At 71.6% G+C, this 56,852-nt stretch carries 54 protein-coding genes (1 of these 54 only partly in view); 33 read left to right on the forward strand and 21 right to left on the reverse strand.

Translation table 11 applies throughout. From position 1 onward, the window contains the following. Positions 1-275: 275 nt before the first annotated feature. Entirely contained in the window at positions 276-1,142 is an 867-nt protein-coding gene (locus AB0A63_RS07125; protein WP_360386279.1) for a chromosome partitioning protein ParB, read from the reverse strand. Further along, on the reverse strand, positions 1,132-1,803 hold the full coding sequence (locus tag AB0A63_RS07130) for a metallophosphoesterase (RefSeq protein WP_360386282.1): 672 nt from the start codon (positions 1,801-1,803) through the stop codon (positions 1,132-1,134). Before AB0A63_RS07130 ends, AB0A63_RS07125 begins: the two co-directional genes overlap by 11 nt. Positions 1,804-1,867: 64 nt before the next feature. Between AB0A63_RS07130 and AB0A63_RS07135 the strand changes: the two genes are divergently transcribed. Continuing rightward, positions 1,868-2,944, forward strand: coding sequence for a DUF2332 domain-containing protein (locus tag AB0A63_RS07135; protein ID WP_360386285.1), 1,077 nt, complete (start codon positions 1,868-1,870; stop codon positions 2,942-2,944). Here AB0A63_RS07135 and AB0A63_RS07140 read toward each other — a convergent pair. Further along, complete coding sequence (locus AB0A63_RS07140) at positions 2,928-3,305, reverse strand: hypothetical protein (protein WP_360386287.1); 378 nt, start codon at positions 3,303-3,305, stop codon at positions 2,928-2,930. The genes AB0A63_RS07135 and AB0A63_RS07140 overlap by 17 nt on opposite strands. A 140-nt stretch (positions 3,306-3,445) precedes the next feature. Beyond that, positions 3,446-4,519, reverse strand: coding sequence for a magnesium/cobalt transporter CorA (corA, locus tag AB0A63_RS07145; RefSeq protein ID WP_360386290.1), 1,074 nt, complete (start codon positions 4,517-4,519; stop codon positions 3,446-3,448). A gap of 290 nt (positions 4,520-4,809) precedes the next feature. On the opposite strand from corA, the gene AB0A63_RS07150 reads away from it, so the two are divergent. Then, a complete protein-coding gene (locus AB0A63_RS07150; RefSeq protein ID WP_360386292.1) occupies positions 4,810-5,316 on the forward strand; it encodes a MaoC family dehydratase in 507 nt (168 codons plus the stop codon). A 15-nt stretch (positions 5,317-5,331) separates the two neighbouring features. Continuing rightward, positions 5,332-6,327 carry a DUF2332 domain-containing protein gene (locus AB0A63_RS07155; RefSeq protein WP_360386295.1) on the forward strand — a complete coding sequence of 332 codons (996 nt, stop codon included), beginning with the start codon at positions 5,332-5,334 and terminating at the stop codon, positions 6,325-6,327. Between the two features lie 29 nt (positions 6,328-6,356). Here the strand turns inward: AB0A63_RS07155 and AB0A63_RS07160 are convergent, their stop codons facing one another. After that, entirely contained in the window at positions 6,357-6,770 is a 414-nt protein-coding gene (locus AB0A63_RS07160; protein ID WP_360386298.1) for an NUDIX domain-containing protein, read from the reverse strand. Positions 6,771-6,911: 141 nt separating this feature from the next. On the opposite strand from AB0A63_RS07160, the gene AB0A63_RS07165 reads away from it, so the two are divergent. The 4 genes from AB0A63_RS07165 (at position 6,912) to AB0A63_RS07180 (ending at position 9,223) form a co-directional block, all read left to right on the forward strand. Continuing rightward, complete coding sequence (locus AB0A63_RS07165) at positions 6,912-7,070, forward strand: hypothetical protein (RefSeq protein ID WP_170067890.1); 159 nt, start codon at positions 6,912-6,914, stop codon at positions 7,068-7,070. A 76-nt stretch (positions 7,071-7,146) separates the two neighbouring features. Beyond that, entirely contained in the window at positions 7,147-7,707 is a 561-nt protein-coding gene (locus tag AB0A63_RS07170; RefSeq protein WP_360386300.1) for a PH domain-containing protein, read from the forward strand. 36 nt (positions 7,708-7,743) lie between these two features. Further along, positions 7,744-8,601 carry a PHP domain-containing protein gene (locus AB0A63_RS07175; protein WP_360386303.1) on the forward strand — a complete coding sequence of 286 codons (858 nt, stop codon included), beginning with the start codon at positions 7,744-7,746 and terminating at the stop codon, positions 8,599-8,601. 7 nt (positions 8,602-8,608) lie between these two features. Next, complete coding sequence (locus AB0A63_RS07180) at positions 8,609-9,223, forward strand: MarC family protein (protein WP_360386305.1); 615 nt, start codon at positions 8,609-8,611, stop codon at positions 9,221-9,223. A gap of 5 nt (positions 9,224-9,228) precedes the next feature. Here AB0A63_RS07180 and AB0A63_RS07185 read toward each other — a convergent pair whose 3' ends face one another. Further along, positions 9,229-9,531, reverse strand: a complete 303-nt coding sequence (locus tag AB0A63_RS07185; protein ID WP_360386308.1) for an ArsC/Spx/MgsR family protein — start codon at positions 9,529-9,531, stop codon at positions 9,229-9,231. A gap of 84 nt (positions 9,532-9,615) precedes the next feature. On the opposite strand from AB0A63_RS07185, the gene AB0A63_RS07190 reads away from it, so the two are divergent. Together AB0A63_RS07190 and AB0A63_RS07195 are read left to right on the forward strand one after the other, a co-directional pair. Beyond that, a complete protein-coding gene (locus tag AB0A63_RS07190; RefSeq protein ID WP_360386310.1) occupies positions 9,616-10,455 on the forward strand; it encodes a PD-(D/E)XK nuclease family protein in 840 nt (279 codons plus the stop codon). A 54-nt stretch (positions 10,456-10,509) separates the two neighbouring features. Continuing rightward, positions 10,510-10,809, forward strand: coding sequence for a hypothetical protein (locus tag AB0A63_RS07195; protein ID WP_360386312.1), 300 nt, complete (start codon positions 10,510-10,512; stop codon positions 10,807-10,809). Between the two features lie 206 nt (positions 10,810-11,015). On the opposite strand, the gene AB0A63_RS07200 is transcribed toward AB0A63_RS07195, so the two are convergent. From AB0A63_RS07200 to AB0A63_RS07210, 3 genes are read right to left on the reverse strand one after another with little or no spacing between them, the layout of a single operon-like run. Then, on the reverse strand, positions 11,016-11,891 hold the full coding sequence (locus AB0A63_RS07200; protein WP_360386315.1) for an alpha/beta hydrolase: 876 nt from the start codon (positions 11,889-11,891) through the stop codon (positions 11,016-11,018). Positions 11,892-11,899: 8 nt separating this feature from the next. After that, positions 11,900-13,231 (reverse strand): hypothetical protein, encoded by a 1,332-nt coding sequence (locus AB0A63_RS07205; protein WP_360386318.1) that lies wholly within the window; start codon positions 13,229-13,231, stop codon positions 11,900-11,902. A 5-nt stretch (positions 13,232-13,236) separates the two neighbouring features. Then, a complete protein-coding gene (locus AB0A63_RS07210) occupies positions 13,237-14,940 on the reverse strand; it encodes a DEAD/DEAH box helicase (protein WP_360386320.1) in 1,704 nt (567 codons plus the stop codon). Between the two features lie 265 nt (positions 14,941-15,205). Between AB0A63_RS07210 and AB0A63_RS07215 the strand changes: the two genes are divergently transcribed. Further along, positions 15,206-15,850, forward strand: coding sequence for a ferritin-like fold-containing protein (locus tag AB0A63_RS07215; protein WP_360386323.1), 645 nt, complete (start codon positions 15,206-15,208; stop codon positions 15,848-15,850). Between the two features lie 43 nt (positions 15,851-15,893). After that, positions 15,894-16,118, forward strand: a complete 225-nt coding sequence (locus AB0A63_RS07220; protein WP_053739329.1) for a DUF3107 domain-containing protein — start codon at positions 15,894-15,896, stop codon at positions 16,116-16,118. A 60-nt stretch (positions 16,119-16,178) separates the two neighbouring features. Here AB0A63_RS07220 and AB0A63_RS07225 read toward each other — a convergent pair whose 3' ends face one another. After that, positions 16,179-16,493: a DUF4873 domain-containing protein gene (locus AB0A63_RS07225; RefSeq protein WP_360386325.1), complete on the reverse strand. Its 315-nt coding sequence runs from the start codon at positions 16,491-16,493 to the stop codon at positions 16,179-16,181. Continuing rightward, positions 16,493-17,176 (reverse strand): TetR/AcrR family transcriptional regulator, encoded by a 684-nt coding sequence (locus tag AB0A63_RS07230; protein WP_360386328.1) that lies wholly within the window; start codon positions 17,174-17,176, stop codon positions 16,493-16,495. The genes AB0A63_RS07225 and AB0A63_RS07230 overlap by 1 nt, the downstream gene beginning before the upstream one ends. 61 nt (positions 17,177-17,237) lie before the next feature. Here AB0A63_RS07230 and AB0A63_RS07235 point away from each other — a divergent pair, with 61 nt between their 5' ends. Together AB0A63_RS07235 and AB0A63_RS07240 are read left to right on the forward strand one after the other, a co-directional pair. Next, entirely contained in the window at positions 17,238-18,125 is an 888-nt protein-coding gene (locus AB0A63_RS07235) for a diiron oxygenase (protein ID WP_360386331.1), read from the forward strand. Continuing rightward, on the forward strand, positions 18,098-18,886 hold the full coding sequence (locus tag AB0A63_RS07240; protein WP_360386333.1) for an alpha/beta fold hydrolase: 789 nt from the start codon (positions 18,098-18,100) through the stop codon (positions 18,884-18,886). Before AB0A63_RS07235 ends, AB0A63_RS07240 begins: the two co-directional genes overlap by 28 nt. 59 nt (positions 18,887-18,945) lie before the next feature. Here the strand turns inward: AB0A63_RS07240 and AB0A63_RS07245 are convergent, their stop codons facing one another. Beyond that, the gene (locus AB0A63_RS07245) at positions 18,946-19,575 is read right to left on the reverse strand and encodes a TetR/AcrR family transcriptional regulator (RefSeq protein WP_360386336.1); all 630 of its coding nucleotides are present in this window, start codon (positions 19,573-19,575) and stop codon (positions 18,946-18,948) included. A 127-nt stretch (positions 19,576-19,702) separates the two neighbouring features. On the opposite strand from AB0A63_RS07245, the gene AB0A63_RS07250 reads away from it, so the two are divergent. The 11 genes from AB0A63_RS07250 (at position 19,703) to AB0A63_RS07300 (ending at position 33,429) form a co-directional block, all read left to right on the forward strand. Beyond that, positions 19,703-20,656, forward strand: coding sequence for an alpha/beta fold hydrolase (locus AB0A63_RS07250; RefSeq protein WP_360386339.1), 954 nt, complete (start codon positions 19,703-19,705; stop codon positions 20,654-20,656). A 40-nt stretch (positions 20,657-20,696) separates the two neighbouring features. Next, positions 20,697-21,689, forward strand: a complete 993-nt coding sequence (locus AB0A63_RS07255) for a DUF3152 domain-containing protein (RefSeq protein ID WP_360386341.1) — start codon at positions 20,697-20,699, stop codon at positions 21,687-21,689. 79 nt (positions 21,690-21,768) lie between these two features. Continuing rightward, the gene (gene moeZ, locus AB0A63_RS07260; RefSeq protein WP_360386343.1) at positions 21,769-22,941 is read left to right on the forward strand and encodes an adenylyltransferase/sulfurtransferase MoeZ; all 1,173 of its coding nucleotides are present in this window, start codon (positions 21,769-21,771) and stop codon (positions 22,939-22,941) included. Positions 22,942-23,095: 154 nt separating this feature from the next. Then, positions 23,096-23,893, forward strand: coding sequence for a TIGR02569 family protein (locus AB0A63_RS07265; RefSeq protein WP_360386346.1), 798 nt, complete (start codon positions 23,096-23,098; stop codon positions 23,891-23,893). A 105-nt stretch (positions 23,894-23,998) separates the two neighbouring features. Further along, positions 23,999-25,930, forward strand: a complete 1,932-nt coding sequence (locus AB0A63_RS07270) for a molybdopterin oxidoreductase family protein (RefSeq protein WP_360386692.1) — start codon at positions 23,999-24,001, stop codon at positions 25,928-25,930. Then, positions 25,915-27,453 carry an FAD-dependent oxidoreductase gene (locus AB0A63_RS07275; RefSeq protein ID WP_360386349.1) on the forward strand — a complete coding sequence of 513 codons (1,539 nt, stop codon included), beginning with the start codon at positions 25,915-25,917 and terminating at the stop codon, positions 27,451-27,453. The genes AB0A63_RS07270 and AB0A63_RS07275 overlap by 16 nt, the downstream gene beginning before the upstream one ends. A gap of 98 nt (positions 27,454-27,551) precedes the next feature. After that, positions 27,552-28,853: a nitrate/nitrite transporter gene (locus AB0A63_RS07280; RefSeq protein WP_360386351.1), complete on the forward strand. Its 1,302-nt coding sequence runs from the start codon at positions 27,552-27,554 to the stop codon at positions 28,851-28,853. A gap of 73 nt (positions 28,854-28,926) precedes the next feature. Then, the gene (gene nirB / locus AB0A63_RS07285; protein WP_360386354.1) at positions 28,927-31,383 is read left to right on the forward strand and encodes a nitrite reductase large subunit NirB; all 2,457 of its coding nucleotides are present in this window, start codon (positions 28,927-28,929) and stop codon (positions 31,381-31,383) included. Further along, positions 31,380-31,694 (forward strand): nitrite reductase small subunit NirD, encoded by a 315-nt coding sequence (nirD, locus tag AB0A63_RS07290; protein WP_360386357.1) that lies wholly within the window; start codon positions 31,380-31,382, stop codon positions 31,692-31,694. Before nirB ends, nirD begins: the two co-directional genes overlap by 4 nt. Continuing rightward, on the forward strand, positions 31,691-32,785 hold the full coding sequence (locus AB0A63_RS07295) for a uroporphyrinogen-III synthase (protein WP_360386359.1): 1,095 nt from the start codon (positions 31,691-31,693) through the stop codon (positions 32,783-32,785). Before nirD ends, AB0A63_RS07295 begins: the two co-directional genes overlap by 4 nt. After that, positions 32,782-33,429, forward strand: a complete 648-nt coding sequence (locus tag AB0A63_RS07300) for a CbiX/SirB N-terminal domain-containing protein (protein ID WP_360386361.1) — start codon at positions 32,782-32,784, stop codon at positions 33,427-33,429. The genes AB0A63_RS07295 and AB0A63_RS07300 overlap by 4 nt, the downstream gene beginning before the upstream one ends. A gap of 31 nt (positions 33,430-33,460) precedes the next feature. Here the strand turns inward: AB0A63_RS07300 and AB0A63_RS07305 are convergent, their stop codons facing one another. Further along, complete coding sequence (locus tag AB0A63_RS07305; protein ID WP_360386363.1) at positions 33,461-33,778, reverse strand: MGMT family protein; 318 nt, start codon at positions 33,776-33,778, stop codon at positions 33,461-33,463. Positions 33,779-34,013: 235 nt separating this feature from the next. Here AB0A63_RS07305 and AB0A63_RS07310 point away from each other — a divergent pair, with 235 nt between their 5' ends. Beyond that, complete coding sequence (locus AB0A63_RS07310) at positions 34,014-36,095, forward strand: diguanylate cyclase (protein WP_360386366.1); 2,082 nt, start codon at positions 34,014-34,016, stop codon at positions 36,093-36,095. A gap of 17 nt (positions 36,096-36,112) precedes the next feature. Here the strand turns inward: AB0A63_RS07310 and AB0A63_RS07315 are convergent, their stop codons facing one another. Together AB0A63_RS07315 and AB0A63_RS07320 are read right to left on the reverse strand one after the other, a co-directional pair. Further along, positions 36,113-37,111 carry an alpha/beta hydrolase gene (locus AB0A63_RS07315; RefSeq protein WP_360386369.1) on the reverse strand — a complete coding sequence of 333 codons (999 nt, stop codon included), beginning with the start codon at positions 37,109-37,111 and terminating at the stop codon, positions 36,113-36,115. A gap of 18 nt (positions 37,112-37,129) precedes the next feature. Beyond that, positions 37,130-38,443, reverse strand: a complete 1,314-nt coding sequence (locus AB0A63_RS07320; RefSeq protein ID WP_360386372.1) for a cytochrome P450 — start codon at positions 38,441-38,443, stop codon at positions 37,130-37,132. A 162-nt stretch (positions 38,444-38,605) separates the two neighbouring features. On the opposite strand from AB0A63_RS07320, the gene AB0A63_RS07325 reads away from it, so the two are divergent. From AB0A63_RS07325 to AB0A63_RS07340, 4 genes are all read left to right on the forward strand, one after another. Then, entirely contained in the window at positions 38,606-39,418 is an 813-nt protein-coding gene (locus AB0A63_RS07325) for an SAM-dependent methyltransferase (RefSeq protein WP_360386375.1), read from the forward strand. A 105-nt stretch (positions 39,419-39,523) separates the two neighbouring features. Then, the gene (locus AB0A63_RS07330) at positions 39,524-41,644 is read left to right on the forward strand and encodes an EAL domain-containing protein (RefSeq protein WP_360386378.1); all 2,121 of its coding nucleotides are present in this window, start codon (positions 39,524-39,526) and stop codon (positions 41,642-41,644) included. A 197-nt stretch (positions 41,645-41,841) separates the two neighbouring features. Next, entirely contained in the window at positions 41,842-44,979 is a 3,138-nt protein-coding gene (locus tag AB0A63_RS07335; RefSeq protein WP_360386381.1) for an ATP-dependent DNA helicase, read from the forward strand. A 514-nt stretch (positions 44,980-45,493) separates the two neighbouring features. Then, complete coding sequence (locus AB0A63_RS07340) at positions 45,494-48,853, forward strand: UvrD-helicase domain-containing protein (RefSeq protein ID WP_360386384.1); 3,360 nt, start codon at positions 45,494-45,496, stop codon at positions 48,851-48,853. Positions 48,854-48,889: 36 nt separating this feature from the next. Here AB0A63_RS07340 and AB0A63_RS07345 read toward each other — a convergent pair whose 3' ends face one another. Continuing rightward, positions 48,890-49,429 (reverse strand): hypothetical protein, encoded by a 540-nt coding sequence (locus AB0A63_RS07345; protein WP_197289137.1) that lies wholly within the window; start codon positions 49,427-49,429, stop codon positions 48,890-48,892. A 75-nt stretch (positions 49,430-49,504) separates the two neighbouring features. Further along, positions 49,505-49,885 carry a hypothetical protein gene (locus AB0A63_RS07350; protein WP_360386387.1) on the reverse strand — a complete coding sequence of 127 codons (381 nt, stop codon included), beginning with the start codon at positions 49,883-49,885 and terminating at the stop codon, positions 49,505-49,507. A gap of 62 nt (positions 49,886-49,947) precedes the next feature. On the opposite strand from AB0A63_RS07350, the gene AB0A63_RS07355 reads away from it, so the two are divergent. Continuing rightward, the gene (locus AB0A63_RS07355; protein WP_360386389.1) at positions 49,948-51,357 is read left to right on the forward strand and encodes a M20/M25/M40 family metallo-hydrolase; all 1,410 of its coding nucleotides are present in this window, start codon (positions 49,948-49,950) and stop codon (positions 51,355-51,357) included. Next, positions 51,354-52,394, forward strand: coding sequence for a potassium channel family protein (locus AB0A63_RS07360; protein WP_360386391.1), 1,041 nt, complete (start codon positions 51,354-51,356; stop codon positions 52,392-52,394). The genes AB0A63_RS07355 and AB0A63_RS07360 overlap by 4 nt, the downstream gene beginning before the upstream one ends. Here AB0A63_RS07360 and AB0A63_RS07365 read toward each other — a convergent pair. Together AB0A63_RS07365 and AB0A63_RS07370 are read right to left on the reverse strand one after the other, a co-directional pair. Beyond that, complete coding sequence (locus tag AB0A63_RS07365; protein ID WP_360386394.1) at positions 52,366-52,794, reverse strand: hypothetical protein; 429 nt, start codon at positions 52,792-52,794, stop codon at positions 52,366-52,368. The two genes, AB0A63_RS07360 and AB0A63_RS07365, sit on opposite strands and share 29 nt — an antisense overlap. Before the next feature lie 74 nt (positions 52,795-52,868). Continuing rightward, a complete protein-coding gene (locus tag AB0A63_RS07370; RefSeq protein WP_360386396.1) occupies positions 52,869-53,441 on the reverse strand; it encodes a hypothetical protein in 573 nt (190 codons plus the stop codon). 79 nt (positions 53,442-53,520) lie between these two features. On the opposite strand from AB0A63_RS07370, the gene AB0A63_RS07375 reads away from it, so the two are divergent. Then, complete coding sequence (locus AB0A63_RS07375; protein ID WP_053739297.1) at positions 53,521-54,189, forward strand: response regulator transcription factor; 669 nt, start codon at positions 53,521-53,523, stop codon at positions 54,187-54,189. Further along, a complete protein-coding gene (locus AB0A63_RS07380; protein ID WP_360386398.1) occupies positions 54,186-55,490 on the forward strand; it encodes a HAMP domain-containing sensor histidine kinase in 1,305 nt (434 codons plus the stop codon). Before AB0A63_RS07375 ends, AB0A63_RS07380 begins: the two co-directional genes overlap by 4 nt. 32 nt (positions 55,491-55,522) lie before the next feature. Here the strand turns inward: AB0A63_RS07380 and AB0A63_RS07385 are convergent, their stop codons facing one another. Both AB0A63_RS07385 and AB0A63_RS07390 read right to left on the reverse strand, forming a co-directional pair. After that, on the reverse strand, positions 55,523-56,422 hold the full coding sequence (locus tag AB0A63_RS07385; protein ID WP_360386401.1) for a neutral zinc metallopeptidase: 900 nt from the start codon (positions 56,420-56,422) through the stop codon (positions 55,523-55,525). A gap of 15 nt (positions 56,423-56,437) precedes the next feature. Further along, positions 56,438-56,852: the end of a neutral zinc metallopeptidase gene (locus tag AB0A63_RS07390; RefSeq protein WP_360386403.1), read on the reverse strand. The gene runs 674 nt beyond the window's last position; 415 of the gene's 1,089 nt are visible here — the last part of the coding sequence; the start codon falls outside the window, past its right edge; it ends in the stop codon at positions 56,438-56,440.

A 56,852-nucleotide genomic window follows, 5' to 3' on the forward strand; every position in this document is an offset into this window, starting at 1 on the left:
ACCCGCGTCGCCCGCGAGCCGTGTCCGGCACGCGGGCAGCGTTGGCGGTGTGCTCGGCCGCGACCGCCAGCCCGTGACCCGCCAGCCCACCACCAGCCTGGCCAGCGGCCAGCCATCCCGCCACCCGCCAGCCCACCACCCGCCCGGCTCGCGAGCCATTAGCCCGCCAGCCCGCCACCCGCCAGCCCGCCAGCCCACCACCCGTCCGGCCCGCAAGCCATTAGCCCGCAACCCAGCACCCCACGCCCCGCCCGCGCCCCCACACTCCCAGCCCGCTACCCGCGCGTCGGCCGGCCGGGCGGTCGTGCCTCCGCGCGGACGGCGTTGATCACCTCCGGGTCCCAGCGGTGCGTCCTGATCAGGCGGTACCGCTCCGCCGCCACCCACAGGTAGGCCTCGGCCTCGGTGCGGTCGCCGATCATGTCGGCCTGCCGCAGCAGTGCGACGACCGGCCGGTACTCCTCGGTGTACCAGCGGCGGGCGACCGTGGCGCGGTCCAGGAACTCGCCCTCGTCCTGCGACAGGCGGAAGCCCCACGCCTCCACGCACTCGCCGAGCTCGGCGTAGTCCCACGGGTCGGACAGGACGACGTCCGCGCGGGCCTCCCCGGTCAGCGGCACGCGGTCCAGGAACAGGCGGCGGTAGTCCTTCACGATCAGGTCGCCGCGGTAGCGGATGCCGGCCGCGTTGATCCGGGTGATCACCTGCGTCACGTAGGCGTCGATCGTGGACAGGCCCATGGCGTGCGCGACGGACACGCGGTGGTGGCCGTCGATGATGAAGTGCAGCTCGCCGATGCGGTACACCTCGATCGGCGGGACGTTCTCGCCGCGCCGGGCGGCCAGGGCGAGGCGTTGCCAGCGTTCGCGCACGCGGCCGGAGGTCGGGCGGAAGCGGCGGTCGAAGTCGCGGCCGCGGTCGACGCTGCCGACGATCGAGTCGAGGCGGATGTTCTGCAGGCCGAGGCGTTTCTCCGAGACCATGCCGAGGGCGTCCACGACCTCGTGGAACGGCAGCATGATGTTCACGTCGTCCGGCTCGCGGCGCAGCCAGGCCGCCAGGCGGGACATCACCTGGCGGCGGCGGGCGCGGGTGAAGTCGTTCTCGGCGTCGGCGAGGGGGAAACCGGTGTCACGTCTCATCGGGGGCTCCGGGGATCGTCAGCACCTTGTGCCCGACGACGTTGACCACGCGCGTGCCGCCCAGCAGGCGGTCGGGGCGCGGGACGCCGTGCGGGTGGATGTGGCCGTGCAGCAGGAAGCCCGGCTGCAGGCGGGAGACCAGGTCGTGCAGACAGGAGAAGCCGCGGTGGGGTGCGTCGGGCTCGTCGCCGCAGCCGAGCGGCGGTGAGTGGGTCAGCAGCACGTCCACGCCACGTCCGTCCCGCAGCCTGCGCCACCCGGCCAGCCGGGAGACCCGGCGGGCGCGGCGGGCCTGCTGCCGTTCCGTCCACTGGTTCGGACCCCTGTTGTAGCGGATCGAACCACCGAGGCCCGCGATCCGCAGGCCGGCGACGTCGACCACGCGTTCGTCCGCGTTCACCGCACCGGGTGGACCTGGCCAGCGGACCGGCACACCTGCCTTGGTCCACAGGCCGCGCACGTTCGAGTAGCCGGACAGGTCGGCGTCGTGGTTGCCGGGGACGAACACCAGCGGCTTGTCCAGGGCGTTGGCCAGGAACTCCAGGTAGTCGAACGGCAGGTCGCCCGCCGCCAGGACGAGGTCGACGTCCGAGTGCTGGTGCACCTGATCGGTCCACAGCTGTTCGACCACTTCGTCGGCCACCGCCAGGATTCGAGGCATTCCAGCAGCGTAATGACGCTGCGCCGGGATGACGCGGGACAGCGCTGCCACTAGCGTCGACGGCGTGCTTGCCGAGCTGTTCGCCGCGGCCGCCCACGGGTGCCGCGACCGCAGTCCGCTGACCCAGCGACTCCTCACCGACGCCGCCGAGGACCTCCGGCGCGGCGGCGTCACCGCGCGGGTCATGGCCGGTGCCGAACGCGACCGCGAGGGCAGCGTGCCCGGCCTGCGGTTCGCGGGTGCCGTGCACCGGCTCGTCCTCGAAGGACGCGCGCCCGCGCTCGCGAAGCACTACCCGTCCGTCGGCGGCCGGCCCGACCTGCCGCGGCTGTGGGAGGACGCGCTGCCCGCCCTCGACGAGCACGCCGACCTGCTGCGGCGGCGGGTCGGCGCCACGGTCGTGCAGACGAACGAACCCGGCCGCAGCGCGCCCCTCTACGGCGGCCTGCTGGTCGCGGCGCAGGAGGCGGCCAGGGCGGCGGGCCGGCACGTGCCGTTCTGCGTGCGGCTGCTGGAGGTCGGTGCGAGCGGCGGGCTCAACCTGCGCCCGCACCACGTCGGCTACCGGCTGCCGGACAGGGTGCTCGGCGACCCCGGCAGCGCCCTCGTGCTCGACCCGGAGTGGACCGGCCGCCCGCCCGCCGACCTCGGCCACCGGCTGCGCGTCGTCGGGCGCGCCGGCTGCGACCTCGACCCGGTCGACGTGTCCACCGAGGACGGCCGGCTGCACCTGAGCTCGTTCGTCTGGGCCGACCAGCTGCGGCGGTGGAACCGGCTGCGCGCCGCGCTCGACCTCGCCGCGGCGGACCCGGTGCGGGTCGACCGGTCGGCGGGCCCGGAGTGGCTCGCGCGGCAGCTGGCCCGCGCCGAACGCGACGTGCTCACCGTCGTGTGGCACTCGGTGGTCTGGCAGTACGTCTCACCGGCCGACCGGGCGATGGGCAGGGCCGTGCTCGCCGACGCGGCGGCGAGGGCGACGCCCACGGCACCGCTGGCGCTGCTGGTGTTCGAACCGCGCCGCGAGATCGACTACAGGTTCGCGCTGATGCTCAAGCTCTGGCCGGCCGGGATCTCGCTGTGCCTGGGCGTCGGCGAGGGCCACGGCATCCCGTTCACCTGGAACGTCACCCCGTGGGAGTGACCACCAGGTTCACGACGTACCGGCCGTCCCTCTCCTCGACGGGTGCCGTGAACTCCGACCGCGTGCCGTAACGGGTGTACTGCACGACGACGGCGCCGTCGCGGTAGAACCCGCCGTCCACGCGCGCTGTCGCGAAGTGCTCGACCGTCGACTTCGCCACGTCCTCGCCGCCGACGGCGAGCAACGGCTGGAGCCGGTGGAAGTCGTTGGCGCGCAACGCACTCGTCACCTCCGCCGCCAGCTCCTCCGGCGTGTCCCCACCGGGTTCGGACCAGGTCGCGATGGAGACGAACACCATCGCGAGCCAGCCGACGGCGAAGACGAGGATCCAGAAGCGCAGGTTGCGCAGCCGGTCGTGCACGTCAGGGCGTTCCGGAGATCAGCACGAACACGGTGGTGATCCAGCACAGCAGGAACGCGAGGATCCAGAACCGGATGTTGGTCAGCAGCCTGGTCATGACGGGGCCCTTCTACAACGAAGAATGCGTGCGAAATCAGGACTCACAGCCAGCGATTTCGGCGCAGTATTCGGTAGAGCGTCAGGCAGGCGATGAGGACCAGGCTCATCACCAGGGGGTAGCCGAACTTCCACTTGAGCTCGGGCATGTAGTCGAAGTTCATGCCGTACACGCCGACAACCATGGTGGGCACGGAGATGATCGCGACCCACGAGGTGATCTTGCGCATGTCGGTGTTCTGCTGCAGCGTGATCTTCGCGAGCGTCGCGTCGACCAGCGTGGTCAGCAGCTCGTCGAACGCCGTGACGCGTTCGGAGACCTCGGTGAGGTGGTCGTCGACGTCGCGGAAGAACGCCCGCACCTGCTCGGGGATGAGCGGCGTGTAGCCCTCCGCCAAGCGCCGCAACGGGTTCGCGAGCGGCATGACCGCGCGGCGCAGCTCGACGACCTCGCGCTTGAACATGTAGATCTGCTCGGCGCTCACCTCGGTGCGCGGCGCGAAGACCCGCTCCTCCATGCGGTCGATGTCGTCCTCGATGTGGTCGGTGACCTCGAGGTAGTTGTCGACGACCTGGTCGGCGATCGCGTGCATCACCGCGGCGGGGCCGATCTCCAGCCGCTCCGGGTCGTCCTCCAGCACGTGGCGCAGCCGGGAGAGGCCGGAGTGGTTGCCGTGCCGCACGGTGATGACGAAGTCCTTGCCCAGGAACACCATGATCTCGCCGGACTCGACGATCTCGTTGGCGGTGTCGGGCGACTCGTTCGTCACGTAGCGCACGGTCTTGAAGACCATGAAGAGCGTGTTGTCGTAGCGCTCCAGCTTCGGGCGCTGGTGCGCGTGCACCGCGTCCTCGACGGCGAGCTCGTGCAGCCCGAACGTCTCGGCGATGCCCTCGATCTGCTCGGCGTCCGGCTCGTGCAGGCCGATCCAGACGAACCCGTCCTTGCGCTTGCGGACCTCCTTCACCGCGTCGGTGTGGGTCCAGCGGCCGGGCAGGCGCTTGCCGTCGACGTAGACCGCGCAGTCGACCACGTAGTGCGACAACGGCACGGAGATGTGCGGCGGTGCGGGGCGCTGCTGCGCACCGCGGCCGCGGATCGAGGGCAGGCTGGGCATGGTGAGTTCCTCCAGGGCCACACGTCGTCGAAGATCGTGAACACGACGGGCGTCCTGACCGGGAAAGCTCGAACCGCCTAGAACTGGAACGATCTAGCGGGCCACCTCGGTGAGGACGCGCTTGGTACTGGCAGGGTGGGGGTCCTTGCTCATTTAGGGGTCCTCACCTCCTCGGGGCGAAGTCGTCGGTGGTGGAAATCCTCACACACCGGTTGCCGAGACTACTCCCCCTCCCATAACACTGTCTCCCCACCTGGGACAGATCTCGATCACACGTAGTTGGAGGCGCGGTGCAGTTCGGTCGGTACTACGAGGAGTTCGAGGTCGGAGCGGTCTACAAGCACTGGCCCGGCAAGACGGTGACGGAATACGACGACCACCTCTTCTGCCTGCTCACGATGAATCACCACCCGCTCCACATGGACGCGAACTACGCGGAGAACACGACGGACTTCGGCAAGAACGTCGTCGTCGGCAACTACGTCTACTCGTTGCTGCTGGGCATGTCCGTGCCCGACGTCTCCGGCAAGGCGATCGCGAACCTGGAGATCGAGTCGCTGCGGCACGTGAAGCCGACGTTCCACGGCGACACGATCTACGGTGAGACCGAGGTGCTCGACAAGACGCCGTCCAAGTCGAAGGACGACAGGGGCGTGGTCTACGTGGAAACTCGCGGCTACAAGCAGGACGGCACGGTCGTGTGCATCTTCAGGCGCAAGGTCATGGTGCCGAAGCAGTCCTACGGCGAGGCCCGCGGTGGCGAGCAGCCCGGGCGCCCTGAACCTGCGGCGGACTGATTGTGGGGTAGTGAAGTGACTTCTCTGGACCTGGCACGACAGCGCCTGCGCGAGTTCGGCCTGGAGGCGGCGGCGACCTCGCCGCTCTACGAGCACCTCGCGTCGCGCGCCGCCGAGGATCCGGAGGTCGCCGACCTGCTGACCGCCGCCGGCGAGGAGCACGCCACGGGCGAGCTCCTCCTGGCGGCGGCGCACCGGCTCGTGCAGGCCGAGCCGTTCCACCGGCTCTCGAACTACTACCCGTCGCTGGGCGGCACCTACGGCGCGGACGAGAGCACGTGGCCGCTCTTCCGGGACTTCCTGCTGGAGCGTTCCGAACGCGTGCGCGCGTTGGTCTCCACCCAGGTGGTCCAGACGAACGAGGTGCGCCGAGCCGCGTTGCTCTACCCGGCGGTGGCCGCCGCGGCCAAGCAGGCCGGCGGGCCGATCGGGCTCGTCGAGGCCGCCACGACCGCGGGCCTGCTGCTCGGGCTCGACCAGTACTCCTACCGCTACCAGACAGCCGAGGCCGGCCAGGTCGTCGCCGGGCCCGCCAAGGCCGCGCTGGGCCTGCACTGCGCGCTGGAGCTCGCGCCCGGTGCCGTCCTGCCGAAGCTGCCCAAGGCGGTCAAGGTGGCCGCGAAGGCGGGGATCGGGGTCTCGCCCGCCGACCTGGCCGACGAGGACGCCTACGCGTGGCTGGAGGCCTGCGTGTGGGCCGACCAGCCGGAGCGGCTGCGGCTCTTCGGCGTCGCGTCGGGGGTGTTGCGCAAGAACCCGCCCCGCCTGGTCGCCGGCGACCCGGTGACCGACCTCGCGAAGGCGGCCGACCCGATCGACGCGCCGCTCGTGGTCGTCACCAGCGGGTCGGGACTCGACCTGGTGCCCGCTTTGTCCACTTTGGGCAGGGACTCCTGGTGGGCGGCGCACGAGGAGGGTGAGGTGCGCCTCATCCGGGTGCGTGACGGCGAACCCTCCAGTGCGACCCTGGCGACGACCGAGGCGCACGGGCAACGTCTCGTTTGGCGCTGAAGGCCGCCGCCCGTTCGTGTGAACCCCGATCAGGTCCTGGGCAGGCAGTTCCAGCCGGAGAGCGTTTCCACGAGCCCTTCGGCGGTCCGAAGTGTGGCCAAGGTCGCACTGTCCACCCAAGCGACCTCCGAGGCGTCGTCGCCCGCTCGGAGCACACCCGACCTGACCTGGCACTCGTAGTCGTGGATGAGGAAAACCCCGTTCGGGGCCGGTCGCTCGACGCTGCCGACGAGGTGACCAACCGTGACCACCAAACCGGTCTCCTCCAGCAGTTCCCTGGTCACAGCAGCCTCATCCGCCTCACCCGGCTCCACGCGCCCACCCGGTATCGACCACAGGCCCTCACCTGGTGCGTTGGCCCGTCGCACGAGCAGCAGTCGCCCGTTCGAGTCATGCACGACGCCGCCGACACACCGGATCATGCCCCCGCTGCTCCCCGTCATGATCACGAAGCGTAGTCACACCGGAACGGCGGTGCGGTGGACTACCCCAGCTGCGGTACAAATCTCCCAAGGCGATCGGTCGTGCTGTACAACGGTCACGAACGGCGCCAAACGGGTGCGAACGCGGACGGGGTGGACACCGTGAACTTGAAGAAGATCCTCACTTTCGCCGGTATTGCCTTGCTGCTGTTCTTCCTCATCGCGGAGCCCCAGCAAGCAGCGCAGCTGGTGCAGAACATCCTCAACTCGCTCCGCACTGCGGCTGAGGCCCTGATCACCTTCGTGCGACAATTGTTCTAGGCTCCCCGGCTCCCGCTGGGAGGCCAGGAGCAGGGCAGACAGGGCACTGGCTGGTACCAGGAAGGGCTGGTAGCGCATGTTCGCACCACGTGATCCAGACGACTACCTGCTGTCGAGTGAGCGTCGGGTCATCCGGGTGCGCAGGCACTGGTCGTACCTGATCTGGGACGTGCTCGAAGCGGCGGCACTGCTCGCCGGCTTCATGATGATCTCGTACCTGCTCCCGGCCAACGCCGGAGTGATCCAGAACGTGCTGTGGTACGGCGCGCTGCTGGTGCTCCTGCGGCTCGCCTACTTCATCATCGAGTGGTGGGTCGAGCGCATCGTCGTGACCGACAAGCGGTTCATGCTGACGTCGGGCGTCTTCGAGACCAAGGTCGCGATGATGCCCATCGGCAAGGTCACCGACCTCACCTACGAGCGCACGGTGGCCGGCCGCATGTTCGGCTACGGCACGCTGATCGTCGAGTCGGCCGGTCAGATCCAGGCGTTGAACCGCCTGGAGTTCCTGCCCGACCCGGAGGACGTCTACGACGCCATCTCGGAGCTGACCTTCGGCGACAAGAAGGCGCAGGCCGAGCGGTTCTCGATGATCAAGGCGCAGCGGGCTGCCCGCGGGAAGAAGATGGTCCCGTAACACGGGCTGTGCACCACGTCGTCCACACTGGACGACGTGGTCATCGATCTGCACACCCATTCGTCCGAGTCCGACGGCACCGACAGCCCCGCCGAGCTGGTGAGGGCGGCGGCCAGAGCCGGGCTCGACGCGGTGGCCATCACCGACCACGACACCTCGGCCGGCTGGGCGGAGGCCACGGCGGCGCTGCCACCCGGCCTGCGGCTGGTGCGCGGCGCCGAGCTGTCGTGCGAGTGCCCTGACGGCTACGGCCGCACGATCACGGTCCACCTGCTGGCCTACCTCTACGACCCGACGCACGCGGCGTTGATGGTCGAGCAGTCGCGGCTGCGCCAGGAGCGCAGGCAGCGGCTGCAGAAGATGGCCGAGATGATGCAGGCCGACGGCTTCCCGGTCGACCCGGTCGACCTGATGCAGCGGCTGCCGTTCGACGCGCCGGCCGGTCGCCCGCACCTCGCGCAGGCGCTGATCCGCGCCGGGGTCGTGGCGTCGGTCGACGAGGCGTTCGCGACGTTCCTCACCGGCGGCGCCTACTACGTGGGCCGCACGGACACCCCCGTCGAGCGCGCGATCGAGATGATCACCGAGGCGGGCGGCGTGACGGTGCTGGCCCACCCCTTCGCCCGGTCGCGCGGCCCGGTCGTGGCACCCTCGGTGGTCGAGTGGCTGGCCTCGATCGGCCTGACCGGTGTCGAGGTCGACCACCCCGACCACGACCAGGAGACGCGGGCGGCGCTGCGGTCGCTGGCCGGGTCACTGGGGCTGCTCGTCACCGGGTCGAGTGACTACCACGGCACGAACAAGACCGTCCGGCTCGGCGCGGAGACGACGGCGCCGGAGGTGCTGGATGCTCTGGCCGAACGGGCGACGGGCGGCAAGATCCTCGTGGGGTAGGTGACTCGTGTTCAACGTGCGGCTCTTCATCGAGGCCACGATCACGCTGCTGGTGATCATGGACCCGCCCGGCACCGTGCCGGTGTTCCTGGGGCTGGTCGGCCGCAAGTCTCGCGACGCCCGCAAACGCGCCGCACGGCAGGGCGTGCTGGTGTCGTTCCTGGTGATCACGCTGTTCGCCGTCGCGGGCAACTCGATCCTGGCCTACATGCACATCGGCATCCCCGCCCTGCAGGGCGCGGGCGGGCTGCTGTTGCTGCTCATCGCGCTCGACCTGCTCACCGGCAAGGGCGCGACGAACCACCCCGAGGTCGAGGACGTCAACATCGCCCTGGTGCCGCTGGGCACGCCGCTGCTGGCCGGGCCGGGTGCGATCGCGGCGACCATCGTGTTCGTCCGGCAGGCCGACGGGGCGGTGGGCTCCTACCTGGCGCTGGCCGCGGCGATCGTGGCCGTCCACCTCGTGCTGCTCGGGACGCTGCGGTCGGCCGGGCTGCTGATCAAGGTGTTCAAGGAGAGCGGAATCCTGCTGATGGCCAAGATCGCCGGTCTGCTGCTGGCCGCGATCGCCGTACAGCTCGTCGCGTCGTCCGTGCAGGGTTTCATCACGTCGGGCGTCTAGCGCTTCTACCGTTCGATGTGCGCCTTGTCGCCGTCGATGAGGATCGGGCGCTCGATCAGGCTCGGGTTGGCGACCATGTGCTCGATCCACTTCACGCGGTCGTGCTCCAGGGTGGCGGGGTAGGCCGGTTCCTTGGTGCGCGCGATCTCCCACGGCTCCTTGCCCAGCAGCGTGAGGACGTGGTCGAGCTCCTCCGCGGTCGGGGCGTCGTCGAGGTAGCGGCGTTCGGTGTACTCGACGCCCTCGTCGTCGAGGCGCTGCTTGGCGGCGCGGCTCTTGGAGCAGCGCGGGTTGTGCCAGATCTCCATGCCGTTCATCTTCCGCGAACGCACCGCCGCCCGCGAAGCAGGGGCAATCCAAAAATGTCAGGGTGACTGAGTAACTTGGTTGGGGTGGAACAACTCGGCTTCGACTTCGGCACCGCGGCACCACGCCGGCTCGTGCGCGTCACGCCCGCGAAGCTCTCGACGTGGACGAGCTGCCGGCGCCGTTACCGGATGACGTACCTGGACCGGCCCACTCCACCGAGGGGCGGGGCCTGGGCGCACAACACGCTCGGCGCGGTCGTGCACAACGCGTTGAAGGCGTTGTTCGACCTGCCCGCCGAGAAGCGCACGCCGGACCAGGCCGTGGCGCTGGTGAACCGGCAGTGGAAGTCGGAGGGCTTCCGCGACGCCGAGCAGGCCGCTGAGTACCGGGCCCGCGCCGGCGGGTGGGTGCACGACTACGTGGCGGGGCTGGACGTCGACTTCGAGCCGCTGGGCGTGGAGCGGTGGGTGTCGTCGCCGACCGAGCGGATCGTGGCCGAGGGGCGGGTCGACCGGATCGACCACCGCGACGGCGAGCTGGTGATCGTCGACTACAAGACCGGGCGGCACGTCCTGGACGCCGACGACGCCCGCGGCTCGCAGGCGCTGGCGCTGTACGCGCTGGCCGCGCGCCGCACGCTGCGCAAGCCGTGCCGCCGCGTCGAGCTGCACCACCTGCCGTCGGGGTCGGTGGCGGTGTGGGAGCACACGGAGGAGTCGCTGGCCCGGCACGTGCGGCGGGCCGAGGAGGCGGCGGACGAGATCGACCTGGCCGCGGAGACGTTGAAGGCGGGCGGTGACGAGGACGTCCTGTTCCCGCCGCAGACCGGAAGGCAGTGCCAGTGGTGCGACTTCCGGCGCAGCTGCCCGGAGGGGCAGGCGGCGGCACCGGCCATCGAGCCGTGGTCGCTGCTGGCGCCGTGAGACCGCCGGCGGCCCTCCGGCCGCGGGTGATCGGGGACCCGTAGGGTGGCTGAGGTGGAAGTCGAAGCAAAGCGGCCGGCGCGGATGAGCGGAGTCCTGCGCGCCGTGAGCGGGGTGCTCGCGGTGGGCCTGGTGCTGCTCGCCCTGGGGAACATCGGCGTCCAGTTCTACGCGAACTCCCGCGACCTGCCGGGCCCCGGCGGACTCTCGGTGACCGCGCACGTGGTGGCCGCGGTGCTCGTCATCGCGGGCCAGATCGTGGCCGACCGCTACGCCGACTGGCGCGCACCGGTGGCCTCGCTCGCGGTGCTGGCGGTGTCGGGGGCGACGCTGTGGACGTTCTGGTGGGCGTAGGGGGCTGGGCTCGGGCCTGAGAGCTTGAGCGTCGGCGAGGAGCACGGCGGGTGCGCGGACTGGGCGGCGCTGCTCGCGTTCGTCCTCTCGGCGGCATCGCGAGCGGCGGCACCTGCCGCGAGGGCCCGGTCTGCTCCGGTGGGTTCGAGACCGTCACGCTCGACGTGACGGCCACCGACCGCGCGTTCCGGCTGGCCTTGTGCTCGTCACGGGGCCAGCCAGGCCCGCCAGGTCGGCAGCAGCGTGGCGATGAGCTCGTGCGGTGCCTCGGTGTTCGGGGAGTGCATCACGCCCGGCAGCACCGCGAAGTCCGCGTCCAGCCGCTCGGCCATGTCCCGCTGGACGGCCGGGCTCCACGCGTCGTCGGCGTCACCGCACACCACCAGCGCCGGCACACCGGACGACCGCAGCGCCCGCGACAGCTTCGCGACCTGGTCCGGTTCGGAACGCAGCCCGTTGCCCATGCCGAGCAGCGCGGCGGCCGGCGACCTGAGGAAGCGGTTGCGGTAGAAGTCCTTCAGCTCCTGCGGCAGCGCGGCCCACGCCGGGTTCCGCGACGACCGCAGCTCGTTCAGCCGCTGCGTGCCCTCGACGCCCTGCTCGGCCAGCACGTGCTCGCCGACCTCCAGCACCGAACGGCGTTCCCCGGCGGGCAGCTCGGCCGGACCGGACGACATCAGCGTGAGCCCCGCGACCGGTGCGCCCGCGAACACCGCCGCACGCGCCACCAGACCGCCGTAGGAGTGGCCGAGCAGCAGCACCCGGCGGCCCTCCGCGGCGATCTTCTCGACCAGCTCCGCCACGACCGCGCCCAGCGGGCCCGGCCGGTACAGCGCCTCGTCGTCGGGACCGGCGGAGTCCTGCTGGCCGGGCAGGTCGATGGCGACCACCTCGAACCCGGCGTCCGCGATGGGGTCGAGGATCGGGCAGAAGTCCTCTTTGGACCCCGTGTACCCCGGCACCAGCAGTGCCGTCACCCGCAGCGCGTCGTCGACCGCCGGCGCGCGCAACGCCGCGATCGTGCCGTAGCGGCCGGGGAGGTCGACGCGTGCTGCCCGGTGCGGGCTGATCTGCGAGTACACCTCACGAACTATCGCAGCGCCACCAGGGTTTCGCCACGCTGCTCGAGGACCACGGGTCCGGCTGTGGCGAGCTGCACAGGGCCGGTCCAGCCGTCGCGGTTCACCCGGATCGTGCCCACCAGCGCGCCCGTGGCCTGCTCGTACACCCGCAGGCCCTCGCGCACCGGGACCAACGCGCGCCCCGCGAGCGTGGTGCCGGCACCGGACGTGGCGTCCGCGGTCCACTGTGGAGTGAGCGAGTCCTGCGCCAGCGCGACCGTCTTGGAGCCGCTGAACCAGAACACGTTCGTGGCCGTCGTGAACGACCGCGCCACGTGGCGCGGCGGGTCGGTGAAGTCGGTGGAGGGGAGGTCGACCGGCGCCTCGGAGACCTGCGAGCCGGTCTCGGCGTCGAACACGACGATGCGGCCGGGGTCGGGCAGCGCGACCGCGACCAGCCGGTCGGTGACGGCGACGACCTGGGCGTTCTTGCCGCCGGTCAGCACGCTCGCGAACACCTTGGGCTCGTCGGACTTGTCCGGGTTCGGCTTGAGGACCGTGATCCGGTCGGAGCCGTCGTCCGGGCAGCGCTCCACCAGCGCCACCCGGCCGGACGTGACGGCCATCGAGCCGTAGGAGCAGCCGACCCGCGGCTGCTTGCCCGGGTTCACGATCGCCCGCAGCGCGCCGTACTCCATCGAGCGCACCAGGTCGTCGCGGCGGTAGACCTCGACGAACCGGTCGCCGGTCGTGATGAGGTGCGAGCCCTCGTTCAGCAGCGCGGCACCCGGTTCGGCGTCACCCGTGCGCTGCGCCTTCCGCTCACCGCTCACCCCGTCGAGCGAGGTGAGCTCGGAGCAGTTGGTGCCCTTGGAGTACAGCGCCATCGCGCGGCCCCAGCCCGTGCCCACCACGCACAGCGGCAGGTCACGGGTGTAGCTCCAGCGCGCGTCACCCGTCAGCGGGTCGCGCCCGGTGACCTCGCCGCCGTCGCCGGTCACGACCGTCGACGGCTTCTCCTCGCCCGTCTCCTTGAGCTGGGTCTGGACGACCACCGGCCACGGCGTCGCACCGCTCTTCGCGCGCCAGACCTCGCCGAGCGTCGGCGGCAGGGCGGCCACCTCGGGCAGCTGCGGCCAGGTGGACGGCCCGGTGACCGACGTCGTGGCCCGTGCATCGCTGAACGCCCAGGTCAGCACGGACGCGACAACCGCGGCGACCGCGATCAGCGCGACCGCGACGAAGTCGGCGCGGGTGCGCCAGGACCTGGCACGCGGACGTTCCTCGACGGGCGCCGGGTCGTGCTCGGGCTCGTCGAGGACGTCCTCGACATCGGTGACGTCGGAACCGGGGGTGGACATGGTGATCAGTCTGCCGAAGGAGCGGCCTGTTCGGCAGAGGTTCGACGACGACGGCGCCGGCGCGGCTTGTCCGACGCGGAGCTCTCGGCGGCCTCGGCGGGTGCCTGCGCCTCGGTCTGCTCGCCCGCGAGCGACACGCCACCGCGGCTGCGGGTGCGCGACCGGGACCGCTTCGGCCTGGTCTCCTCGGCCGCCTCGGGTGCGGCCTGCTCGCCCGCGCCCTTGGTGCCGGTGCGGCGACGGCGCTTGCGCTTGCCGTCGTCGAGCTTCTCCTCCTCCTCGGCGTCCAGACCGGCCCGCGTGCGGTGGCTGAGCGGCAGCCGGCCCGTGGAACCGGACGGGATGCCCAGGTCCGCGAACAGGTGGTCGCTCGTGGAGTAGGTCTCCAGCGGCTCGTCCTGGCCCAGGTTCAGCAGGTCGTTGACCGACTTCCAGCGCGCGGTCTCGTCCCAGTCGACGAACGTGACGGCGACACCCTCGCGACCGGCGCGACCCGTGCGGCCGATGCGGTGGACGTAGGTCTTCTCGTCCTCGGGGCACTGGTAGTTGATGACGTGCGTCACGTCGTCGATGTCGATGCCGCGGGCCGCGACGTCGGTGGCCACCAGCACGTCGACCTTGCCGCTGCGGAACGCCCGCAGCGCCTTCTCGCGCGCGCCCTGGCCCAGGTCACCGTGCACGGCGGCCGCGGCGAACCCGCGCTCGGTCAGGTCGTCGGCGACCTTCTGGGCGGTCCGCTTGGTCCGCGCGAAGATCATCGACAGGCCGCGGTCGCGCGCCTGCAGCACGCGGGCCAGCATCTCCGGCTTGTCCATCGAGTGCGCCCGGTACACGAACTGCTTGGTGCGCTCGTGCGTCTGACCGGCGTCGTTCTCCTCGGCGCGGATGTGCGTCGGCTGCGTCAGGAACGTGCGGGCCAGCGTGATGATCGGGCCCGGCATGGTCGCGCTGAACAGCATCGTCTGGCGCTGGTCGGGAACCATGTTCAGGATGCGCTCGATGTCGGGGAGGAACCCCAGGTCGAGCATCTCGTCGGCCTCGTCGAGCACCAGCATCCCGACCTTGCCGAGCACCAGGTGGCGCTGTTCGGCCAGGTCGAGCAGGCGGCCCGGCGTGCCGATGACCACGTCGACGCCCTTGCGCAGCTGTGCGATCTGCCGCTCGTAGGGGATGCCGCCGTAGATCGCGGTCACGCGCACGCCCAGGTGCTTCGCCGCGGCGGTGAGGTCCTGCGTCACCTGGAGGCACAGCTCACGGGTGGGGACGACCACGAGGGCCTGCGGGGTGCCGTCGCCGGGCGTGTCGAGGCGGTGCAGCAGCGGCACGCCGAACCCGAGGGTCTTGCCGGTGCCGGTGCGCGCCTGGCCGATGACGTCGTCACCGGCGAGCGCGATGGGGAGCGTCAGCTCCTGGATGGCGAACGTGCGCTCGATACCGGCCTCGCCGAGCGCCTTGACGATCTCGTCGCGCACGCCGAGCTCGGCGAACGTGGGGGAGTCGGTGCGCACCGGGGCGTCGGCCTGCAGCGGGTGCGACGTGTCTTCGACGGGGACGGTCTCGCTGTGCTCCAGGAGAACCGGGTCCAGATGTGCTTCTACTTCAGCGGTCAGGGTGATCAGCCTCTCTCGTACCAGCGCGCACTCAGCCCTGGCCGGGCCTCTCGACCGCGCTCTCCGATGGAGCTGCGGGAAAGGTGTGCACGCACCCATTCGCGGCGCCTGCCCAGGAACGACAGGGGTCACAGCGTGGTCGTCACACTCGTCACGCCGGGCGCCTGTTGCACATTCTACCTGGAAAGACGCCTTTGACCACCTGCTACGCCGAACACGACCGGCACCGGGGCCTGCCGGGACCGCTCCCACGCCTGACGAGCACGTGCTGGGGGCACGCGGCGGGTCCGTTCGGAGCAGGCCGAGCGCGTGACGGGCGGCGTGACGGGCGGTGGGCACCGGTCGCGCCACTAGAGTTCGGGCCATGGGTGTTGCGGAGGGTGTTGTTGATCTTCTTGGAGCGCTGGCCTACGGCGAGCTCTCCGCCTTCGACCGGATGACGGAGGACTCCCGCTCGGCGCCGACGCTGTCCGGGCGTGCCGCGCTCGCGCAGATGGCCGCCGCGGAGATCGGGCACTTCACGTTGCTGCAGAAGCACCTGGCCGAGCACGACCTCAGGGTCGAGGACGCGATGGCGCCGTTCGTCACCGGGTTCGACGCCTTCCACGAGTCGACGAGCCCCAAGTCGTGGCTGGAGTCGCTGGTGAAGGCGTACGTGGGCGACGGCCTCGCCGCGGACTTCTACCGCGAGGTCGCGGCGTGGCTCGACGACGAGCCGACCCGCGAGCTGGTGCTCGCCGTGCTCGCCGACACGGGTCACTCGGCGTTCGCTGAGCGCGAAGTCCGGGCCGCCGTGGAGTCGGATCCGCGGGTGCGCGACCGGCTCGCGCTGTGGGGCCGCCGGCTGCTCGGAGAGGCGTTGACGCAGGCCCAGTACGTGGTGGCGGAGCGGGACGGGCTCTCGGAGCTGATCATCAGGGGGTCGGGGGACCTCGCTGGGATCGGTCAGCTGTTCCGCCGTCTCCAGCAGTCGCACGCGCGGCGCATGACGCAGCTGGGTCTGGGCTAGGTAGGCTCGGCCGTAGATTTTTCTCTTGAGCACGGAGGTCAGCGTGGAGGTCAGGATCGGCGTCGCGGACAGCCCGCGGGAACTCGTCGTGACCAGTGAGCTCAACCCGTCCGAGGTCGAGGCTCTGGTGGCGGACGCGGTGTCCGGCAAGTCCAGCGTGCTGTCGCTGGTGGACGCCAAGGGTGCGCGGTTCGTCGTGCCCGCTGGCCGCGTCGCGTACGTGGAGATCGGCCCGCAGGACTCGCGCAAGGTCGGGTTCGGCGCCTGAAGCACGGTCGACGAGAAGGGCCCCGGTCATCGCGACCGGGGCCCTTCTCGCTGTTCGGCGTCAGTGCCCGGCGGGCTCTTCGACCCGGTAGGGCGGCGTGGAGGTGCCGCCGACCCGGTACCGGCCCCACGGGTCCTGGTCGGTGAGCGTCCCCTCCGCCTGCCCGGTGGGGGTGCGCAGCAGCGCGGTCCGCGCGCCCGCTTCGACCCGGTTCGTGACCTCGTCGTTCTTCTTCACGCGGCCGTACCAGTGGTAGCGGCCGTCGATCGGCTGGAAGTAGCCGCGCAGCTCGACCTCGACCGCGACCTCCTCCTCCCCGAAGACGAGCGTGGCCGCGCCGGTGTAACCCTCTTCGTCGTGGTCGTGCTCGCTCATCAGTCCACCAATCGCAGCTGGGTGAGGGGCTGTTCGGGGTCGATCTGGATGCCGCCCGCGCGCAGCAGGCCGTCGATGGCGTGCCAGATGATCGTGGCGAGGTAGTCGCTGAGGTTCGCGCGGGACATGGTCTGCCGTTCGAGCCACCAGTCGCCCGCGTTCTGCACCATGCCGACGAGGCCGTGCGCCCACGGCTCGGCACCGCCGGAGTCCATGTCGAACGCGCGCAGGTAGTCGCCGAGGATTCGGGCCAGCGTCGCGGCGATGAGGTTCTTGTCCTCCTGCGCGACGTCCTTCTCCACCGGGCGGTCCACGAACGAGCCCTTGACGACGAACCGGTAGAGGTTCGGGTTCTCCTCGATGACCGACAGGTAGGCGTCGACGATCCGCTCGATGCGGGCGCGGATCGGGCCGTCGGCGGCGAGCGCGGGCCCCATCCGCTCCATCAGCAGCTCGGTGGCCTTCTGGCCGACCGCGAGGTACAGGTCCGACTTGTCGGTGAAGTGCCGGTACAGCACGGGCTTGCTGACGCCCGCCTCCGCGGCGACGTCCTCCATGCCGACGTCGGGGCCCTTCTTGGCCACGACGGCGATCGTGGCCTCCACGAACTCCGCCCTGCGCTGCTCGCGATGACCCTTCCACCGCTCACGTCGCGCGTCCGGCCCCTTGACAGTGCGTGCCATGTGACGCACGCTACCAGAAGTAACCGTTACCTCAAGTAACACTTACCGGGGAGGGCAACCGATGAGGGTCGCCGATCGGGAGAAGACGGCGGAGAGGCTGCTGAAGTCGTCCGCGGAGAAGTTCTACGACCCGGAGGTGGACATCGACTGGTCCGCACCGCTGGTCGACGGTCTCTTCTACATCCCTGAGCAGCGCATCTCGCTCTACGGCACACCCCTGTACGACTCGCTGACGCACGAGCAGCGCATCGAGCTCTCGAAGCACGAGCTGGCCTCGATCGCGTCCGTCGGCCTGTGGTTCGAGCTGCTGCTGATGCAGATGCTGGTGAAGGTCGTCTACAACTCCGATCCCACGACCCGGCACGCCCAATACGCCCTGACCGAGGTGGCCGACGAGTGCCGCCACTCCACGATGTTCGCGCGCCTGGTCGAACGCGTCGGCTGCCCGCCGTACGGCCCGGTCAAGCACACCCACCGCCTCGGCAAGCTGCTGCCGGCGATCGGCTACGGCCCCGCGATGTACGGCTCGATCCTGGTCGCCGAGGAGATCCTCGACCGCCTGCAGCGCGAGGCGATGAACGACGAGACCGTGCAGCCGCTCGTGCGGATGGTGAACCGCATCCACGTGCTGGAGGAGGCCCGCCACGTCCGGTTCGCCCGCGAGGAGCTGCTGCGCGGCATGGAGGGCCTGCGCGGCTTCGAGAAGCCGTACCAGAAGTGGCTCATCGGCTACGTCTCGATGATGATCACCCGCACGATCGTCAACCCGGACGTCTACGCGGCCGTGGGCCTGGACGTGCGCGAGGCCCGCCGCCAGGCGCTCGCCAACCCCCGCTTCCAGGAGACCATCCGCTGGTCCGGTGAGCGGATCATGTCGTTCCTGCAGGAGGCCGGACTCGTCGGAAAGCCGGGGATGCGCTCGTGGCGCCGCTCGTTCTTGATCGCCTGAACGTCGTCACGTCGGGGCCCTCGTCCGCCGGCGTGACCGCCGTCCTGCTGCACGGCTGGACCATGGACCTCACGACGTGGGACCGCGTCGCCGAGGCGTTGCCGGGCCGGGTCGTCCGCTACGACGTGCGCGGCCACGGCCGTTCCCCCGGCGAGGGCCCGTCCCCGACCCTGGCGGAACTGGCCGACGACCTCGCCGCCGTGCTGGCGGAGCACGCCCCCACCGGCCGGATCGTGCTGGCCGGCCACTCGCTGGGCGGCATGACCATCATGGCGCTCGCCGAGTCCCACCCAGAACTGTTCGCGCGCGTCACGGGGGTGGCGCTGATCGCCACGTCGTGCGGGAACCTCCCCGCGGTGAACGCCGTCGAGCGCTTGGCCGCGAAATGGCTGGTCACACGCCCGAAGATCGGGTTCGGCCGGGTGCTCGCGCCCGGTCTGCGCGTGACCTTCGGCCGCCGTCCCCGGTGGTCCGACGTGCGCGCCGCCGCGGCCATGGCGGGGAACACGACCGGGACCGCGTTCGTCGGCCTCCGCGAGGAGCTCACCCGGCACCAGCGCCGGGAAGCGCTCGCGGTGCTGTCGTCCGTGCCGACTGTGGTGATGGCCGGGTCCTGGGACCTGCTGACGCCGATGCGGCACGCGCGGGCCATCGCCGAGGCGCTGCCGTCGGCGGAGTTCGTGATCTACCCGAAGACCGGGCACATGCTGCCGCTGGAACGGTCGGAGGACGTGGCGCGACGCATCGCCGCGCTGATGTGAGCTTCGCACTCGGTCGAACGGCCCCTCGCCCGCGTGGGTGAGGGGCCGTTCGCGTCACGTCAGTGCTGCAGCGGGAACCCGCCGCCGATCCCGCGCCACGCCAGGTTGGAGATCAACGCCACCGCGTCCTCCTTCGGCACCCGGCGGTTGTCCGCGAGCCACGACCGGGCCGTGACCTGCGACAACCCGACGAGACCGACGGCCAGCAGCCGTGCGCGCTCCGGGTCGAGGCCCGCGTCGGCCGTGATGGTGTCCGTGATGGCGTCGACCGAGTCGGTGGTGGCGCGTTCGACCGCGGACTGGACCGCCGGTTCGGAGCGCAGGTCCGACTCGAAGACCATGCGGAAGGCCTGGCCCTCGCCGTCGACGAAGTCGTAGAACGCGGCCACGGCGGCGCGGACGCGGAGCTTGTTGTCCGTCGTGGAGCCGATGGCGGTGCGCACGCGGCCGACCAGCTCGTCCACGTGGGACTCGAGCAGGGCCATGTACAGCTCCAGCTTGCCCGGGAAGTGCTGGTACAGCACCGGCTTGGACACGCCCGCGCGTTCCGCGATCTCGTCCATCGCCGCGGCGTGGTAGCCGTTGGTGACGAACACGTCCTGCGCCGCTGCCAGCAGTTGCGCGCGGCGTGCGGTGCGCGGCAGTCGAACGCCCCTGCCTGCGGGTGCGCTCTGCGCCGTCTCCGTCATGGTGCCTCCAGCACTGGTCATCACTGCCGTCGGGTCGAGCGCCGGCCGACCGCGGCGTGGCCAACCTTACTCGCTGGTAGCCCACTTGAGGGAACCATCTCCCGCCCGGTTCCCGCATCCTGGGGAGATGAGCACGCTGATCCCCGCCCCGCTGTCCACGGCCGAGCTGCCGCCGCTGGACACCGACCAGCCGCCCTGGCCGGGTGAGTTCTGCCGGATCGACGACCACGAGGTGCACGTCAGGGTCACGCCGGGGAACGGGCCGCCCGCGGTCTACGTGCACGGGCTCGGTGGGAGCGCGACCAACTGGACAGACCTCGCGGCGCAGCTGCGGGACCACGTCAGCGGCTCCTCGATCGACCTGCCCGGCTTCGGGCGGTCGGAGCCGATCCCCGGCTACGACTTCAGCCTCGCCACGCACGCCCGCACGGTCATCGGCTACCTGGAGACCCGCGGCGAGCCCGTGCACCTGTTCGGCAACTCCATGGGCGGTGCGATCTCGGTCATCGTCGCCGCGACCAGGCCGGACCTGGTCCGCACGCTCACGCTGGTCTCGCCGGCCGTGCCCGACCTGCGGCCGCGCCTGGACCGCATGTCCGACCCGCGGATGGCGCTCGCCGTGCTGCCGGTCATCGGCGCGAGGGTGCGCCGCGAGCTCGCGAAGCTGACGCCGCACGACCGCACCCGGCAGATGCTCCAGCTCTGCTTCGCGGACCCGAGCATCGTGCCCGACAACCGGATCGAGGAGTCGATCGCGGAGAACGAGGAACGCGCGCGGCAGCGGTGGGCCGGCCGGGCGCTCAACCGCAGCACCGTCGGGTTGATGACGCACTGGCTCACGCCGGGCGCGAAGTCGCTGTGGCGGTTGTTGCCGCAGGTCCAGGCGCCGACGCTGGTGCTGTGGGGCGAGCACGACCGGCTGGTCAGCGTCCGCAAGGGACCCCGCACGGCGCAGCTGCTGCCCAAGGGACGACTGCTCGTGCTGCCCAACACCGGGCACGTCGCCCAGATGGAACGGCCCGCCACCGTCGCGAGGGCGGTGCTGGGCATGTGGGAGGCGGTCGACCGGCACTCATGGTGACGAACGACGGCCATACAGGGGGTGTGGGACCCTGGGCGACGTGAATCGCGCCCCCGAGCGAGGACGAAGTGCTCCGCCCGCAGACCGCTACCGCCGTGGCGCGCGGCGGACCAGCGCGGAACCGCTCGCCGCCGCCTGGGAGCCGGAGGGCACCGGGCGGCTGCAGCGACCCCGCAGGCCCGGTGGCGTGAAGCGGCTCGTCTCCCACTACGGCTGGCGGATCTACGCGATCCCGGTGCTGGTCGTGCTCACCGCCCTCGTGGTGCTCGACACGGTCCAGCCGAAGACGCCGTCCGGCGACGCCGGGGGCACCAACGGCGCCGAGACGCCGGTCAACCCCGTCGAGCCGCCCGCGACCGAGGTGCAGGGGCAGAAGCCGCAGCTCAACATCCCCACCGCCGAGCTGCCGCCGGGCCCGGACTTCTCGCAGGACGGCGTCGGCACGTTCAAGGCCGTGCCGGGCAGCGGCCCGCGCGTCGGCGAGGCGAACGCGGCCAAGTTCCGCCGGTACGCGATCGCCATCGAGGACGGCGTGCGGCCCGCGGACTACAACGACGACGCGGCGGCGTTCGGGCGCACGGTCGAGGGCTTCCTGTCCGACCCGCGCAGCTGGATCGGCACGAAGACGGTCGCGCTGCAACGGGTCGAGGCGAACCAGAACCCCGACTTCACGATCATCCTGACCAGCACGAAGACGACGCACGCGATCTGCGGCAAGGAGATCCCGTTCGAGACGTCGTGCTACGACAACCAGAGCAAGCGCGTGATCATCAACGTCGCCCGCTGGGTGCGCGGCGCCATGGTCTACAGCCGCGACCTGTCCGGGTACCGCAACTACGTGATCAACCACGAGGTCGGTCACGCCCTGGGCAGCGGCCACGCGGCCTGCCAGGAGACCGACGCGCCGGCCCCGGTGATGATGCAGCAGACGTTCGGCGTCTCGAACGACTTCGTCGCCCAGCTCAACGCCGGTCTGGACGTGGTGCCCGCCGACGGCAAGGTGTGCAAGCCGAACGCGTTTCCCGCTGGGTGAGACGGCTTTCCAACGGGGAAGAGTCGAGGCAGGGTAGACGTTGTCTCGGACACGGAGACATTCGTCGAGGAGGACCAGCATGGCGCTTCCGCCGCTCGTTGAGCCAGCCGCGGAGCTGACCAAGGAAGAAGTCGCGCGCTACAGCCGGCACCTGATCATCCCGGACGTCGGGGTGGACGGGCAGAAGCGGCTGAAGAACGCGAAGGTGCTCGTCGTCGGCGCGGGCGGCCTGGGCAGCCCGGCACTGCTGTACCTGGCCGCGGCCGGGGTCGGCACGCTCGGCGTCGTCGACTTCGACGTCGTGGACGAGTCGAACCTGCAGCGCCAGGTCATCCACGGCCAGTCCGACGTCGGCCGCCCCAAGGCCGAGTCCGCGCGCGACTCGGTCGCGGAGATCAACCCGTTCGTCAAGGTCGTGCTCCACCAGGCGCACCTGAACTCCGAGAACGCGCTGGAGATCTTCCGCGACTACGACCTGATCCTCGACGGCACGGACAACTTCGCCACGCGGTACCTGGTGAACGACGCCGCGGTGCTGCTGGGCAAGCCGTACGTGTGGGGCTCGATCTTCCGGTTCGAGGGCCAGGTCAGCGTCTTCTGGGAGGACGCGCCGAACGGTCAGGGCCTCAACTACCGCGACCTCTACCCGGAGCCGCCGCCTCCCGGCATGGTCCCCTCGTGCGCCGAGGGCGGCGTGCTGGGCGTGCTGTGCGCGTCGATCGGCTCGATCATGGTCACCGAGGCGATCAAGCTGCTCACGGGCATCGGTGACCCGCTGCTGGGCCGCCTGATGGTCTACGACGCGCTGGAGATGTCCTACCGGACCATCAAGATCCGCAAGGACCCGGAGTCGCCGAAGATCACCGAGCTGATCGACTACGAGGCGTTCTGCGGTGTCGTGTCCACGGACGCTCAGCAGGCCGCCGCGGGCAACACGATCACGCCGCTCGAGCTCAAGCACAAGCAGGAGTCCGGCGAGGATTTCCTGCTGGTGGACGTCCGCGAGCCGCACGAGTACGAGATCGTGAAGATCCCGGGCTCGGTGCTCATCCCGAAGGACAAGATCCTTTCGGGTGAGGCGTTCTCGGAGCTGCCGCAGGACAAGCCGCTCGTGCTGCACTGCAAGTCCGGCGCCCGGTCCGCGGAGGCGCTCGCGGCGCTGCACAAGGCGGGTTTCTCCGACGCCGTGCACGTCGGCGGCGGTGTGCTGGCGTGGGCCCGCGAGGTCGACCCGAGCCTGCCGACGTACTGATCCCTCCTCGCTCGACGGCGTCTGCAAGTACTGCCAACCACCCTGTCGGTGGTACTTGCAGACGCCGGAGCAGGGGACCCGAACGTGGTGACGTGAAAATCGGTCGTGTCGTGGTCCACCACCCGGACGGTCCAGCCAGGTAGCGTGCCCAGCCGTGACCCGCAGTCCCGAACCGCCCCCAGCGCACGTGCGTGCGGCGTTCGGGGCACGTGACGCCGAACCAGAGCTCATCGACGGCGGCCCCGCGTGGCGGTGTGGCGACGCCACGATCCGCCCGGCGCCCCGGCCCGCCGAGGCCACCTGGATCGCCAAGACCCTCGACAACCTCGACGTGCCGAACCTCAGGATCGGCCGCCCGCTGCGGTCCACCGACGGCCGCTACGTCGTCGGCGGCTGGTCGGCCACCAAGTTCCTCGCCGGCCGCGCCGAGGCACGCCACGACGAGGTGATCGCCGTCGCCCAGCGCCTGCACCAGGCCACGGCGGACCTGCCCAGACCCCGGTTCCTCGACGCGCGCACCGACGTGTTCGCCGTCGCCGACCGCCTGGCGTGGGGCGAGGAGGACGTGCCGCTCGACGCCGACCTCGGCGGCCGGCTGTTCGAGCTGCTCGCCGAGGTGCAGAAGCCGATCAACCTCAAGCCGCAGGTCGTGCACGGCGACCTGTTCGGCAACGTGCTGTTCGCCGGCACCGCGCCGCCCGCGGTCATCGACTTCGCCGCGTACTGGCGGCCGGCCGAGTGGGCTGCGGCCGTGGTCGCGGTGGACGCCGTCGCGTGGGGCGGCGCGGACGCCGGCCTGTTCCACCGGTGGAGCCACCAGGCCGAGTGGGAGCAGGCGCTGGTGCGGGCGGTGCTGTACCGGCTGGCCGTGCACGCGTTGCACCCGTTGTCAACGCCGCGGTCGTTTGCGGGCTTGGAACGAGCTGCTCACCACGTGACCGAGCTGCTCTGAGCGGGCCATTTTCCCGGCCTGAAACATTGCGGAGCTTCGGGTTAACGCGCGCTTCTTAGCGTCAGCGGCGTGACCCATTGCCCGTACTGCGCGCTCCAGTGCGCCATGAGCGTCATCGACGGCCAGGTGGCCCCCGGCCCCGGTGGGCTGTGCCAGAAGGGCTGGACGGCGGGGGAGCTGCTGCGCCATCCAGGCCGCCTCACCACGCCGTTGGTCCACGGCGAACCCGCCTCGTGGGACGAGGCGATGGACTACGTGGTCAACAGGATCAGGACTTGCGAACCCGACGAGGTCGCCGTGTTCGGTGGCGGCGGGCTGACCAACGAGAAGGCGTACCTGCTGGGCAAGTTCGCCAGGGTCGCGCTGAAGACCTCGCAGATCGACTACAACGGCCGGTTCTGCATGTCGTCGGCCGCGGCGGCGGGCAACCGTGCGTTCGGGCTGGACCGGGGCATGCCGTTCCCGCTCACCGACCTGCGGACCGCCGACACGGTGCTGCTCGCGGGCTCCAACCCGGCCGAGACCATGCCGCCGTTCCTGCGGCACCTCGAAGGCGCCCGGCTGATCGTCATCGACCCGCGCCGCACGGCCACCGCGGAACGCGCCACGCTGCACCTGCAGCCCGCACCGGGCACGGACCTGGCGCTGGCACTGGGACTGCTGCACACCGCGGTGATCGAGGGCTTGGTCGACAAGGAGTACATCGCCGAGCGCACCACCGGGTTCGACGACGCCTGGCGGATCGCCGCGCAGTGGTGGCCGGAGCAGACCGAACGCGTCACGGGCGTGTCCGCCGCCGACCAGCGCGCGGCCGTGCAGATGCTGGCCGGGAGCTCGTACGTCCTCACCGGGCGGGGCACCGAGCAGCACGCGTCGGGCACCGACACCGTCTCCGCGTGGATCAACCTGGCGCTCGCGCTGGGCCTGCCGGGCAGGACCGGTTCCGGCTACGGCTGCCTGACCGGGCAGGGCAACGGCCAGGGCGGTCGCGAGCACGGTCAGAAGGCCGACCAGCTGCCCGGTTACCGCAAGATCGACGACCCGGCGGCCCGCGCGCACGTCATGGCCGTCTGGGGCGTCGACGAGCTGCCGGGTCCCGGCCGCAGCGCCTACGAGCTGCTCACCGCCGACGACCTGAAGGCGATGCTCGTGTTCGGCAGCAACCCGGTCGTCTCGGCGCCGCGCGCGGCCCATGTCACCGAGCGGATGAAGGTGCTGGACCTGCTGGTGGTCGCCGACTTCGTCCTGTCGGAGACCGCCGCGATGGCGGACGTCGTGTTCCCGGTCACGCAGTGGGCCGAGGAGGACGGCACGATGACCAACCTCGAAGGCCGGGTCATCCGCCGCCGCAAGGCGCTCGACCCGCCGCCGGGTGTCCGCAGCGACCTGGAGCTGATCAACGGCCTGGCCGCGCGCCTCGGCGTGCCGACGGGGTTCCCCACGTCGCCGCGCGAGGCGTTCGAGGAGCTGAGAAAGGCCTCGCAGGGCGGCCTGTCCGACTACTCCGGCATCACCTACGAGCGGCTCGACGCCGAGCAGCTGCACTGGCCGGTGCCCTCGACCGACCACCCCGGCACCCCCAGGTTGTTCCTGGACCGGTTCGCCCACGCCGACGGTCTGGCGCGGTTCGTCCCGGTCGACCACACCGGCCCGGCGGAACCGCCGGACGCCGAGTTCCCGTTGCAGGCCACCACCGGGCGGGTCTTGCAGCACTACCAGTCGGGTGCGCAGACGCGGCGGATCGGGGAGCTGGCCGCGGCCGTTCCCGGGACGTACGTCGAGGTGCACCCCGACACGGCCGCGCGGGCGGGACTCGTTCCCGGCGAGCCCGCGCACGTCGTGTCCAGAAGAGGTCGTGTCACGGCCACCGTGCGCTGCGTGCCGAGCATGCGCGTCGACGCGGTGTTCCTGCCGTTCCACTTCCCCGGTGACGGGCGGGCGAACCTGCTCACCAACCCCGCGCTCGACCCCACGAGCCGGATGCCCGAGTTCAAGGTCTGCGCGGTGCGATTGGAGCGGGCATGCGACGAGTCGTGATCGTCGGGTACGGCATGGCGGGCGCACGGCTGGCGGACGAGCTCCGCCGCCGTGACCAGGACATCTCCATCACCGTCATCGGAGCCGAGCCGCACGCGGCGTACAACCGCGTGCTGCTCTCAACCGTGGTCGCCGGGACCATGATTCCCTCAGCGACCCGCCTCCACGACGAATCCTGGGCCGCCACCCACAACATCGACCTGCGCCTCTCCCACGAGGTCGTCTCCCTCGACCGCGTCACCCGAACGGTGGACGTCAGGTGCACGCGGGGCGCTTTCGTACCCTCAGAGAGCACGGAAGGGCCCCGCGTGCGCGTTCCCCTGGATGTCACGCGGGAGTCCCGCGTTCCCCTGGGGGGTACGCGGGGGCCCCGCGTGACTGTTGCGTACGACGCGTTGGTGTTGGCGACGGGGAGTGTGCCGTGGGTGCCGCCGGCCGAAGGGCTCGTCGAGGACGGGAAGCTCGCCGACGGGGTGGTTGCCTTCCGGACGTTGGACGACTGCGCGCGGATCGAGGCCAAGGCGCAGAAGGGCATGCCGGTCGCGGTCCTGGGCGGTGGCCTGCTGGGCATCGAGGCGGCACGCGGCCTGGCCGGACGCGGCTGCCTGGTCACGGTCGTGCACCCGGTCGGGCACCTGATGGAACGCCAGCTCGACCCCGGCGCCGGCAGTGTCCTCGCGCGCACCCTCGGCAAGCTCGGCATCGAGTTCCGGCTGAACGCGCTGGCCGCCAAGTACCTGCCCGGTGACGGCCTGGTCCTCGACGACGGCACGCACGTGCCCGCAGAGCTGGTGGTCGTCTCCGCCGGTGTGCGGGCGGAGACCGGGCTGGCGGTGCGGGCGGGACTGGACGTGGACCGCGGCATCGTCGTGGACGACGCGCTGCGCACCAGCGACCCGCGCGTCCACGCGATCGGCGACTGCGCCCAGCACCCCGGCACCGTCTCCGGTCTCGTGCAGCCCGCGTGGGACCAGGCCGCCGTGCTCGCCGACCGGCTGACCGGCGCGAACCCGGCCGCGCGCTACAGCGGCACGTCCGTCGTGACCCGGTTGAAGGCCCGCGACGTGGACCTCGCGGCGCTGGGCGACGTGCACACCGACGTGGACTGCCCCGACTCGGAGGTCCTGTGCTTCCAGGAACCCTCCCGCGGCCGGTACGCCAAGCTGGTGCTGCGCGACGACCGGGTCACCGGCGCGATCGTGCTGGGCGCACCGGACGCGGCCGCCACGATCACCCAGCTCTACGACCGCGGCATCCCCGCGCCGACCGACCGGCTGGCGCTGCTGCTGGGCCGGGCGCTGCCCGCGGAGGCCGCGTCACCGGCGGACCTGCCGTCCAGCGCGGTGATCTGCCGCTGCAACACCGTCTCCAAAGGACAGATCGTGTCCGCGTGGCGTGCGGGCGCGGAGTCGTTGCCGCAGCTCGCGGAGGCCACGCGGGCGACCACGGGCTGCGGTGGCTGCAAGGACGCCGTGTGCGGGCTGCTCGACTGGCTCGGGGCCTCACAACCGGCCACCGCGTGATGTGCGGCGGAGTTGCCGCCGCCGTCATCGACCAGAACGCCCTGGTAACGCGCGGTTCCTAGGTTTCTCGGCAATCGCCGACCCCGCGGAGGACGTACATGAGCTGGATCGACCACTGGGAGCCGGAGAAGCCCGAGTTCTGGGAGTCCACCGGCAAGCGGATCGCACGCAAGAACCTCGCGCTCTCCATCTTCGCGGAGAACCTCGGGTTCAGCGTCTGGGTGCTGATGAGCATCGTGGTGGTGAGCCTCGGCCCGGTCGGGTTCGACTTCAGCGTCGGCCAGCAGTTCTGGCTGCTGATCGTGCCGAACCTGGTGGGCGCGGTGCTGCGGGTGCCCTACACGTTCGCGGTGCCGCGGTTCGGCGGGAGGGTCTGGACGACGATCAGCGCGGGACTCCTGCTGATCCCCTGCACGATGCTCGCCCACGCGGTGTCCACGCCCGGCACGCCGTACTGGTTCTTCCTGCTCACCTCGGCCGCCATGGGCCTGGGCGGCGGGAACTTCTCGTCGTCGATGGCGAACATCTCGTTCTTCTACCCGGAGGGCAAGAAGGGCCTCGCGCTCGGCATGAACGCCGCCGGCGGCAACCTCGGCGTCGCGATCACGCAGCTCATCGTGCCGGTCGTCATCACGCTCGGCACCGGCATCCACCTGGCCTACGCGGCGCTGATCTGGATGCCGTTCATCGTGGTCGCCACGCTGTGCGCCTGGTTCTTCATGGACAGCCTCACCCAGGCCAAGCCGGACGGCCAGTCGTACAAGCTGGCGCTGTCCAACAAGCACACCTGGGTGATGTCGTTCCTGTACATCGGGACGTTCGGGTCGTTCATCGGCTACTCGTTCGCGTTCCCGTCGCTGATCAAGCTCAGCTTCGTGGACCACAGGGGCTGGGTGGCGCTCGCGTTCCTCGGCGCGCTGATCGGCTCGGTCGCCCGGCCCGCCGGCGGGTGGCTCGCCGACCGGGTCGGTGGCGCGAAGGTGACGCTGGGCACGTTCGTGGGGCTCGGCATCGGCACGGTCGGCGTGATCATCAGCGTCGACACGAAGAACTTCGCGCTGTTCTTCGGCTCGTTCATCGCGCTGTTCGTGCTGGCCGGCGTCGGCAACGGCTCGACGTACCGGATGATCCCGGCGATCTTCCGCACGCAGTCGGACGACGACAAGTCCGCCAAGCGCCAGGCCGCCGCCGTGGTCGGCATCGCGGGCGCGGTCGGCGCGGCCGGTGGCGTGCTGGTGAACCTGGTCTTCAAGTTCTCGCTGGAGGGCTCGAAGACGCTCACGCCCGCGCTGACCGCGATCCTCGTGTTCTACGCGTTCTGCCTGGGCACCACGTGGTGGTTCTACCTGCGGCGCACCGTCTTCGCGGCGCGGCCGTCCTTGGCCTACGCGGGCGTGTAACAGCTCGGACACACAGCTGACCTCGGCACGACACACCGCCCGGTGACGATTCCGGGTGGAAGGAGGGACTCCGATGACTCGAACCCTGGTCGTGATCGGCCACGGCATGGTCGGCCACCGGCTCACCGAACTCCTGCACGACTCCGGGTGGCGGATCGTCGTGTTCGGCGAGGAGTCCCGCCCCGCCTACGACCGGGTCGCCCTGTCGTCCTATGTGGACACGTGGAGCTCCGCCGGCCTGGAGCTGCCCGCGCTGAGCGGGTGCGAGCTCCGCCTCGGCGAGAAAGCGGTCTCCGTCGACCGGGAACGCCGGGTCGTCGTGGGCGCCTCCGGTGTCGAGGTCGGCTACGACGCGCTGGTGCTGGCCACCGGCTCCGTGCCGTTCGTGCCGCCCGTCCCCGGCCGGGACCTGCCCGGCTGCCACGTCTACCGGACCATCGACGACCTGGACGAGATCCGGGCGACGGTCCAGGCCGCCGACCGGCCGGGCCGGCACTCCGGCATGGTGCTCGGCGGTGGCCTCCTCGGCCTGGAGGCGGCCAACGCGCTGCGCGGCATGGGGGTCTCGCCGCACGTCGTGGAGCTCGCACCCCGGCTGATGCCGATCCAGGTCGACGACGGCGGCGCCGGACTGCTGAAGCGGCTGGTCGAGAAGCTCGACCTGACCGTGCACACCGGCACCTCCGCCTCCTCGATCGAACGCGACGGGTCGCGGTTGATCGCCAAGCTGGCCAGCGGTCTGGAGCTCGACCTCGACGTCGTGGTGTTCAGCGCCGGCATCCGGCCCCGCACCGACCTGGACCTCGGGCTGGAGCTGGGACCGCGCGGCGGGTACCTGGTCGACGATTCCTGCCGCACCGCCGACCCGCACGTGTTCGCGATCGGCGAGTGCGCGGCGGTCGAGGGCGTGACGTACGGGCTGGTGGCGCCCGGTTACGCGATGGCCGAGGTGGTCGCGGACCAGCTCTCCGGTGGCACGAAGGTATTCCCCGGTGCGGACGTGTCGACGAAGCTGAAGCTGCTCGGCGTGGACGTGGCGTCGTTCGGTGACGCGCACGCCACGACCGAGGGTGCGCTGGAAGTCGTCGTGAACAACGCCGTCGCGGGCACGTACAGCAAGCTCGTGGTGTCCGACGACGCGAAGACCCTGCTCGGCGGCGTGCTGGTCGGTGACGCGTCGGCCTACCCGTCGCTGCGCCCGCTGGTGGGCAAGGAGGTTCCCGCGGCGCTGTTGCAGCCGGGTGCGGCCGTCGACGTGGACATGCCGGCGGACGCCCAGGTCTGCTCGTGCCACGCCGTCACCAAGCAGACGATCACCGACGCCATCGGGTCCGGTGTGGCGTGCGACGTCGCCGAGCTGAAGGCGTGCACCAAGGCGGGCACGGGCTGCGGTTCGTGCGTGCCGATGCTGAAGAAGCTGCTGACCGACTGCGGCGTCGAGCAGTCCAAGGCGCTGTGCGAGCACTTCACCCACTCGCGCGCGGAGCTGTTCGAGATCGTCCGCGCGACCCGGATCACGACGTTCACCGCGCTGGTCGAGAAGCACGGCAGCGGGCGCGGGTGCGACATCTGCAAGCCCGCCGTGGCCTCGATCCTGGCGTCGCTGAACAACGGGCACATCCTCGGCGAGGCGCAGGTCTCGTTGCAGGACACCAACGACCGGTTCCTCGCGAACATGCAGCGCAACGGCACCTACTCGGTCGTGCCGCGCATCCCCGGCGGTGAGATCACGCCGGAGAAGCTCATCGTGATCGGCGAGGTCGCCCGCGACTTCGGGCTCTACACGAAGATCACCGGCGGGCAGCGGATCGACCTGTTCGGCGCGACGGTCGACCAGCTGCCGCAGATCTGGCGCCGCCTGGTCGACGCCGGCTTCGAGTCCGGGCACGCGTACGGCAAGGCGCTGCGCACGGTGAAGTCCTGCGTCGGCACGACCTGGTGCCGCTACGGCGTGCAGGACTCCGTCGGGCTCGCGATCGACCTGGAGCTGCGCTACCGCGGCCTGCGGTCGCCGCACAAGCTCAAGTCCGCGGTGTCGGGGTGTGCGCGCGAGTGCGCGGAGGCCCGCAGCAAGGACTTCGGCATCATCGCGACCGAGAACGGCTGGAACCTCTACGTCGGCGGCAACGGCGGCTTCACACCCCGCCACGCCGACCTGCTGGTGTCCGATGTGGACACGGAGACGCTCATCCGCACCATCGACCGGTTCCTGATGTTCTACATCCGCACCGCGGACCGGTTGCAGCGCACGTCGGCGTGGCTGGAGGGCCTCGACGGCGGCCTCGACCACCTGCGCGAGGTGGTCGTGGACGACGAGCTCGGCATCTGCGCCGACCTGGAGGCCGCGATGGACGCCCACGTCGGTTCGTACGCCGACGAGTGGAAGGGCGTGCTGGAGGACCCGGAGAAGCTGGCGCGCTTCACGTCGTTCGTCAACGCCCCCGGCACCCCCGACCCGTCGATCTCGTTCCGCGCCGAACGCGGTCAGCGCGTTCCCGTCCAGCTCGGCATCCCGGAGGTCGTGCGATGACGAAGGTCTGTGACTTCGCCCTGCTGCGCCCGGAACAGGGCGTCGCGGCCCTGCTCCCCGACGGCTCGCAGGTGGCCGTGTTCCTGACCGCGGAGGGCACCCTGCACGCGCTGGACAACGTCGACCCGTTCAGCGGCGCTGCGGTGCTCTCCCGCGGCATCCTCGGTGACCGCGGCGGTGTGCCCGTGGTCGTGTCCCCGGTCTACAAGCAGGCCTTCGAGCTGGCCACGGGCAAGTGCCTCGACTCGCCCGAGGTGTCGGTCGCCGTGCACGGGGTGCGTGTGCGTGACGGTGTGGTGGAGCTGACGTGACCGGTCCGCTGGCCGGGTTCACCATCGGCGTCACCGCCGCCCGCCGTGCCGACGAGCTCATCGCGCTGCTCGAACGCAAGGGCGCCGCGGTCCTGCACGGCCCGGCCATCCGCATCGTGCCGCTGCCGGACGACACCTCGTTGCTGGCCGCGACGTCCGCCCTGCTGTCGGCGCCGGTCGACGTGGTCGTGGCGACCACCGCGATCGGTTTCCGCGGCTGGTTCGAGGCCGCGGAGGGCTGGGGTCTGGGCGCGCGCCTGCACCGCGCCCTGTCGTCGGCCGTGGTGCTGCCGCGCGGCCCGAAGGCGAAGGGCGCGGTGCGGGCCGCCGGCCTGACCGAGACGTGGTCGCCGTCGTCCGAGTCGAACGCCGAGCTGCTGCAGTACCTGCTGCGGATGGGCGTCTCCGGCAAACGCGTGGCCGTGCAGCTGCACGGCGAACCGCTGCCGGACTTCGTCGGCACCCTCCAGGCCGCGGGCGCCGACGTCGTCGAGATCCCGGTCTACCGCTGGGAACCGCCCGCCGACCCCGGCCCGCTGGAGCGGCTGATCGACGCGGTGCTCGACGGCCAGGTGGACGCGCTGACGTTCACCAGCGCCCCGGCCGCCTCGTCGGTGCTGCGCACGGCCGGAGACCGCCGCGCCGACCTGGTGGAGGCCCTGCGCCGCACCGTGCTGGTGGTCGGCGTCGGCGCGATCACCGCAGGTCCCCTGGTGGCCGCAGGAATCCCGGTGGTGCAGCCGGCCCGCTCGCGCATCGGCTCGATGGTGCGCGAACTGGCCGTCGAGCTGCCCGCGCGGGCGACCCGGCTGCGGATCGCCTCGCTGGACATGGAGATGCGCGCCCAGGCCGTGGTGATCGACGGCGAGCTGCGCCCCGTCGCACCGGCGCCGATGGCGGTGCTGCGCACCCTCGTCGCCGCCCGCGGACGGGTGGTGTCCCGGCAGGAGCTGCTGGCCGCCCTGCCCTCCGGCGGCGAGGAACACGCCGTGGAGACGGCGATCGGACGGCTGCGGACGGCACTGGGGGCGCCGCAGATGGTGTGCACCGTGGTCAAGCGCGGATACCGACTCGCGATGGAGCCCGCATGAAGCTCGTCCTGGCCTTCCACGGCACGCGGAACCCGCGCGGGGTCGCGGTGTGCGAGGAGATCGCGGCCCTGGTGCGCGCCGCGGTGGACGCACCCGTCGCGGTCGCGTACGCCGACGTGCTCCAGCCGGACGTCCGGTCCGTTGTGGACGGTCCGTGCGTCGTCGTGCCGGTGTTCCTGGCGGCCGGGTACCACGTGCGGGTGGACATCCCGGAGCAGATCGGGTCACGCCCCGGGGTCGTGGTGACCGAGCCGCTGGGCGTGGCCGCGGTGCCGGCGGTGGTGGACCGGTTGCGCGAGGCCGGGGTCCGGCGCGGCGACCTGGTGGTGCTCGGCGCGGCCGGTTCGTCGGACGCGCGGGCCCTGGCGGACGTGCGGCGGGCCGCGGTGCTGGTGGGGGCGGAGGCCGTCGGGTACGTCGCCACGGCCACGCCCCGGATCGCGGACGTGGTGGCCTCGGTCCGCCACGGCGGGCGGCGGGTCGTGGTGGCGTCGTGGTTGCTGGCGCCCGGTGTCTTCCAGGGCGGCCTGGCCGCGTGCGGGGCGGACGTGGTGGCGGAACCGGTCGGGGCGCATCCGCTGGTGGTCGAGGCGTTGGTGCGGAAGTACCGGGAGGGCGTTGCGGGGGTGCGCAGGTCGGCGTGAGCGCGAGGCCGGTCGCCGACCTGCGCACCGCCTACCAGAGCCCGGGGAGCTCCTCTTCGCGCGCGTCCTCCCACCGGTACTCCCGCAGGTTGACCTTCCCGTCGAGGTTCGGCACCCCTTCCTCGTGCAGCATCTGCAGCTGGGTGTCGCGCAGGTGCGGGGCGCAGGTGCCGTCCGCCTTCAGGACGCGTTGCCAGGGCAGGTCGTGGCCGTCCTCGTTCAGGATGCGGCCGACCAGCCGGGGCGACGGTGCCTTGGCGAGATCGGCGATGTCGCCGTAGGTGGCGACGCGGCCGCGGGGGATCGCCTTGATGGTGTCGCGGATCCGCTCGTGGATCTCTTCGTCCATGCGCCGAGTCTAGGGTCAGATCCGCACCGCCCAGGAGGCGACGGCCGCGCGGTGGCCGGTCGGTCCCGGCGGCGTCGCTGCGGAGGCGCCCGTGAACGTGTTCCGGTACGCTGAAGTAGGTCGTAAGGGTTAAAACCACTCCAAGGAGTGGCGCTTTCACACTGTTGGCGCAACGGACGCCGACTCGTGGTGGGTAAACTGCCGGGCACTCTTCAACCCATACAGGGCAACGGGAATGACGAAACCGAGCCGTAGACCCGATGCCGCTCCACCCGCGGGCACCGCCACCGCCCGCGCGCGGGAAGCCTTGGCGCGCAAGTGGAGCTACCTGCTCAGCAGCGTCGTGATGGTCGCGTTGAGCCGGGACGAGCTGGACGCCGAACTGGGCGACCAGCTCGACGCGTTGTGCACGGCGTTGCACAGCGAGCCGTTCGACCCCGCTCCGTTCGAGCAGGTGGGCGAGCGGCTTGCCGGCGTCGGCTACGTCAACGAGCCCGGGCTGCGCCGCACCGTCGACGTGCTCGGCAAGGGCCTGCTGGGCCTGGACGAGTTCAGCGGGAGCAAGCAGCACGTCGTGCGCGTCGTCGGCGGCATGGGCGCGCTGATGTGCGCCTTCAGCGCGGCGCGGGCACGTTCCATCCTGGACCAGCAGGAGAGCATGCAGCTCGCGCTGCTCAAGGCCGCCCGTGACGCGCAGCGGGACCAGCGGCGCAGCGAGGCCAGGTTCGCCGGCATCGCGACGTCGTCGACCAGCGGCATCTTCGTCGTCGGCCTCGACGGCAAGGTGGTGTGGGTCAACGACGCCGTCGGCGACGTCCTGGGCCACAAGCCCGATCCGGGCACGCGGCTCATGGACCTGGTCGCGCCGGGGTCGGTCGTCGTGTTCCGCGAGATGGTCGAACGCGTGCTGGCCGAACGCCGTGAGTTCGAACGGGAACCGCTGCACCTGTTGCGCGGCGAGGACGACGTGGCCAAGGTGACGCTGACGGCGTCACTGCTGCGCGACGGCGACAACAAGCCCAGCCACGTGCTGGTGGTCGCCGACGACGCCACGGAACTCGCGCTGCTGCAAGGAGAACTGCGCAGGCAGTCGTTGCACGACGTGCTGACCGGCCTGCCGAACCGGCAGTTCTTCACCACCCACCTGGAGACCGTGCTGCGCAGGGCCGACCCCGTGCTCGGCGTGACGGTGTTCCACCTCGACCTCGACGCGTTCGGCCTGGTGTGCAACAGCCTCGGCGGCCGGGTCGGCGAGCGGCTGCTGCAGCACGTGGCCCGCAGGCTGCGCGCGTTGCTGTCGCGCGAACAGGCGATGGTCGCCCGGTTCGACGGTGACGAGTTCGGCGTCGTCGTCGAGAACTCCGCCGCCACACCGGACATCGCGACGATGATGACCACGATCAACGCCGACCTGGCCGAACCGGTGTTCGTCGACGAGCACGGGCTCGCGGTGTCGGTGAGCGCGGGCGTCGTGCACCGGCCCTCGCCGGACGTCGACCCGGTCGAGCTGCTGCGCATGGCCGACCTCGCGTTGCGGCAGGCCAAGAAGGACCAGCGCGGCCAGTGGGAGTTGTTCCACAGCAACCAGGACACCGAACGGCGCCGTGACCACGCGCTGGCCGTCGTGATGCCGGGCGCGTGGGAACAGGGTGACATCGGCGTCTGCTACCGGCCGGTGCGCGCGCTCGCGACCGGTGAGCTGGCGGGCGTGGAGGCCGTGCTGCACTGGGACCTCACCGACCGCTGCGCCGAGCTCGCCGACGCCACGGGCATGATCCTGCCGATGGGCGAGTGGCTGATCCGGATCGTCGCCGGTCAGGCCCAGTGGTGGCGGCACCGCGGTGAGCTCGACGCGCAGTTCGGCGTCCGGCTCACCCGCCACCAGTCGACCGACGGCGACCTCGTGTCCCGCGTGGCGCGGGTGATCGAGGAGACCGGTCTGCCGCACGAGCGGCTGACGCTGAGCATGCCGGTCGGCGTGCTGGGCGTGGCCTGCGCGGCGGAGAACCTGGGCACGCTGGCGGCCAGGGGAGTGCGGATCGCGCTGGAGGACTTCGCTCTCGGCCCGCGCGACCTGAACTGGCTCTCGGAGCTGCCGATCGCGTCCGTGCTGGTGCCGGGGGACCTGGTGCGCAAGCAGGACGAGCGGTGCGCCGCGCTCATCCCCGCCGTGCACGAGCTGGGCGTGAACATCTGCGTGGACGGCGTCGAGACCGCCGCCCAGGCCGAGTGGTGGGCGCGAGCGGGCGCCGACCTCGCGATCGGCACCCACTTCGGCGTTCCACGCGACGCAGGCGAGTTCCTGCAGAAGCTCTAGCCCCCTTGCAGATGCCGTCAGACGCTGCGCTGCCAGGTGACGACGGCCGTGTGGTAGGCGTCAGCGGCCGTCACCGAGAAGTTGAAGCAGTGGCCGTACCCGTTGACCACGAAGGCGTCCAGCCGCGGTGCGCGCGGGTAGAACGGCCGCTCGGAGCGGGCCAGTGCCGCGGACGACGAGCAGTCGGCGCCGAGCGGCGGGGTGCCGCAGAAGTAGTCGGCCGAGGTCTGCACGGTCATCACCGGCACGTCGATGGCACCGCTCGCGGGGAGCACGATGTTCGACATCAGCGCGGTCGTGACGAACTCACCGGCCGACACGACGTCCTTGGTGGACTCGTCGAGGTTCACCACGTCGGTGACCTTCGGGCCCGGTGCGTGGAACATGGTGTAACGGGTGCCGGGTGCCGTGGTCAGGTAGCCGAGGTCGAGACCGCGCAGGCTCAGCTTCGCGTCGAGCACGGCGGGGATCAGGTTCGTCAGCGCGGGCACGGCCCGGACGTAGTCCCACTGGTGGGTCATGCCGGTGACCAGCACGCCGTCGACGTCGCGGTACCGGCCGGCCTCGGCCATCGCGATCGCGGAACCGATGGAGTGCCCGCCGATCAGCACCTTCGCGAACCGCTGCCGCAGGCGCTCGACGATCTGGTGCACCGCTTCGGCCTGGTTGGGGACGTCGACCAGGATGCTGAGCGGCTTGGTGCTCTTGCCGGTGCCGATCCGGTCCACCGCCATGGTGGCGATGCCGGCGCTGTTCATGGCGCGCACGACCGACCGGGCCTCGGGACCGACCGGGATGTCCCAGTAGCCGCTGGTGTAGGTGCCACCGGGGACGAGCACCTGGACCGCCCTGGCCCCGCGGGGGACGCAGAGGCGGCCGTACATCGTCTGCTTGACCAGTCCGAACTGGACGGGCGTGTACACGTCCTCACAGGTGGTCTGGGCGGCGTTCGCCTGCGCGGGCACCGGTAAGAGCGCGGCGAGCAGCACGGCGGCACAGAGCCGACGGAAACGCATGGGGGAACAAACCTCCAACTAGCGGGGGACGACCTTCATCATCAGGTCGTTGGGGTAGGCCGCATTGGTGAACGTGGTGCGCACGGGCCGGTCCGGGACCAGCCGGTAGCGCGAGCAGACCGCCGCCACGACGACGGCGATCTCGGTCAGCGCGAAGTGGTTGCCGATGCACTGGTGGATGCCGCCGCCGAACGGGACGAACGCGCCCTTCGGCAGCTGCCGGACGCGGTCGGGCGTCCAGCGGTCCGGGTCGAAGCGCTCGGGGTCGGGGAACTGCGCGGGGTCGTGGTGCAGGGTGTGCGGGCTGAGGATCACCTCGGTGCCCGGTGGCAGGCGGACGCCGCCGAGGTCGACCTCCTCGGCGGTGCGGCGCATGACGAGCCACAGCGGGTACTTCCGCAGCACCTCGCTCGCCACCTGGCCGACGTAGGTCAGCCTCGGCACGTCGTCGACCGTGACCGCGCGCCCGGCGAGCACCTCGTCGACCTCGGCCACGACCCGCCGCTGCACGTCGGGGTTCGCGGCGATCTCGTGGAAGATCCACGCCAGTGCGAGCGCGGTGGTCTCGATCCCGGCCGTCAGCAGCGTGATGACCTCGTCGAAGACCTGCTCGTCGGTCATCGGCTCGCCGGTCTCGGCGTCCCTGGCGGCCAGCATGGTCGACAGCAGGTCGCCGTGGTCGGCCGGGTCGTCGCGGCGGGCCGCGATGACCTCCTGCACGATCGCCCGCATCCGGTCGACCGCCTCGTCGAACTCGCGGTTCGCCGGGATGGGCAGCTTCTCCACGAACCCCGGTGACAACGCGCGCAGGATGCCGTTGCGGATGATCACGAAGACGGACCGCCGGGCCTCGTCGATCGCCCGCTGACCGATCTCGGTGGAGAACAGCGCCTCACCGACGATCGTGACGGCGAGGCCCTGCATGTCGGCCTCCAGCTGCCGCACCTCGCCCGGCCGCCAGCCGTCGACGACCTCGCGCGCCGCGCGGGCCATGACGGTGACGTAGCCCGCGATCCGGTCGCGGTGGAACGCCGGCTGCACCATCCGGCGCTGGCGCAGGTGGAACGACCCGCTGGACACCGCGAGCCCGTTGCCCACGAACGGGCGGAACTTGTCGTACATCCGGCCCTTGTGGAACTTCGGCGCGTCGGTGACCAGCACCTGGTGCGTCAACCGCGGGCTGGTGACGAAATAGGTGCGCATCGGACCCAGGTGGACTTCCACCAGATCACCGCGACCACGCAAATTCCCGGTGAAGGCGAATCTTTTCCTGAGCATTGGCAACGTGTGCCCGAGAAATGGCAGCCGACCGGGTGCCACCGGGACGGACATCATCGCTCCTCGCGACGTGGAAAGGATGGACCACCTTATGAGTCGTTCGGGTGAGGATGACAGTGCCCGTTCGGGTGGCGTGTGTTCACACTTGCGGCCTAATCGAGTGCGCTTCGTGCATGACTAAGCTTGTGCGTCCGCAACCTCAAGAGGGTGGTCGCCGTGGCCGACGAGAACTGGATCCCGCAGAGCGTGGACGTGTCCGTGCCCAGTGCGGCGCGGGTCTACGACTACCTGCTCGGCGGCGCGCACAACTTCGCGGTCGACCGCGTGATGGGCGACAAGGCCGAGGAGATGATGCCGCACTCGCGCAGCGCGGCCCGTCTCAACCGGGCCTTCCTGCGCCGTGCCGTGCGGTTCATGACCGAGCAGGGGGTGCGGCAGTTCCTCGACATCGGCTCCGGCATCCCGACCGTGGCGAACGTGCACGAGGTCGCGCAGGAGCAGGCCCCGGAGTGCCGGGTCGTCTACGTGGACCGCGATCCCGTCGCCGTGGCGCACGGTGAGCTGATCGTCGCGGGCAACGACCGCGTCGGCGTGCTGCAGGCCGACATGCGCGACCCGGAGAGCATCCTGAGCAGCGGCGAGGTCAGGCGGCTGCTCGACTTCGACCAGCCGGTCGGGCTGCTGCTGCTGTTCATGGTCCACTGGGTGCCGGACGACGCCGACCCGCAGGGGCTGCTCAAGCGCTACCGCGAGGCGTTGCCCGCCGGGAGCTACCTCGCGATCTCGCACATGGCCGGCGACCACGTCAACGACGAGGCCAGGGCCGTCACCGACCGGATGAGCAAGGCCGGCGGCGGTGACGTCGCCTATCGCGACCGCGCCGAGATCGAAGCCTTCTTCGGTGATTTCGAGCTGGTCGAACCGGGACTGGTCAAGTACGCCGAATGGCGACCTTCCGGTCCTGGTGACATCTCCGACGACCCGGCGGTGAACCGGATCGCCTTCGCAGGGGTCGGTCGTAAGTCATAGCCGATACCGATAGGGTGATGTCGATTCACGTCGCCGGTTGAGGTGGGACCGACGGTGCGTGGCTAAACTGCCGGACACTCCGAGCCCGTGACGAGGCAGCCCCGAATGCCGAAGCCGAGTCGTGCACGTGACGCAACCCCGTCGCCCGAGGACGCCGTCCGGGCGCGGCTGACGCTCGCGCGCAAGTGGTCCTACCGGCTGCTCGGCACCGTCGTCATCCCGCGCGGCAGCCAGGAGCTCGACGAGGAGCTGAGCGGCCGGCTCGACGCGTTGTGCGCCCTGCTGCACGAGGAACCGTTCCGCGCGACGGCGGTCGAGCAGCTGGGCGCCGACCTGGTGGGCCTGGGCCACCTCGGGAAGGCCGGTCTGCGCTGCACCACCGAGGTGCTGGGCAAGGGCCTGCTCGCGCTGCCGGAGTTCCAGCCCGTCGAGCGGTACGCGGAACGGGTCGCGCTCGCCGTGGGCGCCCTCGGCGTCGGGTTCACCGCCGCCAGCACCGAGTCCGTGCTCTCCCAGCAGGAGGGCATGCAGAAGTCGTTGCTCAAGGCGGTCCGCGACGCGAACTGGAACCTCAGGGAGAGCGAGGCCCGCTTCAACGAGGTGGTCACCTCCTCGACCAACGGCGTGCTGATCGTCGACCTCGACGGCCGGTTGCTCCAGGTCAACGCCGCGATCGGGCAGATCCTCGGCAGCACCTCCGACGAGCTCACCGGTGTGCCGCTGCTCGACCTGATCCAGCCCGGTTTCACCGACATGCTGCGGGAGGCGCTCGCCGACCTGGCCGCCGGCGCCACCGAGCGGGTCCGGCAGTCGCAGCGGTTGCTGCGCAAGGACGGCGAGTCGGCGCGGGTGACGCTGACGGCGTCGTTGCTGCGCGGCGCCGACGACAAGCCGATGCACTTCGTCGTGGTGGTCGAGGACGGCACGGAGCTGGCGCTGCTGCAGGGCGAGCTCAAGCGGCAGGCGCTGCACGACGTGCTCACCGGCCTGCCGAACCGGCAGTTCTTCACGACCCAGCTGGAGATCGCGCTGCGCAAGTGCGACCCCGAGCACGGCATCACGGTGTTCCACCTCGACCTCGACGCGTTCGGCATGCTGCGCGACACCTTCGGCGGCCGGGTCGTCGAACGCCTGCTGCAGCACGTCACGCAGCGGCTGAAGGCGTTGCTGGCGGACGAGAAGGTCATGATCGCCCGGTTCGGCGGCGACGAGTTCGGCGTGCTGGTCGAGAACACCGCGACCACGCCGGGCATCGACGCCGTCATGCGCGGCATCAACGACGACCTCGGGCTGGAACCGACCTATGTGGACGGTCACGGGCTGGCGGTGTCGGTCAGCGCGGGCGTCGTGCACCGGCCGGCCGCCGACAGCGAGCCGCTCGACGTGCTGCGCTCGGCGGAACGCGCGCTGCGCAGGGCCAAGAAGGGCCGCCGCGGCCAGTGGGAGCTGTTCCACGCGGGCCAGGACGCCGAGGAACGCCGTGACGACGCGCTGGCCGTGGCGATGCCGAGCGCGTGGGAGGACGGCGAGATCACCGTGCGGTACCGGCCGGTCGTCGACCTGGTCGGCGGGGTGGTCAGCGGTGTCGAGGCCGCGCTGCACTGGGACCGGCCGGACGCGGGCGAGCTGGGCCACGACCGGTGCGCGGAGCTGGCCGAGCAGACCGGGCTGATCCTGCCGCTCGGCGAGTGGGCGCTGCGGGTCGCCGCCGGCCAGTCGGTGTGGTGGCGCCAGCGCGGCCAGTTCGACCGCGCGCTCGCGATGCGGCTCACCGCGCACCAGTCGGCCGACGCGGACCTGGTCTCGCGGGTCGTGGGCGTGCTCGACCAGGTCGGGCTGCCCACCGACCAGCTGATGATCAGCGTGCCCGGCTCGGTGCTGCCGATGGCCGACGCCGCGGACAACGTCGCCGTCCTGACCCGCATGGGCGTGCTGACGGCGATCGACGACTTCGGCCTGGGACCGCTGGACTTCGGCCTGCTCGCTTCCGACCTGCCGGTCCGCGCGGTGCGGGTGGCCCGCGGCCTGGTGGAGAGCCGGTCGCCGTACGTCGCGGCGCTGCTGCCGTTGCTGCGGGAACGCGGTGTGTCGGTGGCGGTCGACGGGATCACCAGCGCCGAGCAGGCCGAGTGGTGGCGTGCGGCGGGGGCGAGCTTCGCGACCGGCGCCCACTTCGGCGTGGCCCGTGCGGCCGGGGAGTTCCTGGAGGGCCTGCAGCCCCGGTGACCGGACGGGGTCGGGGTCACGTCCGATCGCCGGGGGAGTTCGTCCGGACCGGCTGCGGGCTGCGCAGTGGCGAGGCTCACAACACCGTCAAAACGGGCTGAACCACCGCTCCCCGTCGAGGAGGTGGACGGCAGCGGCGGGTGCTCCGATCGGCGGGCGGGACTGATCTTGTCGGTGCAGCGTGGTGAAATCGAGGCGTGGCACTTCCACCCCAGCTGGTCCGCAGGAGACCGGAGACGCGCCCGCGTCCCCGGTGGGACGCCGCTGCGCAGCGGGTCTTCGCGCACGAGGGCTTCGTGCGCGTCCTCGGCGGCCCCGGCACGGGCAAGACGACGCTGCTGGCCGAGCTGGCCGCGCACGTGGTGCTGGAGCACGGCGCCGACCCGGAGAACGTGCTGGTGCTCACGGCGAACCGGCGCGCGTCCGTGGCGTTGCGCGCCCACGTCACGCGGCTGCTGACCGGGCGGTTCCCGACGGTGCGCGAGCCGCTGGTGCGCACCGTGCACTCGTACGCGTTCGCGGTGCTGCGCAACCAGGCGGTGCTGCTCGGCGAGCCGCCGCCGCGGTTGCTGTCCGGGCCGGAGCAGGACGCGATGGTGCGCGACCTGCTCGCCGGTGACGTCGAGCTGGGCGCCGCGCACTGGCCGGAGCGGTTGCGGCCGGCGCTGGAGCTGCCCGGGTTCGCGCACGAGCTGCGGGACCTGCTGCTGCGCGCCGCCGAACGCGGGCTGGGCCCGGAGGACCTGGTCGAGCTGGGCGAGCGGCACGGGCGCGACGAGTGGGTGGCGGCCGGGCGGTTCGGGCAGCAGTACGAGGAGGTGAACCTGCTGTCGGGGATGGACTCCGCGACGGCGTTCGCCCCCGCGCTGGACGCGGCCGAGCTGGTGGCGATGGCCTACGCGGCGTTCGCGACGGACGAGGATCTGCTGTGGGCCGAGCGGCGGCGGGTGCGGTACCTGCTGGTCGACGACGCGCAGCACCTCGACCCGATGCAGTACTCGCTGATCAGGACGCTGGGGTCGGGTGCGGCGCGGTTCATTCTCGCCGGTGACCCCGACCAGGCGATCTTCACGTTCCGCGGCGCCGACCCGGACATCCTGCGGGACGTGCCGGGCGAGACGGTGGTGCTGGCGCAGTCGCACCGGATGCTGCCCGAGGTGCGCGACGCGGTGGCGCGGCTGGCCGCCCGGCTGCCCGGTGCGTCGCCGACGCGGTCGGTGCTGCCGGTCGACGGCGAGGGGACGGTGCAGGTGCGGCTGCTCGCCTCGGCCGCGCAGGAGGCCACGTGGGTGGCGGACCAGCTGCGGCGGTCCCACCTGGCCGATGAGGTGCCGTGGTCGCAGATGGCCGTGATCGTGCGGTCGGCCACGTTGTCGCTACCGGTGTTGCAGCGCGCGCTGCTCGCCGCGGGCGTACCGGTGGCGGTGCCGTCGGACGAGCTGCCGTTGGCGCAACAGCCGTCCGTGCGCCCGTTGCTGGCCTTGGTGCGTGCGGCGGCCTCACCGTCCGCGTTGGACGAGGACACGGCGGCGATGCTGCTGTCGTCGTCGTACGGTGGTGCGGACCCGTTGGCGCTGCGGCGGTTGCGGCGTGGTCTGCGGCGGCTGGAGATGGCCGCCGGCGGTGACCGGCCGAGCGGGGAGCTGCTGGTCGAGGTGCTGCTGACCGACGACCGGCTGGCCGCGCTGGAGGACGTCGAGTCGCTGCCCGCCCGCCGGATCTCGCACCTGCTGTCGCTGGCGCGCAAGGCGATCGGCCGCGGTGCGACGGTCGAGTCGGTGCTGTGGGAGCTGTGGACGGCCACCGGGCTGCAGGAGCGGTGGGTCACGCAGTCGGCGCGCCGCGGCGTGACCGGCATGCAGGCCGACCGCGACCTCGACGCGATCGTGGCGTTGTTCGAGGCGGCCGCGAAGTACGTCGACCGGTTGCCGGGCTCCGGTGTGGCCGGTTTCGCGGACTACCTGGAGTCGCAGCGGATCGTCGGCGACACGCTGGCCGCCGCCGCACCCGTCGGCGAGGCCGTGGCGGTGCTGACCGCGCACGCCGCCGCCGGCCGGGAGTGGGAGGTCGTCGCGGTGCCGGGGGTGCAGGAGGGCGCGTGGCCCGACCTGCGGCTGCGCGGCACGGTGCTGGGCGTCGAGCGGATGGTGGACGTGCTGGCCGGCCTGGAGCCGTCGGTGTCCGCGGTGGCGCCGATCCTGGCCGAGGAACGCCGCCTGCTGCTCGTGGCGGCGTCGCGGGCCCGGTCGAAGCTGCTGATCAGCGCCGTCCGCGGCGAGGACGAGCAGCCGTCGCGCTTCCTGGACGAGATCGAGTCGTCCGCCGAGGACGAGCGCAAGCTCCACCGCCCCCAGCGCGGCCTGGTGCTCGCCGAGCTGGTCGGCGAGCTGCGCCGGGTGGTGTGCTCGGACGCGGAGCCGGCCGATCGCCGTTCGCGCGCCGCCACCCAGCTGGCCCGCCTGGCCGAGGCCGGCGTTCCCGGCGCGCACCCGGAGTCCTGGTACGGCGTCGCCGCCGTGTCGTCAGAAGATCCACTGTGGACGGAAGAGCAGAAGGTCAGCGTGACCCCCTCGACCATCGAGGTGATCACCAAGTGCCCGCTGCGCTGGGTCGTCGAACGCCACGGCGGCCAGGACCCGGCCGAGCTCGCCTCCGTCACCGGCACCCTCGTCCACGCCCTCGCCCAAGCCGCCGCCTCGGGTGCAGACGCCCGCGAGCTGCGCGTGAAGCTCGACGAGGCCTGGGCCGCCGTCGACGCGGGCGCCCCCTGGTTCTCCCGCCGCGAACGCATGCGCGTCGAGAAGATGCTGGACACGTTCCTCGCCTGGCTCACCATGACCCGCAGCCAGCTCACCCAGGTGGCGGTCGAGGAGGAGATGTCCGTCGAGGTCCCGAAACGCGACGGCGGCCCCTGGCTCCAGGTCCGCGGCCGCGTCGACCGCCTCGAACACGACGCCGACGGCCGCCCGATCGTCGTGGACATCAAGACCGGCAAGAACCCGGTCTCCCGCGACGCCGGCCAGGAACACCCCCAGCTCGCCGTCTACCAGCTGGCCACCTCCCTGGGCGGCTTCACGCACATCGGCCTCGGCACCGAACCGGGCGGCGCCCGCCTGCTGTACGTGGCCCGCGAGGACAAGAAGACCGGCGCCGTGGAACGCACCCAGGCCCCCCTGGACGAACAGGGCGTCCGCGCGTGGCTGGAGGTCGTCCAAGACGCGGCCGAGTCCGTGCTCGGCCCCTCGTACACGGCGCGCGAGAACGCCGACTGCGACCGCTGCCCGGCCCGCACCACGTGCCCGGTCCACCCGTCCGGCCGCCAGGTGAGCGAGTAGGTGGTGAGGCCCGCCGGTGACCTGCACCTCCCTCCCGGCGCACCGCCGGGCGACCGCGTCCACCCGGCTGGTGCGGAGCCGTTCGGAGCAGGTAGGAAGATGTGCCGGTGACGTTGCTCAGCACCCCGGTCCGGTTCTTCGCCTCGTGCGCTGAGCCGCGCCTTGCCACGGGCGCATGCCGCGCGCGTGGTGGGCGGTGTGGGGTTGTTGGGTGGCGTGGGGCTGTTGAGTGGCGTGCGCGCGTTGGGCGTGTGGCGGGGGAGCGACGTGTGGGTGCTGGGGGGCCTGCTGGCGCGGCGCGGCTCCCAGCGGCTGGCGCGCTGGCGCGCATGGGACGGCACGGAGCCGTCGGACGGCATGCGCGCGTTGAGCGCGGTGAGCACCGGCCGTGCGTTGACCGCCATGCGTGTGTTGACCACCGTGCGCGCGTTGGCCGCCGTGCGCGTGTTGACCGCCATGCGCGCGTCGACCGCCATCGTCCCGAGCCCGCTCCCCACCCCACAGGCAGGCGGCCATGACCGTCAGCCCCTTCGAGATCGCCGAAGCCCTCGGCCTCAACAAGCCGACCCCCGAGCAGGCCGAGGTCATCGCCGCCCCCGCCCGCCCCGCCCTGGTCATCGCCGGCGCGGGTGCGGGCAAGACCGAGACCATGGCCGCGCGGGTCGTCTGGCTGGTGGCGAACGGGCTGGTCGAGCCGGACCGCGTCCTGGGCCTGACGTTCACCCGCAAGGCCGCCCGCCAGCTCGCGGACCGGGTGCGGGCGCGGCTCAGGCGGCTCGCCGGCTCCACCCTGCTCGACGACCTCGACCCCAGCGGCGAGCGCAAGATGGCGGTGTTGACCGGCGAACCCGTCGTGCTCACCTACCACGCCTACGCGGGGCGGCTCGTCACCGAGCACGGGTTGCGGCTCCCGGTCGAGCCCGGGGTGCGGCTGCTCACCGAGACCGCGGCGTGGCAGCTCGCGCACCGCGTCGTGTCGACGTGGGCCAAGGACCTCGACACCGACAAGGTGCCCGCGACCATCACCGGGTACCTGCTCTCGCTCGCCGGTGAGCTGGGTGAGCACCTCGTCACGCCCGAGCAGCTGCAGGACCACGCCGCGCGGCTCACCGAGCTCGTCGAGAACGCCCCCAAGGCGCCGCGGCAGCGGGACGCGTTGCCCGAGAAGCTCAAGGAGATCGTTGCGGCGCAACGGTTGCGGGTGGCGTTGCTGCCGTTGCTCGACGCCTACCAGCAGCGCAAGCGCAGGGAGGCGGCGCTCGACTTCGCCGACCAGATGTCGCTGGCCGCGCAGCTCGCCGGGTTCCCCGAGGTCAGCGAGGGCGAACGGGCCCGGTACGGCGCGGTGCTGCTCGACGAGTACCAGGACACCGGGCACGCGCAGCGCGTGCTGTTGCGCAGCCTCTTCGGTGAGGGCGCGCCGATGCCGGTCACGTCGGTGGGCGACCCGGCGCAGGCGATCTACGGCTGGCGCGGTGCGTCGGCGGCGAACCTGCCGCGGTTCGCGGACGACTTCCCGCCGACGACGAAGTTCGGGCTGCTGACGAGCTTCCGCAACCCGCCGGAGGTGCTGGAGCTCGCGAACGCGGTGTCGTTGCCGTTGCGGGAGGCCGGTCTCGACGTCGAGGAGCTCAAGGCCCGTCCGGGTGCGGGGCCGGGGGACGTGCGGCTCGCGCTGCACGCCGACATCCGCCAGGAGCTCGACTGGATGGCGGACAACCTCGCGGCGCAGTGGATCGCCCACCTCGACGCGGAGGGGGCGCCGCCGACCGCGGCCGTGCTGGTGCGGCGCCGGTCCGACATGGCGGCGATCGCCGCGGCGCTGCGGGAACGCGGGCTGCCCGTCGAGGTCGTCGGGCTCGGCGGGCTGCTCGACGAGCCCGAGGTGCGGGACTTGGTGTCCGCGCTGCGCGTCCTCGTCGACCCGCTCGCGGGCACGGCGGCCGCGCGGTTGCTCACCGGCTCGCGCTGGCGGCTCGCGGCGCGCGACCTGGCCGCGTTGTGGACGAGGGCGCGGGACCTGGCCGGTGTCCAGTCGCGACAGTCCGCCGTGGACGATCCGCTGCTGGTGATCGCGGACGCGCTGCCGGGGGAGCACGCCGAGCAGGCCGGGCTCGCCGACGCGCTGGACGACCCCGGCGACCCGGACGCGTACTCGACGGACGGGTACCGGCGGATCCGCAGGCTCGGCGGTGAGCTGGCGGCGATCCGGCGCAGGCTCGACCAGCCGCTGCCGGAGCTGGTGGCGGACGTCGAACGGACGTTGCTGCTGGACATCGAGGCCATGTCGCGGCCGGGCATGGTCGGTCGCGCGCACCTGGACGCCTTCGCCGACGTCGTCGCGGACTTCGCGGCCGCGAGCCCGTCGGCGACGCTGCCGTCGCTGCTCGACTACCTCTACACCGCCGAGCACGCCGAGGACGGGCTGGAGCCGGGCGAGGTCGAGGTGTCCGAGGACCGGGTGCAGATCTTGACCGTGCACTCGGCGAAGGGCCTGGAGTGGCACATCGTCGCGCTGCCGCACCTGGTCAAGGACGTGTTCCCGGGCCGCAAGAAGTCGTCGTGCTGGCTCAAGGCGGTCACCGAGCTGCCCGCCGACCTGCGCGGTGACGCGCAGGACCTGCCCGAGCTGAAGCTGAGTGCCGGCCAGAACCGCAAGGAGGTCGACGAGGCCCTCACGATCCACGCCGAGGAGTTCGAGGACCGCAGGCAGGTCGAGGAACGACGGCTGTTCTACGTCGGCGTCACGCGTGCCGAGCACAGCCTGCTGCTGTCCGGCCACTGGTGGGGCGAAGCGGGCGACAAACCCAAGGGCCCCTCGGTGTTCCTCACCGACATGCACGCGGTCCTGCAGCGCGACAACGCCCCTGGCGACATCAGCGTCTGGGCCGACGAACCCGAGCCCGGCACCCCGAACCCGCTCGCCGAGGACGTGAAGGCCGCGCAGTGGCCCGCCGACCCGCTGGGCAAGCGCCGTGACGCCGTCGTCGAGGGCGCGGAGCTGGTGCTGGCCGCGCTCGACCGGCTCCGCACCGCACCGCCGGAGCCGCTGCCGCTGGTCTTCGAGCCGGAACCGGAACCGGAGACCCCCGCCGACGAGGACTACCCGCCACCGGACGAGCCACCGGACGAGGACTTCCCGCCCGAGCCGGAACCGCTGCCCGACGACGTGGTCCCCGACGACCCGGAGCTGCCGGAGGACGCCGACCCCGAGGGCTGGGCCGCGGACGTCGACGTGCTGCTCGCCGAACGGGCCGCCTCGATGAACCGGCGTGAGCAGGTCCTGCTGCCCGACCACCTGAGCGTGAGCCAGCTCGTCGAGCTCGCCAAGGACCCCGACCTGCTCGCCCGCAGGTTGCGTCGGCCGCTGCCGTTCCCGCCGAACCCGCTGGCCCGCCGCGGCACCGCGTTCCACACGTGGCTGGAGAACCGCTTCGGCGCCACCCGCCTGCTCGACATCGACGAGCTGCCCGGCGCCGGTGACGCCGACGCCTCGCCCGACACGGACCTGGACCGCCTCAAGGAGGCGTTCCTGAGCAGCCCGTGGGCCGACCGCACCCCGCACGACGTGGAGGTGCCGTTCGAGGCGGAGTTCGACGGGATCTCGGTGCGCGGCCGCATGGACGCCGTCTACCGGGACCCGGACGGCTGGACCGTCGTCGACTGGAAGACCGGCGCGGTGCCGGACGAGGAGGCGCTGCCGGCGTTGTCGGTGCAGCTCGCCGCGTACCGGCTGGCGTGGGCGGCGCTGGTGGACGAGCCGCTGGAACGGGTGCGGGCCGCGTTCCACTACGTCCGGCACGACCACACGGTGCGCCCGGCCGACCTGCTGGACGAGGACGGCCTGAAGGCCCTGATCAGGACCGTGGGCTAGGCAGGACCGCGGGCTGACCGAGGACTGCGGGCTGGCTCAGGACTGCGGGCTGGTCCCGGCCGGTGCGTGCGAGGCCTTCAGCACGCGTTCGTAGAGCACTTCGAGCAGCCACCGGCCGAACAGCGACGGCCCGAACTCCGGTGAGCGGTCCTCCGGCGGCACCATCAGGTCGGCGGAGTGCTCGTCCGCGACCACGACACCGATGCCGTAGTAGTCGAGCTCGATGAACGACCACGCCTGCGACTCACCGGTCCGCGGCAACATGACCGCACACGGCGCGAGGGTCAGCAACGTGCCGCACGACTGGAGCGCTCGGTCCGTCGTCGACTCGCTGACGAGCACGCCGACCAGCTCCACGGCGGCAACGGGCAGGCGGTCGTGCGCGGCCGGCTCGAACCAGGAGCGGAACCACGACGGGTCCGCGCGCGGCGGCCAGCCGTTCTGGGTTCTCCACTCGTGGACCTCGGGCAGCAAACGCACCACCGCGGACACCTGCTGGCCGAGCACGGCGACGTCCGGAACGGCGACCCCGTCCCAGCCGAGCGCGGCCGCGGCGCGTTGCAGAAGCGTTTGCACAGGGCGCATCCTAAGGTTTCTCGCGCAAGAAATGACAGCGTTTGCCGACACCCCGCCACTCACCACCGGGGGTGGTCAGGGCGACGACTTCGCCACTTTCCACGCCCATGCCACAAGAGGGACCTGCAACGGCAGGCGACCGTAGGCAATTGCCTTGGCTTTGGGTGATTTGTCCCGGAAATCGAGAGCCATCTTCACATTTGCCGGGAACACCGCGACGAACAGCGCCGCGGCGGCGAGACCGCCGAGCCTGCGGGTGCGGGGTGCGGCGACGGCTGCCGCGACGGCGAGCTCGGCCGCGCCCGACGCGTACGTCCACTGCCGCGGGGTGCCGGGCAGCGCACGCGGAACGATCGCGTCGTAGTACTTCGGCCTGGTGAAGTGGGTTGCCCCGGCCAGCCCGAGCAGTGCGGCGAGCGCCAACGCCGATCGCGCTCGGGAACGGTTCGGTTCCATGCCGTCACCCTGTCATGCCTGCACCGCGTAGGCGAGCGCGGGCTGGCCTATTGTCCTGCGGCGTGGCAGGTGATTCTCATCATCCAGAACGGTCCGCGGTCGCCGCGCTGGCCGAGGAGTTCGTGGCCGGGCTCAGCGAGTGGCTGACCATCCCGTCGATCGGCGTCGACCCGGCGCACCACGCCGACGTGCACCGATCCGCCCGGTGGCTGGCCGATCGGCTCAGCGCCGACGGGTGGCCGCAGGTCGAGGTCTGGGACCACGGCCCGGCGCTGCCCGCGGTCTACGCGTGCTGGCCCGCCGAGGACCCCGGCGCACCGACCGTGCTGGTCTACGGCCACCACGACGTGCAACCGGTGGACCCGGTGGAACGCTGGCACCACCCGCCGTTCGAGCCCGTCCTCAGCGGCGACGAGCTGCGCGGGCGGGGTGCGAGCGACGACAAGGGCCAGGTCGCGATGCACCTGCTCGCGGTGAGGGCGCACCTGTCCGCGACCGGGCAGAATGCGCCGAGCGTCACCCTGAAGCTTTTCGTCGAGGGTGAGGAGGAATCGGGTTCCCCGCACCTGCGAAAGCTCCTCGAAGACCACAAAAGCGATCTCGGATGTGACCTCGTCGTGTTCACCGACACGGCATTGCACGATCGCGACGCACCGACGGTCAACACCGGGCAACGCGGTGTTCTCGGCGGTGAGATCACGTTCTTCGGCGGCATCGACGACGTCCATTCCGGACGCGCGGGCGGTGCGGTCCCGAACCCGGCGACGGCACTCGCGCGGTTGGTCGCGGCGCTGCACGACGAGCACGGCCGCGTTCAACTCCCCGGTTTCTACGACGACGTCCGCGAGCCGACCGAGCGGGAACGCGCCGACTACGCCGCGCTGCCGTTCGACGAGCGGAAGTGGCTCGCGGCCAACGGCGGCGGCGCGCAGGCGCTGTCCGGCGAACCCGGCTACACCACGTTCGAACGGCTCTGGGTCCGCCCGACCGCCGAGGTCAACGGCCTGTCGGCCGGGTACACCGGACCCGGCCTGAAGACGATCATCCCGGCGGCCGCGACCGCGAAGGTCAGCTTCCGGCTCGTGCCGGACCAGCTGCCGGAGAACGTCGCCGACCAGTTGCGCGAGTTCGTCGCGAAGCACACGCCCGAGGGCATCAGGGCCGAGGTCAGCTTCCGCGGCACGGGCGTGCCGCCGTACGCCATCAGCCCGGACGACCCGGCGAACGAGGCCGTCCGCGAGGCGTTCGAGCTGGCCTTCGACCAGCCGGTGCGGTTCGCGCGGGCGGGCGGGTCGGGGCCGGCCGCGGTGCTGCAGGCGTGGCTCGGGGTGCCCCTCGTGTACCTCGGTGCGACGTTGCCGGATGATCGCGTCCACGCGCCGAACGAGCGCGTAGTCGTGCCGTTGCTCCTCAAAGGCGCGGAGGCGGCCGCTCACCTGTGGCGGATGCTCCCCGAGAGGTTGACCCGATGAGCCTGTCTGACGAGGCCTCGCACTCGCTCGTCGGCGTGGTCAGGATGCCGGACCAGGTGCAGAGCCCGGTCCGCGCGATCCTCAAGCGCGTCGTCGGCGCGATGGCCGCGTTGCTGCTCGCGGTGCTGATCGTCTACCTGGACCGCGACGGCTACCGCGACGTCAACGAGGACGGCGTCTCGCTGCTCGACGCGTTCTACTACGCCACGGTGTCGCTCTCCACGACCGGCTACGGCGACATCACGCCCGCCTCGTCCACCGCGCGGCTGGTGAACGTCCTCGTCATCACGCCGCTGCGGGTCCTGTTCCTGATCGTGCTGGTCGGCACGACACTCGAAGTTCTCACCGAGCGCTCCCGTCAGGCGTTGCGCATTCAGAAGTGGAGGCGGGTCGTGCGGGACCACGTGGTGGTCGTCGGTTACGGCACCAAGGGGCGGTCCGCGGTCGCGGCGCTGCTCGGTGACGGCGTCGACCCCGGTTCGATCGTCGTCGTCGACACCGTGCAGGAGTCGCTCGACGCGGCGACCGCCAAGGGGCTCGTGGTCGTGCACGGCTCCGGTACGCGCAACGACGTGCTGAGGGTCGCCGGCGCGGCCCGTGCCCGCGCCATCGTCGTCGCCCCGAACCGCGACGACACGGCCGTGCTGATCACCCTCACCGCCCGCGAGCTCGCACCCAAGGCGCAGATCGTGGCGTCGGTGCGGGAACGGGAGAACGAGCACCTGCTCAAGCAGTCCGGTGCCGACTCGGTCGTCGTGTCGTCGGAGACGGCCGGCCGCCTGCTGGGCATGGCCACCGCGACGCCGTCCGTGGTGGCGATGGTGGAGGACCTGCTCACGCCGGACGCGGGCCTGGCGATCGCCGAGCGCGACGTCGAACCGGGCGAGGTGGGCGGGTCGCCGCGGCACCTGTCCGACATCGTGCTGGGCGTCGTGCGGGGCAAGACGCTGTACCGCGTCGACGCACCGGAGGCGGACGCGATCGAGCCGGGTGACCGGCTGCTCTACGTCAAGAAGGTGACCCCGGCCGGGGAGTAGGGAGCACGGCCGGTGCGCGCAGCGGCGCGTAGCGGAAGAGGAACGCGTAGAAGCCGCCCGCCAGCGCTGCGAGGCACAGCAGCAGCGCGGTGAGGCGGCTCGCCATCGGCATCCCGGCCGGGACCGAGGCCGCTGACTGGACCGTGCCGGTGTTCCCCGCGGACATCACGACCTCGACGGTCTCGCCCTTGCGGTGGCCGCACCCGTCGAGCTTGGCCTGCTCCTTCCGGCCGTCGGCGTCCCACTCGACGGTGTCCATGCCCTGGCCGCAGGAGCCGCTCTCGACAACGGTCGCGGTCACCCGCCTCGGGGGCTCCGCCGCTCCCAGGACCCTGGTGGGCACCAGCAGGGCGACCGCGACACCGATGCCCACCAGTCCTACGACCAGCAGGATGAACACCCATCTGTCCGGGCTTCGCGGAACCGCCACACTGCGATGTTCGCAGACGCGGCGGCCCGCGTGGGAGACCGGTTTTATTTCGGCAGCTGACGCAACTGATCGACCTTCACGGTCTTGCCGTCGGACACGGTCCCGGTCACCGCGACGAGGTCGCCGTTCTTCGGCTTCTCGTTCACGGCGGACAGGTCCAGCGGCGTCTGCAGGCCGTCGACCTGGATCAACGTGGCGTTGTCGCCGTTGACGTCCTTGACCGTGCCCTGCGCGCGCGCCTTGGCGAGGGCCACGTTCAGCGCCTTGCCGTCCTTGGCCCGGACGGTCACCCGCTGGTCGGTCTTGAGACCCGCGAGGTCACCGCCGCGCAGCTTCGTGCCGCTGTCGGTGGTCAGCGACACCTCACCGCCGTCGTCCCTGGTGATGGTGAGCTTGCCCGTCTCGACCGCCTTGACCCGGCCGACCACGAGCGTGCTGTCCTTGAGGTTCTGCGCCTTGTCCCGGCCGTGGCCCTTGCCGGGGCCGCCGGGGTGGCGCTCGGCGAACGCCGCCGGCGGGCCGTCGGGGTTGTCGGCCGCCGTCGCGACCGCGATGCCGCCGACGGTGAGCCCGGCGGCCGCGACGAGGGCGCCGGCCCACGCTGATTTCTTCGACATGCGCCCAGCGTGCGCGCGAAGCCTGAATCTGAGCTGAAGGTGGGTCGCCGACTTCGCGGATGATCAGCAGAATGGGGAGGTGTCCGCCAGGGTGTTGGTGATCGAGGACGCCGAGGCGATCGGCGCCGCCGTCTCGTCCGCGTTGCGCGAGTCGGGCTACGAGGTGCAGCACCGCCTGGACGGGCGCCAGCTGGAGGCCGACCTCGGCCGCTTCCGCCCCGACCTCGTGGTGCTCGACGTGATGCTGCCCGGCCGTGACGGCTTCCAGCTGCTCGAGGTGATCCGCCGCGCGTCCGGCGCGGGCGTGGTGATGCTGACCGCGCGCGACGGCGTCCCCGACCGGTTGCGCGGCCTGTCCGGCGGCGCCGACGACTACGTGGGCAAACCGTTCGTGCTGGCCGAGCTGGTGGCGCGGGTGTCGGCCGTGCTGCGCAGGCTGGGCCGCACGCCGTCGACGGTGCAGGTCGGCGACCTCGTCGTGGACGCCGACGCCGGTGTCGTGATGCGCGCCGACCAGCCGATCGAGCTGACCGCGACCGAGCTGCGCCTGCTCGTGTACCTGGCCGCCCAGCGCGGCCGGGTGGTGTCGAAGACGCAGATCCTGACCGCCGTGTGGGGCTACGAGGACTACGACCCGAACCTGGTCGAGGTCCACGTCTCCGCCGTGCGCCGCAAGCTGGAGGAGCACGGACCGCGGCTGGTGCACACCGTGCGCGGCCTGGGGTACGTGCTGCGGGCCGAGGAGTGAACCTGCGCCCGGCGTCCCTGCGCACCGTGTCGCTGCGGCGGCGCGTGGCCGTGTCGGTGCTGCTGGTGCTGATCGTCGTGATGGTCGCGCTGGTGATCTCCGTCGACCGCACCTTCGCCCAGCAGTCCACGAAGGACCTCGGCACGGTCGCCATGGAGACCGAGAACCGCGCCGTGCAGATGTTGCGCAGCGGCCGTCCGCCCCGCCAGATCGCGAAGGACCTGTCGCGCAACAACATGCGCGTGAAGCTCCGCTTCCCCGACGGCCGCGAGTTCGGCGAGACCCCCGACGAGGCCTCACCGGGCCGTCGCGAACGGACCGTGCAGGGCGTGAAGGTCACCGTCGACGCCGACTACGGCGCCATCTCGGCCGCCCAGGGCCGGCTGCGCAAACTGCTGGTGCTGCTGGGCCTCGGGGCCGTGGTGCTGGTCGGTGCCCTGCTGTTCTTCGTGGTGCGGCGGGCACTGGCCCCTCTGGACGCGATGACGTCCCTGGCCCAGGCGATCGCCGCCGGCCACCGCGGCGGCCGGCTGAACCCCTCGCGCACGGACACCGAGCTCGGCCGCACCGCGGCGGCGTTCGACGGCATGCTGGACTCGCTGGAGGGTTCGGAGCTGCGCACCCGCCGGTTCGTCGCCGACGCCGCCCACGAGCTGCGCACCCCGATCACCGGCGTGCAGGCGGTCGCCGAAGCGCTGGTGCAGGCCCCCGTGGACTCACCGGACCGCGACCAGATGTCGTTCCTGCTGGTCCGCGAAGCCCGCAGGGCCGGCCGGCTCGTCGACGACCTGCTCGCCCTCGCCCAGCTCGACGCCGGCTACGAGATGCAACGCGAACAGGTCGACCTGCTCGCGCTCGCCGAAGCCGAGGTGGCGCGCACCCGGTTCGTGGCACCGGACTTCGACATCGCAGCCGAAGGCGTCTCCGCGGTCGTCGTCGGGGACGGGCAGCGGCTGGCCCAGGTGCTGGCCAACCTCGTGGACAACGCCCGGCAGGCGACCGGTCCACACGGGACCGTGCGGATCCGGGTGGACCTGACCGGGTTCACCGTCTCCGACAACGGGCCGGGGGTGCCGGACGCGGAACGCGAGCGGATCTTCGACCGGTTGGTGCGGCTGGACGACGCGCGGGACCGGCGGTCAGGGGGGTCCGGGCTGGGGCTGGCCATCGCTCGGGGGGTTGTGCGGGCGCACGGTGGGGAGTTGAGCTGTGAGCCGGCCAGCGGCGGGGCGGTGTTCCGGGTCGTGCTGCCGAGGGCAGAGGGCACGCCTGCTGCGCAGCCCTCGGCCCAGCCGGGCTGAGGCGCCTCGCCTTCGGCTCGGTCGGGAACCGGTCAGGAGACCTGCGCGGGCGGAGCCGCGAACGTGTTGCAGGCCGAGGTCGAGTTCGCCGTGAACCCCGCACCGGCCCACTGGGCCTGGTTCTTCGCGGAACCGTGCGCGTTGTCCTCCGGCTTCTCCTCGATCGCGTACTGGAAGTCCTCCTGCGCCTGCCTGGCCAGCGACGGGGTGACCGAGCCGCGGCCTGAGACGGCGGTGAGGAACATGCCCGCGAAGCAGTTCGCCTGGAGTTCGACGCGGCGCGACATCTCCAGGCCCGCCGGGGTCCGCTCGCCCGCGTCGGTGATCTTCAGGTCGGCTGCGCGCAGCAGGCCGGTGAGGGCCTGGACGTGGTGGCCGTACTCGTGGGACAGCGTGGCGAGGTGGGTGGCCGGGGCCTCGCCGCCGCCGTTGGAGCGCAGGCGGGAGGTCGGCATGTAGATCGTGTGGTTGCGGCCGCAGTAGTAGGCGACCGCGTGGTCGGACTCCGGTGCGGCGCCGCAGGGGCCGTCGTGCAGGACGGGGGAGGCGTCCAGGAGGGGCTTCTCGAACGGCATGTTCGCCGCGGTGAGCAGCGGGCCCCAGGCCGCGTCGAGGCAGGCGACGCCGGCCGCGTAGTAGGCGGCCAGGGCCGGGTCGGAGGTGCCGAAGCGCGGGAGGTCGCAGGTCACCTCGGCCAGCGGCGTGGGCTTGAGCAGCAACGGGTGGTCCGCCAAGCGCAGGACCGCGCGCGGGCGGATCGGGGTCGAGGGGTCCGTCGTCGACGGTTGGGTGAGCGGGCGCGAGGACTCGGCCAGTGCGCGGCCCGCGACGACCTGCGGGCCCGTCAGCTGGCCGATGCCCAGGACGAACGCGACCACCAGCGCGAACACGCCCGCGAGAACGAACGGGTTGTTCCCCGCCGGTTGGGTCACGTGGTGCGCCTTTCGCTAGGAGACGTACTGGGCCTGCGACGCCCAGGTGTTGCACTGCGACGCCTGGTTCGACGAGTAGCCCTGCCGCACCCAGGCCGCGTTGTTCTGCGGTGTGCCGTGGTCCTTCGTGGGGTAGATGTCGTAGTCACCCCGGTTGCCCGCGTCGTTGAGGCCCGTCTGGATCACGTCCATCGGGACCGCGCCGTGGGACAGCGGTGCCAGCGTCATGCCGCCGAAGCAGGTCGCCTGCAGCTCCATCCGGCGGTTCAGGTCGAGGCCCTTCGGAGTATCCCACCCTCCCGCGTCGTACTGCGCGCGGTCCGAGGCCTTGAGCATGCCGGTGAGCCACTGGATGTGGTGGCCGTACTCGTGGGCGAGCTGGCCCAGGTACTTGCCGGGGTGGTTCGGGTTGTTCGGGTTGCGCTCGGAG

The organism is Lentzea sp. NPDC042327, assembly GCF_040647275.1.
In the GTDB taxonomy this organism is placed as follows: domain Bacteria; phylum Actinomycetota; class Actinomycetes; order Mycobacteriales; family Pseudonocardiaceae; genus Lentzea.

Bases quoted from the DNA above. Each gene is read 5' to 3' on its own strand.
- AB0A63_RS07125 (WP_360386279.1), bottom strand. From the start codon at position 1,142: ATGAGACGTGACACCGGTTTCCCCCTCGCCGACGCCGAGAACGACTTC.
- AB0A63_RS07130 (WP_360386282.1), bottom strand. From the start codon at position 1,803: ATGCCTCGAATCCTGGCGGTGGCCGACGAAGTGGTCGAACAGCTGTGG.
- corA (WP_360386290.1), bottom strand. From the start codon at position 4,519: ATGCCCAGCCTGCCCTCGATCCGCGGCCGCGGTGCGCAGCAGCGCCCC.
- AB0A63_RS07160 (WP_360386298.1), bottom strand. From the start codon at position 6,770: ATGACGGGGAGCAGCGGGGGCATGATCCGGTGTGTCGGCGGCGTCGTG.
- AB0A63_RS07170 (WP_360386300.1), top strand. From the start codon at position 7,147: ATGTTCGCACCACGTGATCCAGACGACTACCTGCTGTCGAGTGAGCGT.
- AB0A63_RS07185 (WP_360386308.1), bottom strand. From the start codon at position 9,531: ATGGAGATCTGGCACAACCCGCGCTGCTCCAAGAGCCGCGCCGCCAAG.
- AB0A63_RS07205 (WP_360386318.1), bottom strand. From the start codon at position 13,231: ATGTCCACCCCCGGTTCCGACGTCACCGATGTCGAGGACGTCCTCGAC.
- AB0A63_RS07210 (WP_360386320.1), bottom strand. From the start codon at position 14,940: ATGGGTGCGTGCACACCTTTCCCGCAGCTCCATCGGAGAGCGCGGTCG.
- AB0A63_RS07215 (WP_360386323.1), top strand. From the start codon at position 15,206: ATGGGTGTTGCGGAGGGTGTTGTTGATCTTCTTGGAGCGCTGGCCTAC.
- AB0A63_RS07225 (WP_360386325.1), bottom strand. From the start codon at position 16,493: ATGAGCGAGCACGACCACGACGAAGAGGGTTACACCGGCGCGGCCACG.
- AB0A63_RS07230 (WP_360386328.1), bottom strand. From the start codon at position 17,176: ATGGCACGCACTGTCAAGGGGCCGGACGCGCGACGTGAGCGGTGGAAG.
- AB0A63_RS07235 (WP_360386331.1), top strand. From the start codon at position 17,238: ATGAGGGTCGCCGATCGGGAGAAGACGGCGGAGAGGCTGCTGAAGTCG.
- AB0A63_RS07245 (WP_360386336.1), bottom strand. From the start codon at position 19,575: ATGACGGAGACGGCGCAGAGCGCACCCGCAGGCAGGGGCGTTCGACTG.
- AB0A63_RS07250 (WP_360386339.1), top strand. From the start codon at position 19,703: ATGAGCACGCTGATCCCCGCCCCGCTGTCCACGGCCGAGCTGCCGCCG.
- moeZ (WP_360386343.1), top strand. From the start codon at position 21,769: ATGGCGCTTCCGCCGCTCGTTGAGCCAGCCGCGGAGCTGACCAAGGAA.
- AB0A63_RS07270 (WP_360386692.1), top strand. From the start codon at position 23,999: ATGAGCGTCATCGACGGCCAGGTGGCCCCCGGCCCCGGTGGGCTGTGC.
- AB0A63_RS07275 (WP_360386349.1), top strand. From the start codon at position 25,915: ATGCGACGAGTCGTGATCGTCGGGTACGGCATGGCGGGCGCACGGCTG.
- AB0A63_RS07280 (WP_360386351.1), top strand. From the start codon at position 27,552: ATGAGCTGGATCGACCACTGGGAGCCGGAGAAGCCCGAGTTCTGGGAG.
- nirB (WP_360386354.1), top strand. From the start codon at position 28,927: ATGACTCGAACCCTGGTCGTGATCGGCCACGGCATGGTCGGCCACCGG.
- nirD (WP_360386357.1), top strand. From the start codon at position 31,380: ATGACGAAGGTCTGTGACTTCGCCCTGCTGCGCCCGGAACAGGGCGTC.
- AB0A63_RS07300 (WP_360386361.1), top strand. From the start codon at position 32,782: ATGAAGCTCGTCCTGGCCTTCCACGGCACGCGGAACCCGCGCGGGGTC.
- AB0A63_RS07305 (WP_360386363.1), bottom strand. From the start codon at position 33,778: ATGGACGAAGAGATCCACGAGCGGATCCGCGACACCATCAAGGCGATC.
- AB0A63_RS07310 (WP_360386366.1), top strand. From the start codon at position 34,014: ATGACGAAACCGAGCCGTAGACCCGATGCCGCTCCACCCGCGGGCACC.
- AB0A63_RS07315 (WP_360386369.1), bottom strand. From the start codon at position 37,111: ATGCGTTTCCGTCGGCTCTGTGCCGCCGTGCTGCTCGCCGCGCTCTTA.
- AB0A63_RS07320 (WP_360386372.1), bottom strand. From the start codon at position 38,443: ATGTCCGTCCCGGTGGCACCCGGTCGGCTGCCATTTCTCGGGCACACG.
- AB0A63_RS07330 (WP_360386378.1), top strand. From the start codon at position 39,524: ATGCCGAAGCCGAGTCGTGCACGTGACGCAACCCCGTCGCCCGAGGAC.
- AB0A63_RS07340 (WP_360386384.1), top strand. From the start codon at position 45,494: ATGACCGTCAGCCCCTTCGAGATCGCCGAAGCCCTCGGCCTCAACAAG.
- AB0A63_RS07350 (WP_360386387.1), bottom strand. From the start codon at position 49,885: ATGGAACCGAACCGTTCCCGAGCGCGATCGGCGTTGGCGCTCGCCGCA.
- AB0A63_RS07360 (WP_360386391.1), top strand. From the start codon at position 51,354: ATGAGCCTGTCTGACGAGGCCTCGCACTCGCTCGTCGGCGTGGTCAGG.
- AB0A63_RS07370 (WP_360386396.1), bottom strand. From the start codon at position 53,441: ATGTCGAAGAAATCAGCGTGGGCCGGCGCCCTCGTCGCGGCCGCCGGG.